Below are 57,671 nucleotides of genomic sequence, written 5' to 3'. Positions count from 1 at the left end.
GAACTGAATATGCACTATATTGCTGCGCACCTAAAAGGTCATAGTGTATTGGTGCGGACGTTAGATGTGTTTGGCTCGAAATATGAACCCACAACGTTAAATGGGATCCGCTTTACTTTAGGCGGACCAGCCAGCCGGGTGGAGTTTGACGTGGCCATGACTCGATTGCAAGATGCACTAACGCAATTAACAGAGCGCGCTGATATCGTGATTTAGCTGTTATGGTGTGTGTGGGTGGAGCGTATAAATCTCACACCCTAGAGGCGTTTTAGTCTTTTTTGACCGCAGCAACAACAGAGACTTCAACAAGTAGCTCAGGCCTTGCCATTGCGGCTTCTACACATGCACGTGCAGGGGCGTGGCCTTCAGGTACCCAAGCATCCCAAACTTCGTTCATCTGTGCAAAGTACTGCATGTCACTGATGTAAACCGTGGCACTTAACAGGTGATATTTATCGCTGTTGGCTTCTTCTAATAGAGCATCTACCTTGTCTAACATCGTTTGAGTTTGTTCTTGGATGCCCTGAGTGGCATCTTTACATACTTGTCCACATAGGTAGATGGTGTCATTGTGCACTACAATTCGACTCATACGCTGATTGGTATGTTTGCGAGTGATAGTCATGGTGTTTCCTTAGTTTGGTGCCATTCGCGATGGCTGATATGACAAAGTCAGAATAATTCCTAGCTACTTTATCACATCAGGCTTTTACCTTCAGGTATTGTGGATAGCACCAAAAGCGCTTACTTTGTGCAACCGCGTTACACGGAAATCATTAATAACCCGATCGCGCAAACAATAGTCAGTCCGATAAAGATATTGGCAAGGTTGCCTGTATCTCCAATGGGTTCGGCTATCGCTTCTGGTTCAGGTAAGCGCTGCTGGGTCATGCGGTAATAAAAGTTGTCGCCATAACGGGCTCTTAGATCTTCGCGCGTTGTCCATTCTAACTGTTCAGTGAGATAAATTAGGATCTCACTGGAGATCAATTGCTTGTCATCTTCACATGTTTTTTGGTAGTGAAGAATTTGATCAAAGATCAGGGCGCTCAAGTCATCTCTGAGAGCATGTTCTTGCCCCGCAGGATGATCAACTAATAGCTGCCAAGCTGTCAGCTGATTGCGACGCAAATCGTTGCTTAACAGCGCTGTTAAATCTTCATTGAACTCTGTAAAAAGTGGGTGAGATAAACTGGTTTCAGCGGGCTTGAAGGGTTGTTTGAGAGTTTGCAAAGCAGCTTGGTAGGCCTGATTGAGAGCCGTAGTTTGCTCCTCGCTAACCTGCTCGGACTCAGAGTCTAGCTGTGCAAGTTTATGCTGATAAGCCGCTTCGATCTTTTGTAGATCGGAAGTCGGTTCAAGTTCTAATACTTTCCAAGGATCTATTGACACTGTTACGTTCACCTTTTTCAATCTTGAGCTAAAAGCGGCGCTGATGAAAGCGCACTAATAACCAAGAGTTTAGCAGATCCCATACAATAATCTAAATCTGCCACAATTGAGTTTGTACATATTTTAGAAAAAATTAAGTTTCCATGTCACCCTTTTTACAGCGTTTCATTCATGGATGAATATAAATGGTCTGCTGCTCACATAAAGTGTTGATACACGCCGAAACCACCGTTTTTCCGTGATAATTGCTCAGTTGTAATTGCGGTGTAGTTATAGGTTGATGATTGATAAACCACTGTGTTTTTTCTGGCCAAGAGGATGTTAAGGGCAAAATATCTAGTTGCGAGCGATAGTAATGCTGGCCACTTTGCAAAGAAGTTATTGCCGGAGGAGCATTTAGACTGTGTGATTCTGTTTTCTCCATTCCTTTTTTAGCACTCAACCACTGCGCTAATTTAGTCGGCCAATTTGGTGTTAAAGAAAAGTCGCCGTATAGATCCATTGTGGGCGGTGTCATGCCATTTATAGTCAGCGCTTGGTGTTGTTCGGCACACTCATTGTGGGATACTTGCGTAATTGATCTGCCACTGGGCCAGCAGATTAAGGCTTGTTCAACCCCTGTTGGCTTTACAAGTGTTGTATGATCTTTAGGTAACAAGTCAAAAATATCAAACATGATCGGGGCCGCTTGTGTGGCGCCTAAGTAGCCTAACATTGGACTGGAATCTGGTCGCCCCACCCACACTGCAACTGTATAGTCGGTGCTGACGCCCACTGACCAGAAATCTCGGTAGCCATAGCTAGTGCCTGTCTTCCATGCAATTTCTCGGCGAATAGAGGGGACAACCCTATCCGGTGCACTTTGCGAGCTGAGCATTTTAAACAAGATCCAGCTACTTTGAGGGCTTAATATTCTTGCATTACTGGGTGTTAATACTGCCCCAAATTTGTTTTGTGTGTCGTCTATTTCCAGCATTTGCAGTGCTTTAACCTCACCTCCACTGACCAACGCCCTATATAGTTTGGCAAGAGAGAGCAAATTGGTTCCAGTTCCCCCTAAACCAACTGATAAGTTAGCTTTTTGATGTGAAAGTTGAATATCGGCCTTTGCTAAGTTGGCTTCAAACTTTGTTGGTGAAATGCGGTTTAGTAGCTGTATAGCTGGCACGTTCAGAGATTTTTGTAATGCTTGTTCAGCAGTGATAGCACCACTGAAATAACCATTGAGATTCTGCGGTTTATAACCATTAAAGTCGGCAGGAATATCACTGAGTAAGCTCTTACTATGGATCAGCCCCAAATCTAAAGCTTGGCCGTAAATAAAAGGTTTAAGCGTTGAACCAGGAGAGCGGGTAGCTCGAACCATATCGACGTGAGCAAAACGGCTTAAGTCGTTAAAATTAACTGAGCCTTGATAGGCAATTATCTTCGCATCACGATTCTCTACAATGAGTGCTGCCGCTGAAGCTTTGCGCGGCAACCGAGTACTGACGCTGTGCAATAGTTTATGCAGTTTACTTTGTAACTCATAGTCAACAGTGGTATTGATTTTATGGCTAAGTGGATACTGTTTTTTCAAGTACCTTCCTAGTAGCGGAGCCAAATGAGGTTCAGTTCGACCAAATAAATTGATGGGTTCTGCTGTCAGTAGGTCAAACTGTGCTGTATCTATTAAGTTACCTTGTTTTAGCCTATCAAGCACTTTGTTACGCATACTTTTTGCCAAATCGATATACCGATCAGGGCGATAGCGAGAGGGCTTTTGTGGCAGTACCACAAGCAAAGCCGCCTCGTTTTTATTGAGTTGTTTAGGATGTTTACCAAAGTACTTTATTGCAGCCGCGCCAATGCCTTCGATATTGCCACCATAGGGGGCTAGATTGAGGTAAAAGTTAAGGATATCGTCTTTGCTATAGTGCCACTCTAGTTGAATCGCCCGTGCGATTTGGTGCAGTTTACCTGCAACTGTTCTATCGTGAGGGTCAATCAATCTTGCCACTTGCATAGAGAGTGTTGAGCCCCCTGAAATCACTCTTCCATTTGTGAGCCACTGTCCGGCAGCGCGTACTAACGAAAGAGGGTTTACACCGTAATGATAGTAAAACCAGCGATCCTCATAATGTAATAGTGCGTCGAGGTAAAACTCACTTACTTCAGAGTTCTCAACATGATAACGGTGTACACCCTGTTGGTCGCCGAATGCACGTAACGTCATTTGATCGCTTGCGGTGATGCGTGTTGCAGGTCCATGCGGGTAAATGGGGGGGAGTGGATTATGATAATGCCAGAGTATGGCCATCATCATGAGCACAAATGGCATGAAAAATACTGTGATAAGGGCTTTTTTAAGGGTCATGTGACTACGGCTAAGTTGAGTTGTAGGCAGTGCATTACCGCACTACCTACTTGCGGATTGATTAAACCTCTAACGCTCTATGGAAAGTGTAGAAGGGTACTGTCTATAAAGCACATGCTTTTGGGGTTTATACATCGACTCAAAAAAGGTCGGTGGGTTACCATAAACACCGGGGATCTCAGCGCGAAGTAAATAAGCAAGTTGTTGCTTTCCTTTATTTATTTCTGCGGCAGCTACATACCTATCATGACGGTATTCTTGATGTTCAGTGTTAGCGAGAGTGACATTTGGCGGTAACGATTGCTCGATATCGAGATCTTGCAATAAAGCTGGATTTTCAAGTACGAAACCTGCTGGAATGCGATCTATGATAAGTGCATCCGAGATATGTTCTTTACTATGTATATCCAAAACTACCACTACGCGGTCACCCACTTTTAGCGTGATATTTTCGTCCATAGGTTTACCATCAAGTGTAAACCAGCGCCTTAAAAAGTGTTTCATTTTGATGGTGTTAAACGGATTGACTTGGTTAGCGATCTGCTCATCAAGCTTGACGTAGCCCTTTGCCAGTTGCTGAATGTAGAGATTGTGCTCCCCAGTATTGGCAATCGAAAGAGCTGGGGTCAATGGGTGTGTCACCAAGCCTTGTTGTGTATTTGGGCGGTTATCTATCGTTACGTCCACATGTTGCTCGTTCTGTTTGGCATTTGCAACGGCACTGCGCAGCAATGCTGCACGTTCTTGTGTACTTAGCCAATCTTTGTCAGCAATTTGGTCGGGCAGTTGCTCAAGCAGGGAAGTACGCAACTTTTGCGCTTTATGGCGGAGATCCTTTACCTGTGCAATATCACTGAGGGCCAGAGTTGCCAGTGCTGAATCACGAATATCACTACCATAATCAGAAAAGTAACCCCCAACCCTTGGCTGTTTATAATACAAGTTTAATAAATGTGCGCTGAGCGAGCTTGCACCTGTGTTAGCGTAAGCAGCAGCTAGGTGCAGTAGGCTTAGTTTAGATGGATGGGTATTCAGATTCAGTGCTTCCAGATCACTGAAACTCAATTTCCCTAATCGACTAGAAAGGTAAGCTGCGTAGCTTTTCGCTGCAGTCGCTTCTGATTGTGAGATTGTTAAGTCATCAACAAAATCTCCACGAGCATATCTAAAGACACGGTACTGCGCGTCTTTTAACATACTGCTTGGCACCAATTCTGGGTAGTTGTTATCAATATGTGTGAGCAGGTCGGTAACATAGACTGTTAACCAAGGTTTCTCCACGGCATAACTGCCCCATAAACCAAAGCCGCCAGTGGTTTTCTGCATGGTTTTTAAGCGCTTAATTGCAGCACCTAAAAAGGCTTGATTAGTAGATAGTTGGGCATTTTTACTTAAAGTATTTTGTTGAAATTTATCTAGCTGCGCGTGTTTAAGCGCAAATGGCCAAGCCTTACTTGTGGTTTGCTCGGCGCAACCATACGGATAGGCATAGAGACCTGTTGCAAACTCAGCGATATTAAAAATAGGCCCATGGCTGACGAGTAGATCACCTTCTTTACCTGGCACACTAATGAGTCCTGACCATACGTCTTTTGAAACGGTCATAGATTTGCCAGGCTCTAATATTTGGTTGGTCACATGGGTAGCCCAAGGTTCTAAATATTTAATAGGCACACGCCAGCTTCTGTTGACATCAACCCCTTGCCCTTGAACTGATAAAGTAAAAGTGACCACGTTATCTGGACTGGTTTTTGACACGATGAGAGGCTGAATGTGACTCCAGTTTTTCCCATCTTCTAATGCAACAATTCGTGAAGCATTATCGGGCATCTCAATATCTGCATCTGTTTGCAAATTAACAGTTAAACTTTGTGCATCGCCACTAACATTGTGTAAATCAATGGCGATGCTTGAGATGTCACCAGGAACCAAAAAGCGCGGCACACTGAGTTCTGCAACAAGCGGCATACGGATAACTTGGTTTTGTACTAACTGACCAACTTGTTCGTCATTAAATGCCGTTACTATCAGCTGAGCTTCACCGTTGTAATCTGGTAATGTAAGTTCAACTAGTGCCTCCCCATTAATCAGTTTTACCGGTCTGGACATCAACTGAATAGTTTTACTTTCCACCAAGTCGTCATTTCGATTGGTGTTGTTATTGTTGTTGTCACTACCAAATCTTGATTGTGCAAAAGGGTTTGGTCGAGGGTCGTATTGGCGAGAGTACAGATCAATGATATCGCCACTGTAACGACGCTGAGAGAACAAAAAGTCATGGGGGTTTTGAGGCTTAAAGCGGCTGAGATTGATGATGCCTCTATCAACCATGGAGACTGTCACCCAGCTGTTTTTATTTGGCTTTAATCCAGACGCTTTAACCGGAACTGCGATAGTTTGCAGAGGCTCAATGCTATCAGGGAGGCTCACTGCAAGCTGAAGGTTTCGCTCGGTTCTGTCCAGTTTGAGTGGTGAAATACCTAGGTATCGTTTCGGTGCATTTTGCTGTTGACCGAACAGACTGGCGGTAACATACAGGTCGTGACGGTTTAGCGTTTTGTTTATAGGCAAAGTAACTTTGGCTTCTCCCTGCTTTACAGCTAATTTTTGGCTCCAAAGTACCTTGTCTGACTCTAGGGTGACTAAAAGTTCACCGTCGATAGGGGAGTCAAAAGTCACTTCAGCCTTCTCGCCAGCAGTGTAAACCGTTTTATCCAAAGATAATTGAAGGTGCTCAGGTTTTGCAGGGTATTGTCTATATCCGCGATACCAGCCAGCATAAAAGTGATGCAGGGTCTTTGTGCCAGAGCTGAGATCAGTGGCTTCTAGTTTGTAGTCGCCCCAATCGACGGGTAATTCAATGCGCGTGGTATCTGCGTTTAAATCGACAACCAGTTGCTGCTCCTTACGCCATTGATCTTGCTTCTTACGTCTCCAACCAATACCTTCCTCGTACACCCAATAGTGTTGGCCTTGGTCATAATACAAAGTTAATTTGACGCTGCCTGATTCGAGCTTTTGACCATTTGGGCTAAGCAGTGCAACGTCAAATGCGGCATTGGAGTTGTATTTGAAGGTTTTACTCAGCGGTTTTAGTGCGGGCAGGTTAGTATCCTTCCAACTTGTAAACGTCATGCTACGCTGCACAGCTGCACCACCAGACTCTTGAAGGGCAAATAACACTTTGGTTTCTATTGGACTTTTAATCTTTCTCGCGCTTGGTGTTGAAATAGCGACAGATGCAGTTCCCTCTTCAGACATGCGCTTTTTGGGCAGTGACTTATATCGACTTGATAAATAAAAGTCTTGGCCAACAATAAAGTCGTTGTAGGGCCCAGCAAACTGACGAATAGGGTGATGAGAAACGTCCGTTGTGAATCGATTGCCAGCCGCAGGGCTTCCAAAGAGATATTTACCAGTTAAATCAATATGATTGCTTTGTCCTGATAAAACAAATTGTGATTTTGATGCAACTTGCAGGTCCATGCGTTCAGGGACAAATTCTTCTAATTGAAACTGAAGTTCATTGAGAGATTGATTGGCACTTGGGTCTAGATGTACGCCAACCGTATAGCGTCCCGTAGGCCAACCTTTGGCAGTAGTGAGTAACTTTTCAAAGATGCCTGCATCGCTGATGTTTAAGGTTTCTTTAACAATCTGCTCTTGATGTGGGTTTTTAACCGTTAGGGTGAGCGTCTCTCTATCTAAGGCGATACCATCTTGGTCGCGTAGTAAAACATTGATAGGCAATGTATCGCCTGGTCTTACCAAATCTCTATTACTGTAAATATAAGCTTCAGTATCTTGATATACTCGCCCACCAAGGGCGTAACCGGATAAATCAAGCGGAGTCTCTTTTAATGGTAACAACGCAACTTCAGGTGACTTTCCATTGCCTATGTACTCTACAAATACGATGTCATTTTCTTCTGCTGTGAATGAAAAGCTGATATTCCCTTGAGCGTCTGTTTTACCTTGTCTAATTAACTCGTGCTTTCTATAGATACTGACCTTTGCATTTGCAACGCGAGTACCATCATTTAGTTTATTAACACTAAAGTGAGCATGTTTTTTCTGGAGCCTAGCTTGTATGCCTAGTTCTGTAAGTAGCATATGTTTAATTTGAATATCATTAAACACGCCAGCTGCTTTAAGGGTGACAATATACCAACCTGACGCTAAATGTTTGGGAATCGGTAACTTGGCACTGTGGATTTCTTCAGGACTGCTTTTTGGTAACGTAAATCTATCGGCAAACACACTATTGAAGCTATAACTGAGACGATCTAGGGCGCTTGGATAGAGGTTGTCGTTTAAATAATAGCGATTTAAGAAGTCATGGGGGCTGGTTAAATGCAGGATTTCAACATCTACTTCTGTGGTGTTTTTATAGCTAATTGGAATCGCTTGTCCACTACCTTTTGGTACTAGTGGTCCAGAGCCAACAATGGCTACATGAGGTGTTTGGCGAGTTTTGCTGTTTGCTTCAAGTGCACTGTGCCAGCCTAATAACATGAGCAAACAAAAGCACATTAAGCTATATGTTCGCACATTCCTTATGTTCATGATTTTCCCCTATATTCTAACTGCATTTTGAACAAGTTTAAGTGATTCAAATGAATACTGGGTGATTATCCAATGAATTCTAAGTTAGAGTAAATGCTTAGTCTCAAAGTATTAAAAAATAAATGGCGCTGAATACCTAAATCAGGCCATTTATGTTGTGATTTAATGATTGCTCTTTGCTATGAGGTTGAAGTAGCAAGTGGTTGAGTAGGAGTACTCAGTTCTCGGTACCAGGTTCGGGATAGTAGCGCTGCCATCAAAGGCATACTAAAAAGTGCACTGAATGTCATACCTCCGACAATAACGGCTGCTAATCCGCGATATATTTCAGCGCCTTCGCCGGGCAGCAGCATAAGGGGTAGCATGCCAAATATACTGGTGCCCGTGCTCATAAATATAGGCCGCTTACGAATAGAAATGGCTTGTACAATTGCTGCACTTTGTGTCGCTCCTCGCTGCATCGCAAAGTCGTATTGATTAATGAGCAAGATGGCGTTGTTTATTACCAGCCCCATTAAAATAATAAATCCAATCATCGTGATAATATCAAGCGGCTGATGAGTAGCGAGCCCGAGTAATCGCAAGCATAGCATCCCTCCAAGCATTGCAAGAGGCATACTCAATAGCACCGCTGCGGTTTGGCGCCAGTTGCGCAAGCTGAGGCGGAGTAAAAAGCAAAGAATAAGTACTGACATTAAAAACATACTGCTAAATTCTTTAATGAATTCATCGAGTTGATCTGCACTACCTCGCCATGTCGTGTTTACTTTACTCAATTGATTTTTGGCTAAAAAATCCGAGGTTTCTTGCTTTACTGCAGTAATAAATTCGCTTTGGCTGATATTGGCTGGTGGTGCAAGGCTAAGTGTAACAACACTGCGTTGATTGATTCGATTCAGTCTTGCTGGTGCGACAGAAAATTCGGCTTCGGTGAGCTCTGAAATAGGTCTAAGTCCTACATTCTCGATGGTTATTTCTCTGCTCAATAAAGTTTTTAGATCCTCTGCTGTGTGTATTTTTAAATAAAAAGGAAGGTTTTGTCCTTGGCTATTAAAGCGCCCTAAATACACGCCTTGAGTGAGTGCCTCAAGATGCAAATTTAGATCGTTTAGATTCATATTATACCGCAATAGAGCTGGGTGATTTGGGGTGAAGTTTATTCTTGCTACGCTGTTTGACAGTTCACTGACCGCTCTAATTTGTGCGCCATCAAATTTATTTTGCAAATGACGCAGTAATTGTTGCCCGGCCGATTGTAACGTTGAGAGCTCGGCACCTTGCAGGTCTAGGTAACTTACACCTGCATTTGGCATAACAAGTCGCAACAGTTCCTCTTGTACAACCGTTACGCGTGCGCCTGGTAAGTCGTGAACAATTTCATTTTTAAGCCAGCGGCTAAACGAATCGTAATGCCAATCTTTTGGAGGATAAAAATACAGTAGACAAAACCCTTCCCAGCAAAATAATCCCGATAAATCATACTGGGGTGCGTTGCCTTGGCTTTGTTGCTGCGCCAGTCGCGTTAAAATCGGCTCTGCAATATGAGCTTGAGTGGCTTTGGGTGACAATGGATCTTGAAAACTGATATAGGCGTGTACCGCACGATTTTTTGCCGCTGGCAGTAGGTTTGTTTGAGGAGTAAGCTGCCATACGATTAAACATGCAATCGGGATCAGTACCACCAATATACTCAACGCGATTGGCTTTGAATGTATTATTTGGTGATAGGCAGGGCTCACGCCACTGGGCTTCTGGTGCTGGTGTGGGGTATTTTTTAACAGTGTTTTGGCGACAATCGGAAGTAAACACAAAGCACTGACTAATGAGGTGAGAAGGGCAGCAGAAATTGTAAAAGCAAGGTCTTTAAAAAGCTGTGCTTCAGGGCTTTGCATTAAAAGTATGGGGATAAAAATCACAATACTGGATAATGTTGAAGATATCACAGCTCCTTTCACAGCAGAAATACCAGATACAATGGCTTGATTGAGCGTTTCTCCTTGACGACGCTTTTGTTCAATGCTGTCGACAGCGACAATACTGGCGTCGAGTAAAAGCCCAATTGACAGTGCCATACCCGCTAAACTTATGACATTAAGGCTAAAGTTTAAAAAATACATGAGCAACACGACCGCCGCTAGACAGACTGGTATAGATATAAAAATCAAAGTGACAAAACGACTTTGTTTAATAAAAAGATACAACACTAAACTCGATAAAATAATGCCTAGTAAGAGCGAAAGGTAGACTTGTGATATGGCACTTTTGATGGCTTTTGAATCGTCACGACTGAGCACTAATTCCATATCAAGTTCGGCCAAGGGTCCTTGATTTAAGCGTGATATGACTTCTTTCGTTTGCGCTAAAGTGGCGAGCACATTTACATCGGGAACGGATTGAAAATACATGTAAAATGCGCGTTTCCCTTGTATCGACGAAAACAACCACTCACGCTCAGTACGTTGATTGACTGTGGCAATATCGGAGAGTTTTATAAGGCTAGGAGAGTGGTAGGCAATGGGCAGCGACATCAACTCTGAAAAGTTTTTTTGGCCAGAAAAGTGTAGTGCATAACGTCTATCACCCAAGTACATATAGTCGCCAGAACTATCGTTAAGTGTATTTAATTGCGCTTGAATTTGGGTGATGCTTAGACCAAAACGTTTGATTTTGTCGTGTTGCAATATGATCTCAACTCGTTGTTGAGTAGGGTTATTGCTAGTGACTACATGTTGCACACCGTTAATTTGGCTGAGAGCCGGTTTTAAGTAGTTTTCGAAGGCATGAATAAAGTCACTGTGTGTTGCTGATGTATTGCTGATAAGCATCATAGAGGCAAGCGAAGCACTACTGCCAGAGGCAAAGTTTGTGACTGTAGGCGCTGGTACTTCACTTGGCCAACCGGGTACCTGATTAATGCGGTTTAGAGTTTCGAGATAGGCTGCCTGCATATCAGTACTCGCTTGAAACTGCAGATTAATACTGGCATTGCTTGCACTCACTGTGGTCGACATTAAAATACTATTCGGTATGCCGTTAAGGACCTCTTCAAGAGGTGAGACCAAAGTTTGTTGTATTTCTTCGACTCCTTTTCCAGGCCAAGTAACGTTAATCGCTATTTCAGGTCTTTTAATTGGTGGTAATAAGGCACTTTCTAACTGCTTGGCAATCACAATTGCAAAGACGCACATCAGGACTGCAATGGATAAAATGCTTTTATCTTTAAGTGTCATTGTGGATGTTTTTTGCAACATAGTTAATTTCCTTGAGCGAATAACGTATCAGCTGCCATCACTTTAACTTTCGCGCCATCTGAAATAGTAGATTGGCCCAGAACTATAACTTGCTCCCCTGCTTGTAAATCACTTTGAACGATAAAATGATGAGCTTGATTTTGAACCACCTCAATGGCGACTTTTTCGGCTTCTTGGTGTTTGTTGATTCGCCAGCTATGGGCGCTATTGCGTTCAAAAGTCACAGCTTGAACGGGGATTTTGGTGAGTTGGTTTAGTTGAGATTGCCACTGCACAGTCACGAGCTTACCGATTGGTAAGTTAGGTGTTTCTTTTGGAGTTCTAAACCACAGTGATTGCGTTTGATGACGCTGGTTTAAACTTCTTGAATAGCGGCTCAAAGTCAGTGGCACGGACTGTGAGAGAAAGAAGTCTTTGTGTTCTAATTGGCTGGTTAGTTGGTCTTGAGTAAGCGGTAACTCGCAATGCAACTCTTTGTTATTCGTTACGATAAAACTCAGTATAGCCTCACCTCTCGCAACAAAACTTCCAAGGTTACTATGAAGGGCCGTGACTACTCCATCGTCAGGTGCGTAGTGTTTGAGAGCAGAGATCTGTTTGTTAAGCGTTGCAATGGTATTGTTGGCTACTGCGACTGCTTGCTGAGCAAGCTTTAATGAAAGCGCATGCTCATTGATGGCTGAGGCTGAGACGTGCGTTTTGCCTAGCTGTATTAGGCGCTGGTATTCCTGTTGATGATAATCAAGGTTTGCAGATTGTTGTGTTAGTTCGTATTGCTGAGCTTTCAGCGATTGGTGTAAATAGAAGCCGTCTTGCTCCGCTAACAAGTCTCCCTTTTTTACAAAGCTACCACTACTGACCATATAGGTTAATTTTGCCTGACTTTCACTGGCCACTGTGTACTGTTGAGGAACAGACACTTGGCAAGAAAGTTGGCCTTGAACACCTTCTTGCCAAGGTACCACTGCTGTGGTTTTGACTAATGGTGGCTTAGTCGCAGCGATGGAAGACGTTACCCATAGCAAACCCGTGGATAACAAAATAGGTTGAAATGTCGAGAGAAGTTTTGAGGTAAATAACTGAATCATTGTATTCATAATATCCAAATATAAATAACTTAAAGCGCAGTTTGCCAAGGTGAAGTTGTGACTGGCATGGAATTGTTATGAACTTATGTGTAGACTGAGAAAAGTCACAATTAGTCATTCAACTTGAGAAAAATAATATGAAAAATCAAAGGATTGAAGAGGCGTCGAACGAGCTGCAACTGGCTGATAACCGAGTTTGCTTTAACTCTGGTCGAGTGGAGAACGCCCAAGGAGAGCAGCGATTGGAACCTTTGCCGTTGGCTTTTCTCAATTATTTGATTTCTCGAGCTGGTGAAATAGTCAGTCGTCAGGAACTGCTTGAGCATGTTTGGTGCAATCGTCAGGTCACTGATGATGCTATTCGCAGAGTGGTGAAAAAAGTACGTTTAGCACTTGGTGATGACGCGAAAGAACCTCGCTTTATTAAAACCATTCCATTACAGGGCTATCAATTTGTCGGTGAAGCGGCAAAACCAATTGAGAGGCAAGTGCAATCTCAAACACCATCAAGCCGTTGGTGGGTACTTGCCAGCATGGCACTGGTTACTTTTTTAGTTTGGGTACTATTTTTTTTATTGGGAACGAGCAGTACACCTTATGAGGCAGATATTGCACCGCTGACGCGAATTTCAGGCTCTGAAATGGGCGGAGAATACAACGCCAAAACTAACACGCTGATGTTTATGTATCGGGGCAGTAACAGAGAGCCATTTTCTTTGTATGCCAAAGATTTAAATCGTGATCTCCTATATCGATTAAGTGGCGATGATGGTGCGTATCACGGCATATTGATGTCACCAAATGGCAAGCAAGTTTTGTATAAAAGAGATGTTGGAAAAGGCTATCAGGTGTTCTTAGCTGATTATCATCAAGGTACTTTGCGCAATCCTCGTCGTTTGGAGATACCACAGAGAAATCCATCGCTTCAGGGATGGTCTGCGAATGGGCAATCTGTTTTTTACAATGCCTATGTAGTGGGGGAGAGTCCTCACTACAAAACCAGTAGTAAAGCGATATTCAGTTATAATTTAGCGAATCATACCAGCACACAGATCACTTTTCCTCTGTCTAAAGGGCGAGGCGACGTATTGGCGAAGGAGTCTTTCGATGGCAAGTATTTGGCCGTGGTTAGAAATCAGCAATTGCGTCAATATCGCTTACTGGTGTTTGCACTGAATGATGGAAATTTGCTTCATGAAACGTTACTTGGATTTGAGGCCTCCAACTTGGTATGGAGCCAACAGCAGCCCAACTCACTGCTACTTAGCAGTTTTAAAGGTCAGCTTGCAAGGTTTCATGTCGGCAGTGGACAGCTAAATGTTTCACCCCAAATTACCCCAGGTTTAAATGATGTTTTTGGTGAATGTGCCGAGGATTGTCTACTGATGCGTCGTCATGGTATGAACTACAGAGATATCGTCTCAATGCCCAACCCTTTCAGTACGTCGAAATCGGTACCAGCAATGCTTAAAATAGCCAGTGATCAAGTGGAGTGGTCGCCCATATACAGCCATGATGGTAATGCAGTTTTTTATCTTAGTCGGGACTCGAGATACAGTTATTTATATCAACTGGTTGCTGAGGGCCCGCACGCAGGTGAAAAAACACTCTTACATCGATTTGATACGCTCGATGCCATCAATGGCTTACAAGTCAGTACTAATGGTGCGCATTTATTGGGTAGAAGAGAAGAGCGGCTGTTTATGTATGATATTCCAAATCAGAGATTTACATGGCTTACAGGGGATGATGAGCAGATCGCTTATGCCAATTGGAATGCAGATGGACGTTATATTTATTTTTCTCGAGTAGAGCAACATAGCTATAAATTGCTTCGCTACGATATTGAAACGCAGACAACCGAGCGGGTGAGAGATGATACTTTAGCGCGTATTGAAGATGGAGCTGGTCGAGTGTTCATATTAAGAGATGATTTTTGGTTAGTACAAACCTTTTCATCTGGCGATGAAAAGCGACTAGTACAGTTGCCTAGGCTTGCTGAATTAACAATTATTGCACGAAAAAACGCTGTGTATTGGGCAGATAAACAAAGTTTGATAGTACATTTAAACAAGTTGGATTTAGATACTATGCAGCAACGCTCATTTCCTTTGAGTCGCAATGAATGGACATTTAATTTTGATTTGCATCCAAAATTACTGTCAGTTATTTATTCAAAAGAGTTACTGGCTGCCAGTGATCTCGTTCAAGTCACTGGCAGAGAGTAGTGTAAACTAGGTTTTCACTAAAAAGTTGATCTCAGTGAGAAGATCTTGAGGTGCGGTATCTTTAAGATCATTTAAATATTCTTCAAAAGGTGGAAAATCAGCGAGTTCAAACTGACTCTGTGGCAACCATTCTCCATATAGCCAATTATATGGCTTTTCTAGTTCTGGATAGTCACCTTTGAATAATATACTGACCGTGTCTCCTTCGGGAATTGTGATCTGCTCAAATGGATGATCTTCTGGCAGCAAAGCGGTATCAACCGAAATACAGGCCATAGAGCGGAGGTTATCTTGTGCCACCGAGTCTGGATCATCAAAGTAAATCCCGAAATAGCGAGTGTGTTGGTCAAGCAGCTGCGCCTTACCAGCCATTAAAGACAACTTTTCAAATGCTTGCCCTATTTTCATATAATCGCCTTGGTGTGAAATGCCGATTAATGACAGTGACTTGATGTGCTGTTGTTTAACTGAATACATTGTTTGGTACTCCTTTTGAGACTTTGGATATAACTCAGTGACGTTAGGTTGAGTGTCAACACGAGATTGGCGATATTGCTGGGGTGTTTCACCATAGTGTTTCCTAAACGCACGATTAAATGCTTCAACGCTGCCATAACAAACTTTTTTTGCAATTTGTTGTTGGCTCAAGTCACTGCGTACAAGGTATGTCGCCGCTTTTAACATACGCATTCTTCTCACTGTGAGATTAATGGTTTCACCTGCGTATTCACGGTAGATGCGATGAAAGTGATAAGCAGACATATAAGCCACATCAGCCAGTGTGTTTACATCAAGCTCTTTGTCAGCATGCTCATAAATGTAATCAATAACTTTGAGTAAACGGTGCTCGTATTGATTTTGTGTACTTATCCTATGCTTCATAACAATTCGTGATCCGCAATTGAAAATACCCTTATAGGCTTATATGTCGTTGGCGACAAGTTTAAAGTAGCGCAGGTGGGATTGATAATGTTTGCGATTTTTAGACTCGCAGTGATGTTTTGTAAGAGAGCTCAAGGTAAGGCACCACAAAAGCTGTGGTACCAATTCGCAAGTGTTAAAGGCGCTTTGCAAAAAATGGCAACATATGATGCTCTAGACGTGCTAGCGCTTTGTCACTATGACCTCCCGAAAACACATTAAATGACAATGGAAGGTTTTGCTGTTGCGCTTTTTGCTTAAGTGCCAGAACACCCTCAGTGATCCAAATATAGTCGTCTTTGTCGCCTACTTCGATATGCACAGAGTGTAGCTCGTTTATAATAGCTGGGGTGGTGTAGAGTGAAATTAGCTCACCAAATCCACTGTACCAAAGCGGCTTTTGCTTTGCATCTTTGCTAAAGTGCGTACCAAAAGGTTGTTCTGATGTACCTGCAAACGCGCCTGCATACGCCATTAAGTAGGCACTGTAACTATTGTCTTGACCATTTTCCCAAATTTCGCGCCCTTGAAAAGAAGCAAACTCTTCGGCCATAACTTTTTGCGGCTCAGTACTTGCTGCAAGCTTCTGCTTGAATGCCTGATAGCGTTTAATCGCTGCGTCTGATGTCAAATAGGACTTAGCCATACCTTGTTCATTAAACATACCAGGGCTTAGTGCATAAACATGACCGAACACATCTGGGTTGTTTGCGGCAAATCGCAGTGCACCAGTCCCCCCCATTGAGAATCCTGCTATTCCACGATGCTTTGCTTGTGCTTTTGTTCTATATGTACTGTCTATCCAAGGGACAATTTCTTCAAGGACATAGTCGCTGAAGTTACCATGTACTGTAGAGTTGACATAAAAGCTGCCTCTTAGTGGTGTATTTCCTTCTAGCATCACCACAATCATCTCCATGGTATTACCCTGCTTCTTGTGATTATCAAGCATTTTTTCGATATGGCTACTGTATTTTATTGGCCAGCTATAAGCGCCTAAAAAATACAAAACGGGGTAACGAGTCTTGGTAGTATGATAATCATCCGGTAGATATATATGAACGTCTCGTGTGGCTTTGGTACCAATTAAGCTATTTTCTAGAGCTTTAGAGGTAAAAGGAACTTTGACTATTTCTGCGTGCAATTGGCTACTCAAAAATAGCAGTAATATTAGGCTCAGGTATTTCATTGTTATTCTCCTGCTGATTTAGCTTGCACTAAACTTACACCGGGCCTAAATTAAGAACAAATATTAAAAATTGTTTATTTATATATAATGAATATAAATTGGCTGGATATCAAAAAGCTAAATTATGTCGTGGTCGTTGCTGAAGAGCTTAGCTTTAGTCGAGCTGCACTCAGGTTACATATGTCTCAACCACCGTTGAGTCAACAGATCCGATTAATTGAAAACAACTTAGGAATGGCCTTGTTTGAGCGCTCTACACGGTCAGTATCACTCACTGCGTTTGGTAGCTTATTTGTAGAAAAAGCGAAACGGGTTTTAGCTGCGCATGCTGAGCTTGGGGAGTGTGTGCTTGCCAGTCAAAAGGGAGAGGGCCATCCCTTAAAAGTGGGATGCATTAGTCTTGCCTTTGAAGCCTTGATGTCGGACGGTATGGCGGTTTTACAAGCACAGCAACCTTATCTAGATCTAGTAATAGAAGAAGGGAGTAGTACCGATCTCATCAACCGCTGCGACACACAACAGCTACACGGCGCGATAATTCGTGCTCATGCGCCTGATTTGCCTGAGCAAGATTTACGTCATTTGAAAAGTGAAAAATACGTATTAGCTTGTCCCAAAAAGTGGCAGTTAACGATGCCTTCCACGTCGATTCGCATTTTAAGTGGTCGCCCATTTATTCATTATCCAAAGCAGGTTCAGCCCAAACTACACGCTGCAATAACGCAAGTATTTAGTGATGCTCAAGCACAGATGAATGTGGTCCAAGAGGTAAAAACGAAATCGACAACTTTGTCTCTGGTCGCTGCCGGTTTAGGCGCCGCCATAGTGCCACAGTCAATGTGTAGTAAATATCAGCAACAGGTCGATTTTATAAATATTGAAGAGCATTTACCAAGTGTGGATTACTATTTGTATAGCAAGAATTGGCAGGCTCACAAAGGGCTTGAAGCACTGTATGGCGTGCTAAGTAATCTAAGCTAAAGAGGCACTTAGCACGTAGGGTCTTATTGTTTGAAGAAATCGTCTTCGTTTTTAGCCAGCATTGCTTCAATATCCTCGATTAAAGCTTGAGGATCTGGTTGACCCATATCTGAACTTTGTACTTGAGTGGATATTTTGTTGTTTTCTTCTGACCATTCACCCAGATCTATAAGTTGACAGCGCTTAGAGCAAAAAGGACGATGAGGGCTTTGAGCTGACCAGATCACGTCTTTTTGGCATGTCGGACACTTCACGGCTGTAGGCATAATGGAATACTCATTTATCTATCAAGCGTATAGTTTACTGCTTTGCAGCAAACTATACCAGCGAGGTTATGAATGCTTAAAAATTGGTAACGCGGTTGATCTCGGCTAGAGAAGTTACCCCTGATGCGGCTTTTCTCAGGCCTGATAAACGTAAATTATCAAAACCGAGCTTACCCGCTAATTCCGCAATTTCTAATGAATTGGCGCCAGCCATGATTTTTTGAGAAATCTCAGGCGTGATTTTAACAACTTCATAAACACCCACTCGCCCCTTATATCCGTCGGTACAATGATCGCACCCTTTGGGCGCAAATAGAGTTAGATCTTTGATTTGCTCTTCACTGAACCCTTGACGTAACAGCTCTTCTGGCGGCAAGGTCTCAGGCTCTTTACATTTCGGGCATAGTCGTCTTGCAAGTCGCTGAGCAATGATCAAGCTTACCGAACTCGCAACGTTATATGCGGGTACACCCATATTTAGCAAACGGGTAAGAGTTTCAGGCGCCGAGTTAGTATGCAGTGTACTTAATACTAAGTGACCTGTCTGCGCTGCTTTTATCGAAATTTCAGCGGTTTCTAAGTCTCGAATCTCACCAACCATTACGACATCTGGATCTTGTCGCAAAAACGCTTTCAGCGCGTTTGCGAAAGTCATATCCGCTTTTGTATTGATCTGTACTTGGTTTATACCTTCAAGGTTTATTTCTACCGGATCTTCAGCAGTACTGATATTTCGCTCGGGTTTGTTTAGTATATTCAAACCGGTATACAGAGAAACAGTTTTACCGGAACCTGTCGGTCCAGTAACCAGTACCATTCCTTGAGGCTGTGCAAGGGCATTTAAATACAGCTCTTTTTGCTCAGGTTCATAACCTAGTACATCAATTCCCAATTTTGCGGCGGAAGAGTCGAGAATACGCATTACGATCTTCTCACCCCAAATAGTCGGTAAGGTACTGACACGGAAGTCGATGCTTTTACGCTCTGAAATCTTCAGCTTAATACGACCATCTTGTGGCTTTCGCTTTTCTGCGATATCAAGATGAGACATGACCTTAATACGAGCAGATAAGCGGCTTGCAAGGGTATTGGGTGGGCTGGCCATTTCGTGCAAAATACCATCGATACGAAAGCGCACACGGTACTTTTTCTCGTAAGGCTCAAAGTGTAAATCAGACGCCCCTTTTTTGATCGCGTCCATTAAAATTTTATTGATATAGACGATGATAGGCGCATCGTCTTTTTCTTCATCTTGTTGTTGTGATTGTGGTTCATCTTCAACATCAAGACTTGCAAACTCTTTAAACTCATCTTCGCTTAAAGACAGGCTTGAGTTGTCATCAAAGAGTTGATCGATTTTTTGTTCAAGCAGTTTATGATCAACAACGACTATTTCACATTGTAGTCCAGTACTAAACTCAAAGTTTTCAAATGCGCCGTAGTCTGTTGGATCGGATGTAGCAATGAACAACTTGCGATCTTTTTTTACCAGCGGCAGTAAGTAGTGCTGCCTGATAAGCTTTTCTTTGATGAGATCTTTAGGCACATTTTGGACGTCAAACCCATTGAGATCAAAATAAGGAACGCGGAACAAATCAAGACATTGTTCAGCAAGTTCTTGACCACTCATACCACTGCACAAGCAGATTAATTCTGCGGTTGTTGTCGCTTCGGTATGTTTTGCCTTTATCTGATCAGGAGTAATTCTACCTAAGGTAATGAATTTTCTCAGTAACGGAGAGTGATGTTCCATAACGTCCTTTAATACTTCAACAACTTACACAAATGTAGCAAATAATTAGTCAAACTGCTTAATTTTGCTTTAATGAACATTTTATTTTTTTGTTCTAATGAATAATACCTAATTTTACGGGAAATAGGATTAATAATTTTGTGCAGCTTGTAAAAATAATTGGTGTAAAGACAGTAACTCAGACTGTACATCAACTATGTCTCGATCATTATTAACAATATAGTCTGCGAGTTTGGTTTTCTCTGTACGACTCATTTGAGCTGCAATTATATTTTGCACTTGGTTTTGAGATACGCTATCTCGTGCAGTCGTTCTGGCGATCTGCACAGATTCTGGGACATCAATAAGAAGCGTTTTTTGGCAGTAGGACTGTAGGCCGTTCTCAAATAATAAAGGAGCACAAAGAATGCTATAACTGCTTTTGGCAGCTGCTAGCTGTGCAACAATTTGTGCTCTGATTAATGGGTGAAGTAGTTCGTTCAGCCAGTTTTTTTTAGTCTCGTCACTAAAAATAATCTCTCTGAGCTTAGCGCGATCGAGCTCACCTTGCTCTGTAAGTATGTGTTGACCGAAGTGTGCAGTAATGGCTTTTAGGCCCTCCGTATTGGGCATAACAACTTCTCTGGCAACAATATCAGCATCTATCACGTCTATACCAAGTGATTGAAAATAGTTGGTTGCAGCAGTTTTTCCTGCGCCAATACCGCCGGTGAGGCCAAGTATCCATTTAGACAAAACTACACTCCTAAAAAGTTTAAATACCAGTCTTTTAAGGCGCTGCCATAAAACAGCGTGAGCCAACCCGCAATGGCTAAATAGGGGCCAAACGGAATTGGTGTGGCTTTATCCTTACCTTGGACAGTGAGCTGGGCGCTGCCAATTATGGCACCCACTAAACTTGAGAGTAAAACAATCGTAATAATGGACTGCCAGCCAAGCAAGGCACCGAAAATAGCAAGTAGCTTAAAATCTCCAAAGCCCATTCCTTCTTTACCCGTTAGTAATTTAAACGCCCAATATACACTCCACAAACTGAGGTATCCCACTGCTGCACCGATAATGGCATCTGCTGGGGAAATTGTAATGCTTGTCGCAGCAGCTAGTAGCGCCAGCCAAAGCAGAGGTAATGTGATCTGGTCGGGCAACAGCATTTTATCTATGTCGATAAATATCAATGCGATTAGTGCCCAAGTTAGCACAATATAAAGTAAGGCTTGCAAGGTAGCTCCAAAATGCCAAGCTACCCATAAAGATGTGCCTGCGGTTAGCATTTCAATGAGAGGGTAACGTATTGATATTACTGCCTCACAGTATGCACAACGACCTTTGAGTAGTAACCAGCTCAACACCGGGATGTTATGGTGTGCCTTGATTTGAGTATTGCAAGATGGACATGTCGAACGAGGTGTAATGAGGTTAAAAGTAGACTTGGAAGCCTGTTGGCTGTTGCTTTCGTCACCTAAAATAACGCGACACTCTTTTTTCCATTCCGTTTCCATCATCTTTGGAAGTCGATATATCACGACATTCAAAAAGCTCCCGATGCAAAGGCTAACCAGTCCAACGGTCAATAGAAAAAACCAGGATTGTTGTTGCATTAACTGCCAAACATCTTGCATATATTTGCTCTTATTATTGTTTACTTTGCGATTTAAATGACAGAGCCGAGTTGGAAGATCGGCAAATACATCGCGATGATTAAGCCACCAACAAGTACACCTAACACGGCCATGATAATAGGTTCTAGTAACGTTGATAAGCCGTCAACGGCATCATCCACTTCTTGCTCATAAATGCTAGCAACTTTACTGAGCATACTATCTAGTGCACCAGATTCTTCACCAATAGCGACCATTTGCACCACCATATCTGGAAATATTTTGGAGTTGCGCATTGCCCAATTCATTTGGTTACCGGAGCTTACTTCACCTTTGATGTCTAAAATGGCATTTTTATATATGATGTTACCAGAGGCGCCTGCTGCTGAATCAAGTGCATCCACCAGTGGCACACCTGCAGCAAAGGTAGTTGACAGTGTTCTTGCGTACCTTGCAACCGCGGCTTTTCGCAAAATTTCTCCAATAACTGGGAATTGCAACAATAGCCTATCGTTGGTGTGCCGCACAGATTCGTTTCTTATGAGCATTTCTTTATAGGTATAAATACTTGCCCCAATTGCGATCAGCATGATCCACCAATACTCTTGCATAAATTCTGAAATGCCGATCACCAAGCGCGTGAATGCAGGTAGTTCAGCGCCAAATCCGGTAAATATATCTTCAAACTGGGGCACAACAAAAATAAGCAGAATTGACGTAACAATCAGTGCAACCGTAATAACTGCAATTGGGTAAAACATGGCCTTTTTAATTTTTGACTTTAGCGCCTCTGCTTTTTCTTTATACAAAGCGACTCGGTCAAAAATTCTATCTAATGCACCTGATTGCTCACCGGACTCAACTAAGTCACAGTATAGCTCGTCAAAATACCTGGGGTGAGCTCGTAAGCTTTTGGCAAGCGGCTGGCCAGCTTTGACCTCATCGGCAATAGTGCCAATAAGTTTGCTCACGCTTTTATTTTTTGCGCCCGAAGCAATCATATCCAGTGATTGGACTAAGGATACCCCGGCAGTCAGCATAGTTGCGATTTGCCTGGTGACTATTGAAATATCTTTGGGCGTAATTTTTTGCACACTTTTAAAGCCAAAGAGCGGCTTAGGCTTGCGCTTAACCTTAGAGGGTGTGATACCTTGCTTTCTGAGTTGGGCCTTGACTAATGCGACACTCGTGCCAGTCATTTCACCCTCGAGTCTTTTTCCTCGAGCGCTTACACCTACCCAAACGAAAGTATCTATTTTGTTTGTATTTTCTTTAGAAGGGAGAGCCATAGAGTATATTCACGTAAAAAGAAACTGGGCAGAACCCAGTTTCTTTTATAATGTGTAGTCAGTATCTTATGGTGTACCAGAAACTGCCGCAGTACAAGTGCTTGGTAACCAGTTAATTTGATTCGACCTAACTGTTGCGGCACATGTCCATGAATGAACAGCAAAAGCATCAGTGAAGTTATCTGCCGTTGCTGCAGTATTCGCTGCGCTGTTAGGCGTAAGCGTCATAACGATACCTGCAAGGTCATTTTGACCAGTGATAGTCATTAGGCCTTTAGCATCAATAGTTAGTGAAGTCACAAGGTCAGTTGCACTGAAACCCTGTGCACAGTTTGTTGGCGCACTGCCTAATTGTGCTCTTTCTTCAACACATGCTTTTGGCATGCTTGAAGCAGCTAGCATCTCAGAAGTTTTCGCACGGTTGATATAGTCTGTGTAAGCTGGAAGCGCTACTGCTGCCAAAATACCGATGATTGCAATCACAATCATTAATTCGATAAGGGTAAAACCACCCTGTTGTCTTTGCGTCATGATGTGTCTCCTAAGGGATATTAAGCCCGATGTTAGTTAACACTTACATCAGGGATTTATTAAACCAATTCAACTTTAGAGATATAACTGCTACCCTAGCGTTCTTAACAGTTTTTTACAGTCTCAACCAGATTACAGTCAAAAGAATTAATCTAAATCATTAATTTAACTCTTTTTTATTAAATCTCGTTTGTAAATAAATGTCAATGTATTAAATGTACATTTAGTTACAATTTAATTACAACCCAAAATATACTATTCAAAGCGCATCGATAAATCGATACTTTGTACATGTTTGGTAAGGGCTCCACTAGAAATATAGTCGACGCCAGCCTGTGCGTATTGCTCCAAAATCTCTAAAGTCATATTACCCGACACTTCGAGCTTTGCTCTACCTGAGGTTAGTTTAACGGCGTTTTGAATGTCCTCAACGGTAAAATTATCCAGCATTATGATGTCACTACCTGCATTTAGTGCCTGTTCCAGCTCATTTAGGTTTTCTACCTCAACCTCAACTGGCTTATCTGGATGATTGGTCTTTGCCTGACTCACCGCATTAGCAATACCACCACAAGCTGCAATGTGGTTTTCTTTTATCAAAAATGCATCAAACAATCCGATACGATGATTTTTGCCGCCGCCGCATGCAACAGCATATTTTTGTAAGGCTCTTAAACCTGGAATGGTTTTACGTGTATCAAGCAATTGAGTATTGCTGTTTTCCAAAGCTCTGACGTAATGTGCTGTGGTTGTAGCAGTCCCCGACAAGGTTTGAACAAAGTTAAGTGCAGTTCTTTCGGCGGTCAAAATTGCACGGGCCGAGCCTTTTGCAGTAAAAATGCGTGTATTCGCACTCAGTTTGTCTCCGTCATTGGCGAGCACGGTTACTTCAACACTTGGGTCTACTTGGCGAAACACTTCAAGAATTAAGTCCTTGCCGCAAAAAATACAGTCTTCTCGAGTGATAACGTACGCATTGGCAATTTGTTCTTGAGGTATTAAAGCGGCAGTGATATCTCCATCAACTGCAGATTGGTAGTTTAAGTCTTCGTCAAGCGCTTGTTGTACGAGTTGAGAGATGAGTTGTGGTTGCATAGCTAGAATCAATCATTGTTTGTTATACCTTAAATTCTACTTCGATTAATGCAATGAAACAATTTTCTTTGTACATAGTGGCAAACTTGGTGACATAAAATTGCCATAGTGCTCAGAGTGAAATCTTGATAAGGTAGGTAAGGTGTAGTGACTATTTAATTTTTTTATGCAAAATCAATATCAATGGCTACCATTTGCAGTTCAAAGGCAGTCGCCTCATTTTGACGAACGACCCAACGAGACGGATGTAAATTTGTTGGTGATCCATAATATTTCTTTGCCAGCAGGGGAATTTGGTACTGATTATGTGGATGACCTATTTCTGGGGAATATTAACTGCGATGCACACTCTAGTTTTAAGTCTCTTGAAGGCGTTCGAGTGTCAGCGCATTGCTTTATCCGCAGAGATGGTGAAGTGATCCAGTATGTACCTTTTGCAAAAAGAGCTTGGCATGCCGGTGTGTCTCATTTTTTAGGGCGTGAGAAATGCAACGATTTTAGCATTGGTATTGAGATGGAAGGTACAGACACAATTCCATACACCGATGCACAGTATGTTGCATTAGTGGCCGTCAGTAAGGCCATTTTAGCGCAATACCCTGAAATTACAGCAGAGCGTATTGTTGGCCACTGTGATATTGCCCCTGGTAGAAAAACAGATCCAGGCAGTGTATTTGATTGGCAACGCTATCTAAACACGTTATACCAAGAATCAACAACCGAGTAAGGACAATGATACTAATCTCAATATTAATGGCACTTATCATTGAGCGACTAGGTGCCCGCTCTGACTACTGGCAAATTGACTATTATTTGGCCCATTACCAAAAGTGGTCTCAGCAGAAGATTTCTGGAAACTGGATTGCAAAATCTAATATTGGAGTGATGGTTTGGATGGTCATTCCAGCTATACTGGTTGCGCTGCTTTATAACTTTTCTGATTTTGTTGTTTGGGAACTGGCATTCAATGTATGTGTACTTTTAGTATGTTTTGGGTGTGCGAAATACAGAAAGTCATACAAAGCTTATTTAAATGCTTTGGCGCGTGGAGATAACGAAGCTGCGACACTTTATGCATTTCAAATGGGACAAACTAGAACTGAAAATGAGCCTCAAGGAGAGACCTTTGGGCAAACATTGGCATGGATAAACTTCACTCACTATTGTGCTGTGATGTTCTGGTTCGTGGTATTGGGTGCACCTGGAGCAGTGCTATATGCTTCCACGCGCACAATGGTTGAACTATTAAAAGATAAAACAAATGATGAGCCTCCTGAAAACCAGCGTCTATGTGTCGAGATGTTGTCCCAACATAGCGAGCGTTTGAGTTATTTCTTCCATGTCTTAAATTGGTTCCCAGCAAGGTTGGCTGGTTTTGGTTACTTAATCATAGGCAACTTCTCAAAGGGAACGGGTAGTTGGTTAAAGTACTTATTGGACTTTAAGACTTGTAACCGAAAGGTGGTCAGTGAAACAGCACTTGCGGCTGAGCAGATAGAACAACAATACTTCGGCTGTACTTATGAAGCAGCATGTATGATGCGTCTGGTTAAACGCAATGTATTGTTTTACTTGTTCATTGTTGCCGCTTTAACACTTTTTGCAGGGTTAAATTAAGGCCGTACTGTTTTAACATACAAAATTAAGTTGTGAGTGGCTCTTTAATGAATTTGGCCGAGCCACTCAGCTTTTCTTTGTTGCATTCGCTCTATCAGATGAGCGTCTAGTCGCAGCACTGGCAGTATGACATCAGTTACATCCACCACATCACATACACCTGCTACAGACCATAACGCTTCTTCTAGACCCTTTGCTTTGTGTAGAGCATAGTGACTGACATAGCGAAGCTCATTGGATAAGTGATCCATGTCCGGTCTGCCTGTTTTGGATACATATAAATGGCAAATAAACAAAACGCCATTTTTGAGTGCCTTTTTTGCAAATAAAAACAAAGGTTCGATTGGTTCGCCAAAAGGTATGCATTGCGACTTTATTCCACCATTTGCTTCGGCTGCCTTTTTCTCGTCAAAATGAATAAATAAAGTAAAGCGTAATGGTTTATCCTGACGGGACTTAGACCTTAGGTTTTCGGTCAGTATGTCGGAGATATAGTTGCTGGGAAATAGGCTATCAGGGAAGACAAGTTCTTGATGGTTTTGCTGGACAAGTTTTGGCAGTAACAGTGAATGCAGTGGCGATGAGTATAAACCGTGACCTACTGCACCGACTTCGAGGTGTGATGCTTGTTTGTGTAAATACAATGGCAACTGACAAATACTCTTGGTGACCATGTTTCTAAGTGCGGTAGAGAGGCCTGGGATCTTAGGGGCCTCTTCACTGGGCTGGAGTTTATCTTTATTGTTTTCAATGAGTGCAGTAAAAAACTCAATAGCGGTATGCGGGACATTAGCAAACTGTTTCACTTTTAGGTTAATGATAGTTTTAGACTTGCTAACTGCCATGACTTCATATTTAAGTTCTGACAATTGGTGCTGTTTAGTAATTTTTTGTAGATCTGGCAAATCAACCGTGACTAAGTCACCTTTAGTGACCCCGCTCGGTTGTTCAACCTCAATTTGCATACCCATAATAGAGAAGTCACGGGTGTTTCCTGTTACAGAGAGTTGTTCTGATATATTCAGTTTTACACCTGTGCGATATAAAAAGCGCTTGTGTGCCCGCAAATTAACATATTCTAATGCAACCTTTTCCAGTGGGGGAGGCGTTTTGGCCTTACCATGACCAAACTCTTTCAAGCGATTGATGCTTTCCTGAGGGTAGTCCAATTCATTGCAATGTTTGCGAAGTTCTTGCGTTGTGATTTCGGTTAACATCATAAGATGGTGTACGGGCTCTATCAGTCCCTGAGCACGGGGAGGAGGGCGCTTGTTCAGTTTTTCAACGTTTTTACCAGCGCTTTTAGGTAACGAGAGTGGAATAAAAGCATCTTCATGGTGGCTTGGCATGAGTTGCACTTTAAATACACGCCAGCTTTCCTTTTCACTGCCAAATCCTAAAAATAAGCTCTTTAACTCAGGCTTTTGCTCTAATTCATAGTCAAATGCTGAGTAAAAATAAATTTTACCGCCATTGGAATGGGTAAAGGTATAGCAATATGCTTCTTTAACTGGCGCTGTTTGTGTAAGCAGTGTTTGCAATCGCTTATTATTAAAAACGCTATACAGGCAAGAAGTCTTGCGCTCATCTTCAAAGTAATAGCTTATAAAAGCATTGTTCTCATTTGTCAGCACCATACTTGGCAACAACATGTTGTTTATGCGGCTGAAAAAGACAAACAAGGAGCTGACACGTGGCAAGTAATATTGTTCGTAGCCTTTGCAAACTACTGCGTCCATGGTGTTGTCTAAGTTAATTTTATAGCGACGTTTATTCCCATGAATAAAGCTTTCGAGAAATTCGTCGAACCCAGAGTTATTTTCTACAAAGGTGCGTTTCAGTCGCACGTAATTGTAGTCACTGTTGGTTTCCTCTACGGCAACCACTTCATATTGAATGCCTTCTTTAAGCCCCAACTCAAAATCTTGTTCTAGACCGACCAGTCTCAATGTTAGTAAATTACGAGGATACACAGTGTAATTTTTTGAGAGTTTGATTTTGGAACCGCTCAACGAGATATCTGAGGTACTTGCTGGCACTGTGGTGCCGCTTTTGAGCTCAACCGTGATCTTAATTGAATAGTTCATTCGTTCTTCTATACGGCTTTCGTAAGAAGCAAATCTAATTAATTGTGCTGCATGGTCATAGGTTGCTTCAGGTTCAACATCAACTTGTTCCTGAGCCTGCTTTTGCATGACTTTAAAGTTATTTTCGGTGTGCATTACTGCTTCATACACGGCCATCGTGTATGCGCCATGCTGCGCTACTTCTCGTTCGAATACACCAATAGCAACATCATCCATAAAATGTTGCTTGCCGTCATGCTCGTAAGGTTTTACTTCACCAGATACTTGGCCGCGCAAATCAATAAATCTAGCAACCGGTTGAGATAGGCGTGTCATCTCCATTTTGAGAAGAAATTGGTCAGGTTTACTTAGTTGGGCAGTCTTTTGCTTGAAGATAAAATCAAAATTGGGATCGCCTAAGTCTTCCTTGAGGGTGTTAATAAGATCTTGATGTAGTTCTAGTTTATCTTCACTCATAGCATTTCGCGTTACGTCTGCAGACAGTCTCTCGTTGTTATTATTTCAGCCTTCGCCAATTTTATGTCAGTATAGCCACATATTTAACTTGTAGCTTAATGGGGTTTTCCTTTTAAGCAATAACTGTGCCTTGATTTTTATGGGAAAAAAGAAAACCGCATTTGTATGTAGTGATTGTGGAGCGGAATTTGCTCGTTGGCAAGGGCAATGTTCTGAATGTAAAGCTTGGAACACTGTAACAGAGTTTCGTGTACCTTCTGTGAAAGCCGCACCTCGCAGTGCTGGCACTACTGGCTATGCCGGTGTAGTAGAGGCAAAAATTCAAACTTTAGATGAAGTAAACCTTGAATCTTTGCCTCGATTCTCTACTGGATTTAAAGAGTTTGACCGAGTTTTAGGTGGTGGAGTCGTGCCTGGTAGCGCTATTTTGATAGGCGGTGAGCCGGGTGCGGGGAAGAGTACATTGCTTTTACAAACGATGTGCCTACTTGCGCAAGCTATGCCGACTTTATACGTCACTGGTGAAGAGTCGTTACAACAGGTTGCGATGCGCGCGAAGCGTTTGGGGCTTCCCACTGATAAGCTGAAAACATTGGCAGAAACCAATGTTGAAACAATTTGTCAGTTAGCGCTTCGGGAGAAGCCTGCAATCATGGTCATCGACTCAATTCAAGTTATGCACATGACGGACGTCCAATCGGCTCCTGGCAGTGTCTCTCAAGTACGAGAAAGCGCAGCTTATCTGACGCGCTTTGCAAAACAAAACCAAGTTGCGATTGTGATGGTTGGTCATGTGACTAAAGACGGTACTCTAGCAGGGCCTAAAGTGTTGGAACATTGTATTGATTGCTCAATATTACTAGAGGGCAGCAGTGATAGCCGTTTCAGAACATTACGAGGTAATAAAAACCGTTTTGGTGCAGTGAATGAACTGGGCGTGTTCGCCATGACAGGACAAGGTTTGAAGGAAGTGAATAATCCATCTGCTATCTTCTTAAACCGTGGTGAGGAGCAAACACCGGGCTCGTTGGTGATGGTTATTTGGGAGGGAACTCGACCACTGTTGGTTGAAGTACAAGCTTTGGTAGATTATTCACAGCTCGCAAACCCTAGGCGCGTAACGGTTGGTTTAGAGCAAAACAGATTAGCAATGTTGTTAGCGGTCTTACATCGCCATGGCGGTTTGCAAGTGGCAGATCAAGACGTTTTTGTTAATGTGGTCGGTGGTGTGAAAGTAAATGAAACCAGCGCCGATTTAGCGCTTATCACTGCACTGGTATCAAGTTTTAAAAATTATGCACTGGACAAGCAGCTGGTTGTATTCGGCGAAGTTGGTCTAGGTGGTGAGATTCGTCCTGTACCAAGTGGTCAGGAGCGACTAAGAGAGGCTGCTAAACATGGTTTTAAACGTGCCATTGTTCCAGTTGCAAATAAACCAAAAGAAGCTATCGAAGGTATGGAAGTCATTGGGGTTTCTAGCTTAAACGATGCACTACAAGCTCTATTTTAAGGAAGCAATATGAATAAAGTGGCCATAGCAGGCGTAGCTATCGCAGTAAGTGGCGCGGTTGGCGCACAGTGGTATGCAAATAAGCGAGCAGATGATGTTATTGCTCAACAAGTTGGGCAGTTCTCTGAGCAGACCGGTTTTGATGTAAGCTATGAAAATGTCGATTATAGTTTGCTCAGTAATACTGTGACAATTGAGAAAATGTCTTTTAAGTCTCAAGAAACTGAGCAGCAATTGATTGATATTGAGAGCATGTCTATCGAAGGCTATTCAGCGAATAAAGTGAGTCCATTCACAGAGCTTGTGGTGAAAGGTATGTCTTTATCTAGTGAGTTGGCTAACGCACCTGAAGCTTCAGTACTGCCAAGTAGTTTGGTGAGCGCAAAATATGACTTAGTTTCTTCTTTGAGCTTTGATGAGAGCAATGGCGATAGTCAAATAAAGCTCGCCGCGTCTGCGCAAAACTTGCTGGACTTTGCTGTTAATTTTGATATGACAAATAGCCAAGAGGCAATGAACTTACAGCTTGAAATTGACAAATTGCATAAACAAGGAGAGATGGACTTGGAAGCAGAGTTGCAAATGCAGAGCAAAATGCTCAGCGCAATTCAAGCTCTCCAACCTAAGTCGTTTTCATTTTCATTGAATAATGGCGGAGAATTCAAATCATTAGTTGATGAGCTTTTACAAAAAAATGGCTTAGACCATGCTCAGCTTCAGGCTATGCTAGCTTCTCAGCTTAATGCCGTGCCTGCCAGTGATGTAAATAAAGAAGCGGTTAAGGCATTCGTTGCAGGGTTAAATTCGTTTGAAGTGAGTATGGAGTTTCCAGCTCAGACAAGTTTAATGCAACTGGGTATGCAACTTCAGCCTTTGGCTGCTGACCCACAAGCTTTAGAGCAATTTTTAAAACTAAAAATGGTTGGCAAATAAGTAAAAAGGCGAGGAATTCCTCGCCTTTTTACCGTAAATTTTAGTTGTTATTCATGGCCAGCATCAGTTCATGTTTACGCTCTAAGCGCGCTAGCATGCTATCAGCCAATGGCTTGAACTTTGCAAGCTCTTCTTTGGGCAGCGGCAATGACTTAGGAAGCTTCACTGTTCTTGGGTTACGGTGTTTTCCGTTTACCAAAAACTCATAATGCAAGTGAGGACCCGTTACTCGTCCTGTTGCACCAACTGTACCAATCTTCTGGCCTTGTTTAACCCTTTGGCCTGTTTTAACGTGTTTTTTATGTAGGTGTAAGTACTTTGTTGTGTACTGGCTGCCATGCTCAATAAACACATAATTACCATTGAGTCTGTTGTAACCTGCTTTAGTGACTTTACCATTACCTGCTGCAACAACGGGTGTACCAACCTTAGCTGCGTAGTCTATCCCTCTGTGTGGACGAACTTGCTTAGTTACAGGGTGCAATCTACGAGGATTAAAATTAGAGCTGATGTATTTGAAGTTTACCGGAGCACGTAAGAAAGCTTTCTTCATACTTCTGCCTTCAGGTGTATAAAATTCCCCGTTGGTATGTCTGATAGCTGTGTACGTATCACCTTGGTTTATGAACTGTGCAGCAATAATTTTGCCATTGCCAATCTCTTCACCATCTACATAGTGTGTTTCATAAACAAGGGTAAAGGTATCACCTTCTCGTATATCATTAGCAAAATCCACATCCCAGCCAAAAATGTTTGCAAAGTTCATTATTTGTCTTTGCGTTAATCCAGCTGAAATTCCCGCAGTCCAAAATGAAGAGCGGATCTTTCCACCAGCCGTTTCTTCTCTGGTTTCGATTTCTTTGCTCGTGATTTGCGTCTCGTATTTGTTATCATCAGTACGCGTTACATAAAGCGTATCTGTTTTTGATAAAATGTATTTCAGCTGTGCAAGGTTGCCTTGTGTATCGCTTGCAAAACTGAGTACTTCACCTGGATGAATTTTGGTGAGTTTTCTGGTCTCTGCATTGGTATTGACGAGGTTGTGTAGAGTTTGTGCAGAGTAACCTGCTCTTTTAAATAGTACTGCCAGACTATCTCCAGACCTAACTTTATGATCTACATAGTCAAAATGGACAACGTCAACTTCCTCTTCGGAGTGCGTATGCTCTGCGCTTAATTCGGTGATTTGTTCTTGTTGTTCTTCCACCTTGATTGGAAGCTCATAGCGTTTGCCCACTTCTAGCGCATCATCTTTATGATCTCTAGAGGCAGTGGCCTTTTCTGAAGGTATCAAGGCTATCCCAATCATTGCAGCTAGTAAGCCTGCAATAAGCAATTTGTGTTTTTTGGGTAGCTTCTTTACTGCAGGTACCATAACGTGCCTTTTTCGCTGTCAAGAATTTTTATGGATAATAGTGCAGCATATACGTAATAAAGCGTTAATACCAGTATTTTGTGCATTTAAACTCCGTGAAATATAGGCTAGAATCGAGCGATAAACTGAATTTTGTGTTGGAGTAATAATGGTGGACATCGAAACTGCATTTGCTGAGATAAAGCGCGGTGCAGAAGACATATTGGTTGAAGATGAATTAAAAGAGAAATTAAAGTCAGGGAAAAAGTTGCGTATTAAGGCAGGATTTGATCCAACAGCACCTGATTTGCATTTAGGCCACACAGTACTAATTAATAAATTAAAAACTTTCCAAGATTTAGGACACGAGGTTATTTTCTTAATTGGTGATTTTACCGGCATGATTGGTGACCCGACTGGTAAGAATGTAACTCGCAAGCCGCTTACGCGTGAAGACGTACTTGCTAATGCAGAAACGTATAAAGAGCAAGTATTTAAAATCTTGGATCCAGAGAAAACAACTGTAGCGTTTAATTCTCAGTGGATGGAAAAATTAAGCAGTGCAGAGATGATTAAGCTCGCATCGCGTCAAACAGTTGCTCGTATGTTAGAACGTGATGATTTCAAAAAACGTTACGCTGGCGGACAAGCAATTGCAATTCACGAATTCTTGTATCCACTAGTGCAAGGTTGGGACTCAGTTGCGTTAGAGGCTGATGTTGAGTTGGGTGGTACTGATCAGCGCTTTAATCTATTGATGGGTCGTGAACTTCAAAAGGAAGAAGGTCAAAAGCCACAAACTGTCTTAATGATGCCATTGCTAGAAGGCACTGATGGTGTGCAAAAGATGTCTAAGTCATTGGGCAACTATATTGGTATTACAGATGCCCCAACAGAAATGTTTGGTAAGGTAATGTCAATTTCTGATGATTTGATGTGGCGCTACTACGAGTTACTAAGTGCAAAGTCTTTAGCTGACATTGAAGCTTTGAAAGAAGAAGTTAAAGGTGGTCGTAACCCTCGCGATATTAAGATCGACTTTGCTAAAGAAATGATTGCGCGTTTCCACAGTGAAGACGATGCGCAAGCTGCTCATCAAGACTTTATTAAGCGTTTCCAGAAAAATGCGTTACCTGACGATATCCCTGAAGTAACGATTGAGATTGAAGGTGAGACTACATTAATTGCAAACCTACTCAAAGAGGCTGGATTAGTTGCAAGTACGTCTGAAGCGATGCGTATGATCAAGCAGGGTGCCGTAAAGCTAAATGGCGAAGAGAAAGTGACAGATACTAAGCTAGAAATAGCAAAAGGCAGCACTGAAATTTACCAGGTAGGCAAACGTAAGTTTGCAAAAGTGACTGTAAGCTAAGTCGCATTTGGGCCAAGTAAATTATTTACTTGGCCTTACACTAAGTTTAGACCCATCCAAATTAAGCCGGTTAACCCTAACCAAAACCAACGCATTGTCGCCTGTAACTTAAGCATTTGTTGAATATCCTCTACTTGAGGTTGCCTATCACTACCTATGCGGATATTGTCAAAACGCTGGCCATGATAAAAGCGAGGCCCGGCTAGTTGTATATTGAGGTTGGCAGCAAATAATGCAGTGATCCACCCTGAGTGAGTATTACTATAATGCTGTGCGTAATGTTTTAGATAATGCCGTGTTTTAGCAAAGTTTTGAGCAAGGGACATAATCAGCACAAACGCTCTCAGAGGCAGCCACTCAAACACATAAATTGCTCGTTGAACGGGTTTTAAAAAGGGGTGGTTTGGGCTTAATTGCTTGCGCCAACTATGGTCACATAGCATCATGAGTTTATATGTAAGGGCTAGGTATGGTCCGCCAATGATGTAAAAAATCAGAATTAAATAAAATTGCCTCAAAGAGTTGAGTGCTAGAGAGTCCAAGCTTGCTTTAATAATCCCAATTTCCGACAGGCTTTTGGTATCACGAACAACGATTGTTTCCAACAGTTGTCTTGCAGAGCCTTTTTGACCGACCTTTAATAATTTTGCCACCCTTTGAACGCGCTTCTCGTAATGAGTATCCAAACAAAGAAATAAAATAAGTCCGCCAAACCACTGTGGATAAAATGAAATAAATGATAAGGCGTACAGTAGGATCACTAGCGTTAAAATAGGCAATATAAAAGCCAATGCACCACATAGGTTATTGTGACTTGGGGAACTATCATTTTTGACTACTCGTTTAGCCAAATTGGACGAAATAAGTGTGAATAGCGTATTTGGATGATAAAGATTAGACGGCCTAAAGTAAAAAGCGCAAAAGATGGCTAAGTAAAATATCAGCAAGCCCTGTTGGGCTTGCAATATTTGGAGGACCACTTACAGAGAAACCTGTTGAAGTTTTTCGAGCAAAGCAACAACTAACTTAGAAGAGTTTACTGATGCGACTTCTAAGTATTCCTCAAACGATTGTGGGGATTCTTTACCTGCAATATCAGACATAGAACGGATCACAACAAAAGGCGTGTTTAGTACGTGACACGCCTGTGCAATCGCCGCGCCTTCCATTTCAACAGCGAGCATATTAGGAAACGCTTGTCTGGTATTTTCAATTCGAACAGGGTCGCACATAAATGAATCACCAGTACAGATTTGGCCGACCATTGTTTGAATGCCATCTACGGCATGAATACTTTCTTTGGAAGCTTCAATAAGTGCTGGGTGAGCAGCAAAACCAGCTGGCATCTGCGGTACTTGACCTATCTCATAGCCAAAAGCAGTGACATCTACGTCGTGGTGACGAACTTCATCAGAAATAACGATATCACCAACATTTAATGATGGTTCAAAACCGCCTGCTGAACCCGTGTTGATGACGCAGTCTGGAGCAAAGTTGTCAATCAAAAGAGTTGTTGCAACTGTTGCAGCCACTTTGCCTATACCAGATTGAACTAAAGTGACTTCATGGCCACCCAATTGACCTGTATAGAAAGTAAAACCACCTTTTTGAAGTGTTTTTGGTGATTGCATTGTGTCACGAAGAATTGTGACCTCTTGCTCCATCGCACCGATAATGCCAATTTTCATAATTTGTCTCTTACAGATTTAGTTACTGCTCATTATATACATTCTTAATTTGAAAGCATTATTTTAGCAACGCAAATCTGTAAAGATTGCTGCCTGTTTTACAGGCAGCATCGGTGGTGATTAGATCTCTGCAAGCTGTGTACTTGCTGCTTTCGCTTGAGAAGGCGACAGAACAGCGGGCTTATAGCTGCGATTGCGAACGGGTTTGGTTTGCTCTGGTTTTTGACCAAGTTTAAATAGTATTGCAGCCCGAACTTCTGGGCTTTTGTAGCCAGATTTAATTTTCATTCGGATATGGGGAATACCAGCAGATTCTAGGGCTCCACTGACAAACCAATCTTTTTGAGCCTTGTGACCATTTTTATTTGCATTGTTCACCAAGTCGACAGCGGCAACAATATTTAATGTACTTTTGTCGACCAATACATAGTCGAGCTGTTTATTCTGAGCTTTGGTAATTGCAGAGCGTCGGGCTTTTTTGGATAAGCCAGGCTTGCATTCGATGACATCTACTAGTTTTACTCGACTAACTATTTTAAATTTATCGCCAACTGCTCGTTCTAAAAGCTGTAAAAAAGAGGCTTCAACGGTTGTGAAAACGGAATCTTTGCGATTGAACGGATATGGATTTCCGCCCGCATCTGTATATTTTGAAATTACGATTGAGGCAACTACTACGAGCGCTAAAATAGCTAAAAGTGTAAGTTCCATAAATCACTCCACGACAACAATTTGACTTTGTTTTTAATAAGCAAGGAGTGTGCCGAAAAGTAATTTGGGAAGATGCGAAGGTTAAGAAACCTTCGCTGATTGGGTTTAGGCTTGATAGCCGCCTTGGATACCTTTTACTGCATATGCAACGGCATCATGGGCATGTAGAGATTCGTAATGGTTGATCTTGACGTAAAAATCGAGATAGTTTTGTGTGTTAAAGAGTGCCTTTAGTTTTCGGGCGGCGTCTTCACAAAACATCAAATTTTGCCCATTTAATCTAGCAAACTCTTGTTCGTCTTCTCTTTTAACTGCTGTTTGTACAGGCGTTTTTAATTCCTGTTCAACTAAATCAATGAGTCCAAGAATATCGAATTCAGCTTCATCTTGTGGTAATTGAACTTTAATATTAGCGATTGAGCGCTGAGAATGCGGGGTTGCAACAATACCCTCAGTAGTGCCTAACCAGTTAATTACGGTTTCATGATCTAATTGTTGACCAGCAAATTTTTCTTCAAAGGCATTTTGGATTAGTTGCCTTGCAAGTGCAGCAGAGCATGGACAAGTAGAAGAGTAAGTCACATCAACAGCAAGCTCTAATTTAACTTGATTGTCTTTTAATACGGCTGTGATGGTCACTGGATAGTTTTTCCAACCCTGTTTACCACTTAATAGAGAAGCACGTCTCAGTGGCAATTCAAAAGCAATAACGACCTTTGCAGATTGACTTAAATCTTTATGGGTTGTCAAAAATTGGTCAAGTAAAGCTGTTAGAGTAACGGGTGTCAGGGTTTGTTCACAAGACAACTTATCTAAAGCTAAAAATAATCGTGACATGTGGATGCCTTTAGCATCAGCTTTGTCTAAGCTGACAAAAGCATCGGCTTTTGCCGTTACGGGAGTATCATTTAATCCCTTACTACCTAGTTGTAGGGGCAGCTCGATGTTTCCCATTCCCACCCAGTCTAAAGTTCCTGTTTTTAGCGCATCTGCACAGTGCGCAATGTCTGGCATTGAAGTTGGCATTTAAACTCTCTTTAATCACGACCTAAAACGCTCGCATATTACACTAAAACAAGACGCTTTGCTGTTGATATTCTGATTTTGCATAAAGAAAATATAGGCTATCGTGCAGTTTTTGATACATTATCACATAAATATTAAGGGTATTCTTGAGCGGGTATACAACTGGAATTTTAGATTATTCAACAAAGTTACAGTGTTAGGTCACTCGCATATGTGTTCAGCTGAGGTATAATAGCTGCGTTAACAAGGTGACTATTATTATGCTTGATTCTTCATTTGGGTCATGGGCTCGAATTCTTTCCAATTTGGTTCGTAAGTACGGTGAACATAAAGCTGGCGCTATAGCATATGCATTAGTGCTTATCGCGTCTTTGGTTTTATCCTGTATGTTCTTTTATGTTGCACTTGGCGCTGTAAGCTTAGTGAATGTGTTGTCTGTGGTGATTTTTGCCGCAGTCACTTCGCCATTGCTAATTTCTGTTGCGGTATTTGCAATTCGTCAACTTGAGAGCTCAAAAGAGTATTTAGAATCAGCAACACAGCAAGAAAAGCTGCTAAACCAAACCCTAAAAGATAATATTAACCGCCTTAACAATGAGATCGACGAAAGAAAAATGGCGTTACATGCCAAGCATCGCGCAATTGCTGAGCTTCGCAACGAAATTACAGAACGTCGTAAAGCAGAGCAAGAGCTTGCGCAGCAAAGTATGCTGCTACGCTCGATAGTAGACTCCTCTCCTGATTTATTTTATTACCGTGACGAGCATGGTGTTTTTGCTGGCTGCAATAAAAAATTCGAACAAGTCATTGGCATTGAAAGTGAAGGACTTATCGGCAAAACGGCAGATGAGATTTTCGCTGAACAAATAGTTCCAAAAGTACTGGAAACAGATGAGCAAGTAAGCTCGACGCAGCAAACCCTCTCATTGGATGTTGAATACCCTGTGAAAGATGAAAACCGTTGGTTTGAAATGCGAAAGCTACCTTTTATTAATAATGAAGGGGAATACATTGGGTTATTAGCATTTGGACGTGATATTACCAGCCGTAAAGAAGCAGAACAGGCACTGGAAACAGCATATAAAGACAAGGGGAAATTTATTGCCACCTTGAGCCATGAACTGCGTACGCCACTTAATGGTATTGTTGGCTTGACGCGTATGCTTCTAGATACTGAGTTGACACAACAACAAAAAAGTTGGTGTAACACCGTATTCTCTAGCGCTGAGACCTTGGGTAATATTTTCAATGATATTATTGATTTGGATAAAATTGATAGAGAACAATTGGATATTGCAACAGACAGCATCAATGTGTCCGACTTTATCAATGATGTCGTTAACTTTTCAGATTTAATCGCTGGGCAAAAGGGCTTAGAGTTTAAAATAAAGCGCACGGGTGTGCTCGATATCTATGCATTATTGGACCCGACTCGTTTGCGTCAAGTACTTTGGAACTTAATCAACAACGCTGTTAAGTTTACTCACCGCGGTAGTGTGACATTGGAATGTCGAAGAGAGAATAGAGAAAGTGGACCTTGGCTGACCATGAGTATAATCGACACTGGTGTTGGTATTTCTGATGATCAACAAGATAAAATCTTTGACATGTATTACAAAGCACCAGATGCAGAGGGCAATAATGCGATTGGTTCTGGAATAGGCTTAGCGGTAACTAAAGCGCTTGTACTCGCGATGAAAGGAAATATTGAAGTAAGCAGTGAAACAGGAAAAGGCAGCCGCTTTGATGTTGAGATACCTTTAGAGCTTTGTAGTGCTCCAAAACAGCAAAGTTATGCTGGACGTGGACTTTATATATTATTGGTTGAAGATGTTCCTCTTAATGCGGAAATCGCAACTAACCTTCTAGAGCAGCGTGGTCATGAGGTTATCTGGGCTGAAACAGGCGAAGATGCACTTTCCTTGGTACAAACGGAAGATGAGTTAGATTTGATCCTATTAGATATGCAGTTGCCAGATCTCAACGGTGATGAAGTAGCAAGACAAATTCGTGAAGACAGCCATTTTGATTCATTACCCATCGTAGCGCTGACCGCAAACGTACGTAGTGCTGAGCAGGAATTACAAGGAATAAGTATTCAAGGGGCTCTTGCTAAACCAATCAACACAACCAAATTAGATAAGATGTTGGCGGAGCTGTTTGGTATCGATAGCGCGAAAGAGGACAGCAATACGTGTAATAAAGATGCAATTGAAGTACTAGAAGTAGAAAGAAACCTATTAGACATAGAGACAATCACTGATTTTGTGTCGTCTATGGGAGTGGACACTTTCAAACGCAGTTGCGAGCTATTTGGTAAATTAAACCCAACCTATTGTGATGAGTTAAAGGCGGCGAACAAGGCCGGTGATGAAGAAGAGTACGGCTCAGTTGCGCATAAACTGAAAGGGGCCGCAGGCTCTGTTGGACTAAAACTAGTTCAGCAACATGCTAAAGTAATGGAGACGCAGTCAACAGACTCTAATAAAGAAATGCGAGAAGCGTGGATTGGAGAACTTGAAGAATTAATAAGAGAAGGGCAGGTTGCCCTTCACTCATTAATTGCAAAACTCGCTGAAAACTCGTAGCGATAGATTACGGTTGAGTGTTATCGATTTTGCCAATGAAACGATAGCCTTCACCGTGAATAGTGCTAATTAGCTCTGGTGTATTGCTGTCAGTTTCGAAGTGTTTACGAATACGACGGATCGTTACGTCAACAGTACGGTCGTTTGCACGAAGCTCACGGCCAGTCATGTGTTTAATTAGTTGTTCACGGCTAAAGATGCGACCTGGAGAGTCAAGCATCAGACGCAATGCTCTGTACTCACCCTTTGGTAAGCGCTTAGATTCACCAGTAGGTGAAGTCAAGCAGCGGCTATTTTCATCTAGTTCCCAACCGTTAAACGTAATCACACCGTTACTGTCGATAGTTGACTCTTCAGGTGTTGAGCCTGTACGTGAAATTAGGTTACGTACACGAATAGTTAGCTCACGTGGGTTGAATGGCTTAGTGACATAGTCATCTGCACCGATCTCTAAACCCAAAATTCTATCGACATCGTTGTCACGACCCGTTAAGAAAATTAGGCCGACATTTTTTTTCTGGCGTAACTCACGAGCCAAGATTAAGCCGTTTCTACCAGGTAGGTTTATATCCATGATTACACAGTTGACATCGTCATTTGCTGTCAATTTTTCATGCATATCATCGCCATCAATGGCTTCAATTACCTTGTGACCTTCGGCTTCAAATAAACTAACGAGGTTCAGTCGAGTTACGTCTTCATCCTCAACAATTAGAATGACTGGCGTTTGCATTATTAATTAACCTTTTCGGAATGTTTTATTTACAAAAACTTCGGTGTTATATAATAAAACCGAATGTTAACGATTATAGGAGTATATTCAATTGTTAACAAGTAAAATCAGTCAGGATAGAACTTAGAAACAGCGAGGAGCCTAGAGAGCACTTTGAAATTATGTTGTGCAACTTCTTGTCTGTTAATATATAACCGAATTTTACTCCCTTCTTGGACCAAGGACGCAATCCCACCCCCTTCCAAAAATTCGATACTTTCGCCTACAGTTACCATGTTCAACGCAATTGTATCGGTCCAAGCGGATAGTATATCATCTTCCTTTGTTTCATCAATGTATGTGATATCACAGCGCTTAGAAAGTTCCCTGAACGGGTCGGAAATATCAATTTTTATTATTTCGATTGGCTTACCACGTATTTTTAACTTGTTATTTTTATTTAAAATTGCCCCCGGACCATGATTTAAATCATAAAAGCAAAAGCGTGTGGCTTTTTTATTTTTTTGTTCCGGAAAATCGATCAACTTTGCCATTTGATATAAAAAAGCCGACCGTATTTCATGTGTAGATTTTGCGTCAACTTTTAAACTACAAAAAATAAAAATAAATGCAGCTATTAGGTACATTATTTTCATTAAATTACCCCTTTTAGAGGCAGAACTATAATAAATTTTGTTCCTGTTTTATTCTCTTCTGAAAGGGTTATTGATCCACCAAGTGCTTGCGTAATTAAGTTGTAAACTAAGTGCATGCCTAAACCGCTACCACCTTCTCCACGTTTGGTGGTTACAAATGGGTCAAAGATACGCTTTTTGATTGCTGTAGATACACCGACGCCATTATCTATATATATAACTTCAAGAGATTGATTTCTCAGCTCGACATTGACCGAGATTTGATTGTCTTTTAAGTCTAAAAAGCCATGGATCAAGGAATTAGATAATAGTTGTTCAAATACTTGTTGTAGTAAACCGGCTTTGGTGCGAATAGTCAGTTGCTCAGAGCAAGTTAATTGCCACGTCACATTTTTCAAGTCCATCTCAGCGCGCATACTACGGACAATGGCATTGAAAAGCTTACTGATATTGACTTCTGAGCTAACTTCAACATCTTGACTTACCGCCACTTTTTTGAAGCTTGATATTAATTCAGCTGCGCGGTTTAAATTGCGATAGATAAGGTCTAGGTTCTCAATACCGTCATGAATGAAGCGCTCTAACTGCTTTGATGTGAGCGTCTTTTGATCAAAAGCAGCGCTGATATCTGCAAGTTTATCTCGAAGTAGTGTCGAACCTGTAACACCCAACCCAATTGGAGTGTTAACTTCGTGGGCGACACCAGCAACCATCTGGCCCAGCGATGCCATTTTCTCATTCTCGACAATTTGATTCTGATATTGATGCATACGCTCGAGTGTATTGAGTAGCTCTTGGTTTGCTTCTCTTAATGCAATGGTTCGCTGGTTAACCTTTTCCTCTAGGTTTTGATTTAGTTGTTTAATTTCGAGTTTATCAGCTTGGTGCCTAGCTAGTTGGTTTTGTGTACGAGCCAACATGATATTGAGGTTGTTCGCAAGCATGTTAAGCTCTTCAATATCGCTCTTTGTTGCCCTAGCTGAGTAGTTATGGTTTTTAGATACGTCTTGTAGCAATAAAGATAGAGAGTCAATAGGGTTTGCGATTCGCTTCTGGATTGCTCTGGCGACCAGCAACACAAGCAATAGCACAAAGAGTGTTAACGCAATGTCGACCAGTATTTTTTGGTTGATGTACTGAGATAGTCGCTCTAGCCCACCTCTTACGTAAACATAGCCTTCTATTTTACCTTCATATTCTACAGGAATAATCAGCTCAACGTAGTCAGCTGATATTTTTGGCTCTTTGAGAGATTCAATATCATTAACTTTCAGAGGGACTGGTGGGGTTTTACTGGCATTGTAGCTTGTGAAAAATACGGGCTTATTGGTTACATCATCAATCGCGTAAATATGAATGTTTTTTACTAAATCGACTTTATTGAATGACTTTAAGCGCTTTTCTTCGGTTTTTCTATCGTCAAATATCAATGTTATCTGGGCATTAAATGCAATGATTTCAGCAATCATTTCCAGCTTATTTACGATGAGCTTTTTTTGCTCTTTCACATCTAAATATGTAGAAATAGAGATGGAAAGAGAGAGCGACAGCGCTGTGACCAGCATGACTGCACTGATTAGAACTTTTCTTATACTTGTTTTTGTTGCGTGTTTTCCCATTGTGAGCTCATAGTTGGACCTCTTAACAGCTATCCTTAGTTTAGCAGCTTAGTTAAGTAAGTTAACAAAAAAGCGGACAATTACGCAGAACTAGTAAATTAGTTGTATATTTAGGAGCGGCTTTGCAGCCGCACTAATGGCTGCTTTAAGCGTTATCTGCTCGATACACCGCGAACTTAGTATTTTTGATGATAGTGCGATATGCGCCAAAGTGTTGCTCTATGATAGGCTGGTATTTCAAGAAGCTGTTGGCAACAATTTGCAAACTAGCGCGCTTGTTCATGATGTGCTTGGCATTTTTAATAAAAGCTTCAGCGATGCTGTAATCCGTGCTTAAACCCGTATGAAATGGGGGGTTACTAATGATTGCGTCATATTTTTCAGTCACTTCAGACAATCCATCACTCAAAATAAATCGTCCACTGTGTCCGTTTAATTTTAATGTCTGCTCTGAAGCGTAGACTGCAAGAGCACTGACATCTAAACAATGCATTGATAGCTCGGGACGCTTATTCAACATGAAAGTCGCGATAATTCCCGCACCACAGCCAAAATCTAATGCTTGCCCTTTGATTGGCAAGTCAATGTTATTGAGCAGTAATTCTGTACCAATATCGAGTTTTCCGTGGTTGAATACACCAGGTACACTAATCGCATTAAATGTTTGATCTGCCGTTTTGACGCTAAATTGTTGATGATAATCCGTGATATCAAAGCACTTTTCAGGCGTTAGCTGGTTAAATTCATACAAGATGCAGTGTTTTGCACTATCGAGTTTAAAACAATCCTGAGCATGGTCTTTTAGTTGCTTTTCAGCAGACTTTACGCCACCTTTGTTTTCGCCTACTACGAGCAAGCGAGTACTCGATGAGCAAACCGCTCTTATGTTGGCGAACATCATTTGTGCTTCAGGTTTTGATTTTGGGTAGTAATAGATGACTAGATCGAGTTGCTCAAGCTCAGGTAAGCTGTGGTCAACGTAGCTAGTAACTGAGTTTACCTTAGACACTGCTTTGTGATCAGCAAAGTTGTAGCTAAATGCATTTATCTGCGCATTTGGATTGAGGGCGGCCAGTTGAGATAGAAAACCATCATTACTGTGATTAATCACCAGTATGTTGTTACCTGTAAGCTCATCCTCGTTACGGAGTAATAGAAGGCTAGGATTAGATAGTTTTTGCATGCTGTATCTCTAAATCGGTGGACTGGTCAAATAACTAATTTTGAAACTGAAAAAAAGTGATTTGGGGCCAAATCAGGCCCCACTTGAGCATTTAAGCAGTACGCTCAAACATAAGATCCCAAACGCCATGCCCGAGTCGATGGCCGCGTTGCTCAAACTTGGTCAATGGTCTGAAATCTGGTCTAGGTACGTAGTCATTATTCTCAGATTGGTTACTGTACCCTTCTGCTTGTTGCATCACTTCTAGCATGTGCTCCGCGTAATTTTCCCAGTCAGTAGCCATATGAAATACGCCGCCAACTTTCAACTTAGCTCGAATTTTTTGTACAAAGTCTGGTTGCACGATACGACGTTTATGGTGACGCTTTTTATGCCATGGGTCAGGGAAAAACAGTTGTAGCTTACTAAGACTGCTATCGGCGATACAATCAGCTAGCACTTCAACAGCATCATGCTCAAATACACGAAGATTAGAAATACCTTGCTCGTCAGCTTCCATTAAACAAGCGCCAACACCGGGGCGATGCACTTCAATACCAATGAAATTCTGTTGAGGATTATTCTTGGCCATTTCTACTAGAGACTTACCCATACCAAAGCCAATTTCTACAACAACATCGTTGTCGTTGCCGAAAACTTCATTGAAATTGAGTAAGCCTTGGCTATGCTCAAGTCCAAGTGTTGGCCAACACTTTTCAAGCGCTGCCGCTTGGCCTTTAGTCAGGCGACCTTCACGTTTTACAAAGCTGCGCACTTTACGGATATATTTACCTTCTTGCTCAGCCTGCTCTAGGGCTTGTTTACTCGATTCGTTCATTGTCATCATCTGCGGTGTAAAAATTGGGCGCACATTATCCCTGTTCGCGTCGATAAGTACAAGAGCTTGACGTTTTTAAAAAGCTTCTTACACTGGCGGCTTGAAGCAAGAATATTGAGAATAAAGATGCCTATTGACCGTCAAGATGCAAACTGGTTTGCAACACAAGTTGTAGATTGGTACCACCTCCATGGCAGAAAAACCTTGCCATGGCAAATAGATAAGACACCTTACAAAGTTTGGGTTTCTGAGGTTATGCTTCAGCAAACACAGGTTGTGACTGTGATACCTTACTTTGAGCGTTTTATGTCTCGTTTTCCGACTGTGATTGATTTAGCAAATGCAGAAGAAGATGAAGTACTACACCACTGGACTGGGTTAGGGTATTACGCCAGAGCAAGAAACTTACACAAAGCTGCAAAATTGATTCGTGACAAATATGCCGGCAACTTTCCAGAGACATTTGAAGAGGTTGTGGATCTTCCAGGGGTTGGGCGCTCCACCGCAGGCGCCATCTTATCTCTTGCTCTTGGCCAGCATCATCCTATTTTAGATGGCAACGTAAAGCGAGTTCTAGCGCGGTTTTTTATGGTTGAAGGGTGGTATGGGGTCAAAAAAGTAGAAAACCACCTTTGGGATCTAACAAATACCGTAACGCCGTCGGGTAACGTTCGTGAGTTTAATCAGGCGATGATGGACTTGGGGGCTAGTCTCTGTTCTCGATCTAAGTTTCAATGTGAGCCTTGTCCATTAGTGGAGAAGTGTCTGGCGCACAAAAATAATGTGGTTAAGGCTTTTCCAAACTCAAAGCCGAAAAAAGAAAAACCTAAAAAAAGTGCATATCATCTAATGATCAAAGCTGATGATAAGGTCTTAATGGAAAAACGCCCAAGTAGCGGTATATGGGGTGGCTTGTTTGGCTTTTTTGAGTTTGCAGACTTAGCTGAGTTAGAGGCATTTATAGTACAGCAAGGGCTGCCAACCAAAACTAGAACTCTTGAGTCATTTGTTCACATATTTACGCATTTTGAACTCACAATTCACCCAGTGTGTCTTGATTTAAAGGAGATACCAGATTGCGTTCATGATAATCAGTTGCTTTGGTACGACATTAATCAGCCACCAGAAGTCGGATTAGCAGCACCAACTAAAAAGTTAGTTAAAGTATTAAGAGCGATAGGGTAAACTTGTTCCATTAAATAGACAGAATATAGGTGATAAAATGGCACGTACGGTTTTTTGTCAGAAACTAAATAAAGAAGCGCCAGGATTGGACTTTCAGCTTTATCCTGGTGAAGTAGGCGAGCGCATATTCAACAATATTTCAAAAGAGGCATGGCAGCAGTGGCAGCACAAGCAAACTATGCTGATTAACGAAAAGCATTTAAACATGATGGACCCAGATCATAGGCAGTTGCTAGAAGAGCAGATGGTTGGTTTCTTGTTTGAAAATAAAGAAGTTGAAATTGAAGGCTACAGACCGCCAGAAAAATAATAAAAAAGCTGCCTCGGCAGCTTTTTTTAGGTGTTCTTAATACTCTCTATCGACAGAGAGCTTAGCGAGAGCAATCAGTGCATCTTTGTATTGCGAATCAGTTAGGCATTCTAGCTGAGCAATCGCTTTCTCTGACTCTCTTTGCGCCTTTTCCATAGTTTGTTTTAAGGCTTGTGTTTCTTCTAGCGTCGCTAAAATCTCGGTGAGATGATCAATGCCATTTCCAGACTCGATTGCTGAGCGGATTTGAGCTACCTGTTGCTCAGAGCCTGATTTCATAGCATAAATTAGCGGCAGTGTTGGTTTACCTTCAGCTAAGTCATCACCTATGTTTTTGCCCAGCAATTCGGCATTGGCACTGTAATCCAATACATCATCAACAAGCTGAAATGCTGTGCCTAAGTGCATTCCGTATAATTTTAAGGCTTCTTTGACAGTTTCAGACTGGTTGGAAACAACCGCAGGTAATAAAGTGGCCGCTTCAAACAGTTTTGCTGTCTTACTGTAAATCACCTGCATGTAACTTTCTTCTGTTGTATCGGGGTCATTACAGTTCATCAATTGCAATACTTCGCCTTCTGCGATGATATTAGTGGCATCGGCTAATATCTGCATAACTTCCATATTATTGAGGCCAACCATTAGTTGGAAAGAACGTGTGTAAATAAAATCACCGACTAACACACTGGCGGCGTTGCCAAACTCTGCATTTGCTGTAGGTTCACCACGTCTCAAATTAGACTCATCAACTACATCATCGTGCAGCAATGTTGCTGTGTGGATAAACTCAATGATAGTAGCCAAAGTGATGTGCTTGTTTTGTTGCTCAGCTTCTAACGCTTTAGCAGCAAGTAATGTCAACATTGGCCGAACTCTTTTTCCACCACTGTTAACAATGTAAAGACCCAATTGGTTTACTAATGCAACATCAGATTGCATTTGCTCAAAAATAAGTTGATTCACAGAGAGCATATCCTGCTCAATCAATGATTGGATAGCCTTAATATCCATAGTATACCGTGCTAAAGCCTCAATTAGAGATAAACGCCGCAGATTGTACATTAAAATTTAGCCTTACTCGAATTTTATGCGTAACGTGGCTAAAAAAAGTCACTTTTCGACTAATTAGTAAACTAGGTTGTGATGAAGGAAGGTAAAAAACAATTTTGTCAATAGACACATTAAGTTAGTTTTATGAACAAAAAACAGTTTGGTAAAACGAACTTTTTAGCTAGAATAGGCGAAAATGAATTAATGCTCTCAAACAAGCCAATTTTTATTCATTATTTTGTCTTTAGGGTATTGCGTGTGTTGCGACATTAGCGTAAACTTCGCGCCCTATTGAAGAATATTAAGTTGCGTCGATTTGAGGGCGCACAACGGAGTTAAGTTATGTACGCGGTTTTCCAAAGTGGTGGTAAACAGCACCGTGTGACTGAAGGTCAAACAATTCGTCTAGAGAAATTAGACGTTGAGACTGGTGCATCAATTGAATTTGATTCAGTACTTCTAGTTGCTGATGGTGAAAAGATCGAGATCGGTGCACCATTCGTAAATGGCGGTAAAGTGACAGCTGAGGTTGTTTCTCACGGTCGTGGCGAGAAAATTAAGATTGTTAAGTTCAGACGTCGTAAGCATTCTCGTAAGCAGATGGGCCACCGTCAGTGGTTCACTGAAGTTAAAATCACTGGCATTAGCGCTTAATTTTTAGAGGTACAGAAAGATGGCACATAAGAAGGCAGCTGGTAGTACTCGTAACGGTCGTGATTCAGAAAGTAAACGCCTAGGTGTTAAGCGTTTCGGTGGTGAATCAGTATTAGCGGGTAACATCCTTGTTCGTCAACGTGGTACTAAGTTCCACGCAGGTTCTAACGCAGGTATCGGTAAAGACCACACTATCTTTGCAAAAGCAGATGGTAAAGTTGTTTTTGAAACAAAAGGTCCTTTAAACCGTAAATACGTTAGCATCGTTGCTGAGTAATCGGTAAAGAATCTAAAAACCCCGCTTAGGCGGGGTTTTTTGTTTTTATAGCAACATATTATTGATCAGCAGCTAAGCGTACCTTGCTATAATAGCTGTTGCTGTTCCAATCCAGTAAGAGAGTAACCATGAAGTTTGTCGATGAAGTAGAGATCCGTGCTGAAGCCGGAGATGGAGGAAGCGGTGTAGTTTCATTCCGTCGAGAGAAGTTTGTCCCAGATGGTGGTCCAGATGGTGGAGACGGTGGCGACGGCGGTAGCGTATTTCTAGAAGCTGATGAAAACTTAAATACTCTGATTGATTATCAATTTGAACGTTTCCATCGTGCTGAGCGCGGTACTAATGGCCAAGGCCGAAATTGTACAGGTAAAAAAGGTACTGATTTAGTGCTTAAAGTCCCTGTAGGTACCCGTGTAACTGATGTTGATACACAAGAAAGTCTGGGGGATTTAACACGCCATGGGCAAAAGTTATTAGTCGCAAAAGGCGGTTATCACGGACTAGGCAATACGCGCTTTAAATCGAGTACAAACCGAGCGCCGAGACAAAAAACTTTAGGTACACCTGGTGAGGTGAGAAATCTAAAGCTTGAATTGATGTTATTGGCAGACGTTGGTTTGCTTGGTTTGCCTAACGCAGGGAAATCAACATTTATTCGCAGTGTATCAGCCGCTAAACCAAAAGTAGCAGACTACCCATTTACTACCTTAGTTCCTAACCTTGGTGTTGTTAGACCTGAAGCAAACAAATCATTTGTTATTGCTGATATTCCAGGGCTTATTGAAGGCGCATCTGATGGTGCTGGACTAGGTATTCGCTTTTTAAAGCATTTAGAACGATGCCGAGTGCTGTTACATGTTGTTGATGTGATGCCAATTGATGGAACGGACCCTGTAGATAACGCATTTGCAATTATCAATGAACTTCATCAGTACAGTCCAAAGCTTGCGGAAAAGCCTCGTTGGTTAGTCCTTAACAAGATTGACCTACTAGCTGAAGACGAGCTAGAGGAAGTGTGTGAACGCATCGCTCAAGAACTTGACGCAGCGCAGGTTTACCGAATTTCAGCTGCGAATAAGTTTAATACTCAGCAGCTTTGCTACGATATTCAAGGCTTGTTGGATACTCTACCAAGAGATAAGTTTGAAGAAGACCAGCAAGAAGAAGTTGAATTCAAATGGGATACGTATCACCGCCAAGCAACCCAAGATAGCCAAGATGACTGGGATGATTGGGATGAAGATGATTATGACGTAGAGGTTATCTACGAACGCTAATAAGGGGCCTATGGGCCCTTTTTTAATACAATATTATGATTGGAGTAAATTGTGGTTATATCAATGATTGCGGCTATGGCAAAGGATAGAGTGATTGGCGAAGACAATAAAATGCCATGGCACTTACCAGCCGATCTTCAGCACTTCAAAAGGGTCACTATGGGCAAGCCCGTCATTATGGGTCGTAAAACGTTCGAATCTATCGGTCGCCCTTTACCTGGAAGAAGAAATATCGTCATAACAAGAAATGCTGAATATACAGCCGAAGGTATAGAAGTCGCATCATCTACAGAAGCAGCTTTGGCTATGGTGGATAAAATAGACGAAGTAATGGTAATAGGTGGTGGAAATATTTACGAACAGTTTCTACCCTTATGTAATAGGCTTTATCTTACTTATATTGATGTAGAAGTGGGTGGCGATACTAGGTTTCCAGATCATACTGAAGTGGGGAGCTGGGTCGAAGTTGAGAGTGAATCTCACATGCCTGATGAGCGCAATCAGTATAATTATAAGTTCGTAACTTTGCATAAAGGATTATGACTTTGTTGCTAACAATTGTATGGGTTGCTACAATAGTGTTTGTCCTTATGTAATAAAAAAGTGCTAGGTGAATTGGCAATGAAATTTGTACCTGTTTTGTTAAGTGTTAGTATGGGATTGGGCGCGTTTTCTTTAAGTTTTGAAACTAAAGCAAACGACCAGCTTGCAGTAACTTTATGTGAGTACATCGCTGTAGATGATAAAGGGCGTGTTCGTAAAGCGCTTAAGAGCTCACGTGTTAAAATTCGTAATGTTTTTAATGCAATCGAATGTAATGGAAACAACATGCTACGCCACGCAATTGCAAGCAATGCAGTTGAAACGGGCAAGCTAATTGTTAAAGGCCTGCCAAAGAGTGCACTGGCTGACGGCGCGGATATCGCTTGGGCTGAAAGCAATGGCCATGGCGGTTCACCATTAATCGCTGAAATTAAAAAGCGCGCAGGATTGTAAAATCTAGCACTTTTGAAAAAAGCTCCCTAAGTGGAGCTTTTTTGCATTTTGGACCTTTGAATATAGAATTTACTAACCAGCCGCTAACTAAAATATACGTGTCCTAGTTGTGAGCCCTGAATAGCAAGTGAATGTGAGTTTAAATACGTTTTAAATCTGACATAAATCAACTTTATAACAGCGTAATGACAATTTTCTTAATTTCCCCCTTGAGAATTGGATTAGTTGCTCCAATACTTATCTATAGGGTAAATAAAAAAAGGAAGATCCTATGAAGATTAATCTTTCTGGTCATCACGTTGACATGACGGATGCAGTTAAACAACACGTACATGAAAAGTTTGCAAAGATTGCAAATCACTTTCCTTCGTTGTTATCTCTAGATATCATCATTAGCAAAGAGCATAAAAAGTTTTATACGGAAATTAGTACAAATTATGCGGGATCAAGAATTTCGGTAAAAGGTGACGATGATGTCATGTATCCCGCAATTGCAAGCGCCGCAAAAAAATTAGATGCTTCACTTAAACACAGAAAAGGCCAGCTAAAGGCAAACAAACATGAAAAGCCGGTCAGTACTACACCGCCAATTGCGCACGAAATTATTCAAGAGATGAATTTAAATTAATATAAAAAGGGGTCTACAATGACCCCTTTATCATTAGATGTTCTCACTCTAACGCGTCGACAGTGGTTATTTATTTCAATACATTCATTTGTAAGATAAAATCACGCATTAGATTTCCAAAACTATCAAAATTTTACAGCGAACATATATGAAAGCAGTGATCCCTGTTGCGGGCTTAGGAACTCGCATGTTGCCTGCGACGAAGGCAATACCAAAAGAAATGCTACCAATTGTAGACAAACCACTTATCCAGTACATCGTTAAAGAGTGTGTATCTGCGGGTTTGAAAGAAATTGTGCTTGTGACTCACTCTTCAAAGAATGCAATTGAAAACCATTTTGATACAAGCTTTGAGCTTGAAGCGACGTTAGAGAAACGTGTAAAAAGAACTCTATTGGATGAAATCAGAAGTATTTGTCCAGAAGATGTGACCATTATGCATGTTCGTCAAGGTGAAGCAAAAGGTCTTGGCCATGCCGTATTATGCGCGAAGCCAATTGTTGGTGATGACGATTTTGTTGTTGTATTACCAGATGTAGTACTAGATGAATATAGCGCTGATCAAGCTACAGAAAATTTAGCTGCAATGGTAAAAAGGTTCCAAGAAAATGGCAGTAGCCAAATTATGCTAGAACCTGTGCCAGTTGAAGAGGTGAGTAAGTACGGGATCGCAGATATCAATGGTGTTGAACTCTCTCCTGGTCACAGCACACCTATCAAATCTATGGTTGAGAAGCCAAAACAAGATGAAGCACCTTCTAACCTTGCTGTTGTAGGGCGCTATGTTCTATCAGGTAAAATTTGGTCTCTTTTAAAGAAAACTCCAATCGGCGCTGGCGGTGAGATACAGCTTACAGATGCCATTGATATGTTAATGGAGAAAGAAACCGTTGAAGCTTTCCATATGAGCGGTATTGCGCATGATTGCGGAGATAAGATGGGTTATCTGAAAGCCATCGTACAGTATGCAATGAAAGATGAAAATCTAGGTAAAGAGTTTACTGCATACGTAAAGTCTTTATAAGTATGTGTTTGGGGCAACTACAATGTTTGTCAGTTGCCCATAATGGCAGCACCATTTAGTGGCGCTCCAAAAACCTCTGCCAACTTACTTTTGTGTTGATGACTCTCAAAGGCATAATAACTTTTTGTAGTGTGTCATAGGCTGGTTTACTGACCACTTGACCATCTTCTTTCAATCCAAGTAAATAACTCATTGCAGATCGCTGTCCAGACTGGATGGCAGAAATATAAACTTGCTGTTCAAAATTCAATCGCAAACTGCTAATTGCTGTTTTTAACCCTTGCTGATCTACATTAGGTAAACCGCAACGCTGCAGATAGCCTAAACGTTTTCCTTCGCCTGAAAACCAAATTCTGACTTTTTCGCTATATCTTCCCGACTTAGAAGGAAGATCAAATAATAACCGCTCATGGCCCTGATTTTTGACATATTGAATATAGTCTTCCAATCCTGCATGCCAAAGAGCCGTGTGAATTGGAACAAAGCGGGGCTGAATTTTGCCATTGGTGGCGAAATTGAAGGTATGGGTTAATTCGATTTTTTTGATATCAGTGAGTGTTAAATTACCAAGTTCGTCACTGTATGCACCTGTATAGTATGCAAGGAGCGGTAGCCAAAAGTGCCAATGTTTGGGCTGTTCTCGCTTTAGCTTCTCATCGCCATATATGTAGCCGTTAAATAAACTATATAGCTCCATATGGGTGAAGGCGCGTCTACCAAAATGAGATTTCATGGACAAGTGCTATAACTTTCAAAGAATTAATAGACTAGTCTATAAGTTTTAAAGAGATTGATAAAGCTTTGTTACTATAAATTGCTAACCGCCGTATGTAGTAGTTGGTTACTACCACATTAGCGCTAGGGTTTTGTAGAATTGAGCAAATAGGTTAGGCAGGATATGCGCAGAAGAGAAGCTAAGTTATCCACGGCCCCATGACGTTCGACTGACTCTTGATAGAGTGTAGAAATAAACTGGGGAACCGATAAATTTTCTTGCTCTGCTATTTGCTCCAGCACTTGCCAGATTTTATTTTCAAGCGCCAAACTAGTAACAACCCCTTGTATCCGAATTGATTTTTTACTTACGCGGTATAAATCGGGGTTTTGTGAGGCGTAAAGTTCACACATAACTGAGGGGTTCCTTATGGCAAAAATGCTGCACTCAATGATCCGTGTAAAGGACTTAGCGCGTTCTTTGCAATTCTATCATGATTTATTCGATTTGAAGGTGAAACGTCAAATCGAATTTGAGCAGTTTTCGTTAACGTATTTAGGCAATAGTCACAGTGAGTTTGAGCTCGAGTTGACACACAATTATACACAGAACGAATCATATGATCTTGGCAATGGGTACGGTCACTTAGCATTTTGTGTGGATGAATTAGATAAAATTTGGCGTAAAGCAAAGCAATTAGGGTTGGCACCAAAAGACATTAAAGAGTTTTACAATCAGGAGCAGTTTATCGCTAAGTTCTTTTTTATAACTGATCCAGACGGCTACCAAATAGAAGTAATAGAGCGTAATAGCATATTCAGCTAGACAATACAGTGCTATGCCATAGCAAATTCACTACGGTTACCCATCCACCTTAAAATAAGCGGATCAACACTTGCACTGTGGTGTTTGAGTAAATCAAATGCAAGTCCTCTTACGCTTGGCAACATATGCTTGTCCCTTGTCAGATCCGCTATTTTGAGGTCGACAAGACCAGTTTGCTTGGTGCCGAGCACTTCTCCAGGTCCCCTGATTTCGAGATCTTTTTCAGCAATTACAAACCCGTCATTGCTGTCGCGCAAAACGCCCAGACGCTTTTGGGCAGTGTTTGAGAGGGGCGCATGGTAGAGCAAAAGACAATGTGATGCGATATCACCTCGTCCGACGCGACCACGTAACTGATGCAATTGAGCAAGGCCCAATCGTTCAGGGTTCTCGATAATGATTAAACTCGCATTGGGTACATCAACTCCCACTTCAATAACAGTCGTTGCGACTAAAACATGGTATAAACCAGCCTTGAAGTCAGCCATTATTTGTTGCTTTTCTTGGGCTTTCATTCTGCCATGTACAAGGGCTACTTTGAGATCTGGAAGTTGCTTTGCTAACTGCTGGGCAGTATCTTCGGCGGCTTGGCACTGTAGAGCTTCCGATTCATCAATTAGCGTACATACCCAATAAACCTGTCGTTGCTGCTCAAGACATGCGTTCTCAACACGCTTAATCACTTGCTCTCGCCTAGTATCGGGTACTGCTACCGTGGTAATTGGAGTTCTACCTGGCGGGAGCTCATCAATAATAGAGGTTTCCAAATCAGCATATGCCGTCATCGCGAGTGTACGAGGAATTGGCGTTGCCGTCATAACCAGCTGGTGTGGATAACAATCACCAAATTTACCTTTTTCTCGCAAAGATAAGCGCTGATGCACACCAAAACGGTGTTGTTCATCGATGATGATAAGAGCAAGGTTCGAGAAAACCACTTGTTCTTGAAACAAAGCATGTGTGCCAACGATCATTTGCGCTTGGCCATTAGCTATCTTCTCAAGTGTTTGAGTACGCTCTTTGCCTTTGGTCTTTCCACCCAGCCAACATGTTTCTACACCCAATTGAGTAAACCAACTTTTAAAGTTGAGGGCATGTTGCTCTGAGAGAATTTCCGTGGGTGCCATAAGCGCGACCTGATAACCTTTGGCTATCGCTGTCAAAGCACTTAAAGCGGCGACGAGCGTTTTACCTGAGCCAACATCCCCTTGCACCAAACGGAGCATTGGTTCTGACTTTTGCAGATCTTGTTTTATCTCACTGACAACACGGCTTTGTGCATTAGTGGGTTTAAAGGGTAATTGTGCAAGAAACTCTGGCTCTAATGAGTTAGTCGGAGGCAATGACACCGCATTAACAGCCTGGCTCTTTTGCCTCAGTTTTAACAAGCTCAAGTTTTGTGCCAGTAACTCCTCGAACGCGAGCCGTTGTTGTGCAGGGTGTTGACCTGTTTCTAACTGCGTTAAGTTTACATTTTGAGGTGGGCTATGCAGCAAGAGTAATGCGTCTTTGAGGCTTAATTGATTCGGTCTGTATTGTTTTGGCAAATGATCTTCAATATCGTATTTTCTGAGTAACTCAACAGCTTGCTCTGCGATGGCGCGGATACTGAGTTGCTTAAGTCCTTCAGTTGTTGGATATACCGGAGTCAGTGATTCTGACTCAGAACTACTTTCTTCCATGGTATCTACGATACTGTATTCCGGATGTGCCATTTCTGGGCCGACTCGACCTCGACGTACCTCCCCAAAGCAACGCATGAACTTTCCTGGTTGCATCGCATTTTTTTGTGCAGCTGAAAAGTTAAAAAAGCGTAGAGTTAAGCGACCAGTACCATCATTAATTTGACACACCAACATTTTGCGTTTGCCAAATGTGATATTTGCTTGCTCTATCTCACCCTGAGCAGATACATGCATATGGGGCATTAACGTCGCGATTGAATAAGTTTTTGCTCTGTCCTCGTACCTTAAAGGTAAGTGAAATAGCATTTCTTGAACATTCGAGATCCCTAATTTAGCAAGGCGTTCTGCGGCTTTGGGGCCAACGCCTTTTAAGTCGGTAATTGCATATTGTGCTAAATTAGGGCTAGGCATAGTATTCCTTACGCTTTACTAAACTTCAGTGTATTCCAAAATGTTTCGTCAGCGACGATTTCGCCATCTTCGTCTAATTGCGGGTAGGGTAACCCCTTTTCATTACAACGGTTTGCAATGATAGGGTGACAACCTTCAAACAAGAGTTTGTGCTTTACCTGAGGGTCGATCATATCTTTGCGCTCGTACATACCAGCTAGCTCTCTTTGTCTTTGTGCTTCATACAAAATAAGTGCAGCTGCAACCGACACATTCAAAGATTGCACCATGCCAGCCATCGGTATCACGATATGCTGATCGGCATGTTGGAGAGCACGATCAGAGATCCCTAACCGCTCTTGACCCACAATAACGGCTGTCGGTTTCGTATAGTCAATTTCTCTAAAATCTACGGCACTATCGCTAAGATTTGTGGCCAAAAGCTGTATACCAGGGTTTTGCTCACGAATTGCAGAGACTGCTTGATCAATGTCATCGTGCATTTGTGTATCTACCCAATTTTTACTGCCACCAGAGGTATTGTTTGTTAAGCGCCTTTGATCTTGAGGCCAAACAGCATGTACGTAGTGACAGCCAACGGCATCCGCAGTACGCACAATAGCTGACAAGTTATGGTGCTTATGTACTTCATCGAGACATACGGTTAAATCTGTCTGACGTTGCTCCAAAATGCGTTTTACGCGTTGAAAGCGATTTTCTTTCATCAAGTACTGCTCATAAATACAAAATTGGGCGCATTATATCAAAATTATTACTGTATAAGTACACACCCTTGAGCTGTACTTATATGGGTAAACTATGGGGATACCTCACGCATAATAGGTGCTTGTAAAGAGATCAAGGTCTCGGTGGACTGGATGGCCTCAATTGACTGAATTTTATTAACTAATACATCATGTAAATGATCCATTGAGCTGCTCAATACCTTTATAAAAATACTGTAATTACCAGTTGTGTAATAGGCCTCTACAACTTCTTCAAAACTTTCTAGCTGTGCAATTGTGTTTTGATAGTCTCTGGCATGTTTTAAGTTAATGCCAATGAAACAGCATACGTCATAGCCTAACTTTTTGGCATTGATACAAACTTTCGTCCCTTCAATGATCCCCGCCTGTTTCATTTTCTCGATTCTGACATGAATTGTGCCAGCACTTACTTTGAAACGTTTTGCCAATTCCGCATAAGGTGTTCTCGCATCCGTCATTAATGCATGCAAGATAGATTTATCGAGATTATCGATTTGATAATTTTCCATGTGATATTGAAGTGATAATTGATGATTCAATAAATATATCGATATTTTTTTGTTGATTAAAGTTAATTTTATATGTTTTTGATTTTGAATGTTGAATTTATTCTTAAATTTGTTGACGATGGATATATCAGCACTGGCTGCACATAATCATCAACAGTTTAGAATGAGGTTTAAAATGAAATCAGATTACTTGGTAACTCAGCGACAAATTGCACGTGTAAAAAGCGTTTTTTCAACTCAGTTAACTGAGCAACTAGGTCTAGTTGAAGTGCAAGCGCCAATTTTGGCGAAGGTAGGAGATGGAATCCAAGACAACCTAAGTGGTACAGAGCAGGCCGTTTCTGTAAAAGTAAAAACCTTACCTGAGAGCGAATTTGAAGTCGTTCACTCATTGGCAAAATGGAAGCGAAAAACACTTGGGGACTATGGTTTTTCAGTGGGGGAGGGGCTATACACTCATATGAAGGCACTACGTCCAGATGAGGAACGCCTATCACCTATTCACTCAGTATTTGTAGACCAATGGGATTGGGAAAAAGTCATTTG

52 protein-coding genes (2 of these 52 running past the window's edge) are annotated in these 57,671 nt (G+C 41.8%); 20 read left to right on the top strand and 32 right to left on the bottom strand.

Features of this window, described 5'->3' with window-relative positions:
• Window positions 1–216: the 3' portion of an aminotransferase-like domain-containing protein gene (locus tag N475_RS01170; RefSeq protein ID WP_063364550.1), read on the top strand. It extends 1,170 nt beyond the left edge of the window; only the last 216 of its 1,386 coding nucleotides appear in the window; its start codon lies beyond the left edge, outside the window; it ends in the stop codon at window positions 214–216.
• Between the two features lie 52 nt (window positions 217–268).
• Here N475_RS01170 and N475_RS01165 read toward each other — a convergent pair whose 3' ends face one another.
• The 6 genes from N475_RS01165 to N475_RS01140 form a co-directional block, all read right to left on the bottom strand.
• The gene (locus N475_RS01165) at window positions 269–625 is read right to left on the bottom strand and encodes a RidA family protein (RefSeq protein WP_063356724.1); all 357 of its coding nucleotides are present in this window, start codon (window positions 623–625) and stop codon (window positions 269–271) included.
• Window positions 626–762: 137 nt separating this feature from the next.
• A complete protein-coding gene (locus tag N475_RS01160; protein ID WP_063364549.1) occupies window positions 763–1,392 on the bottom strand; it encodes a J domain-containing protein in 630 nt (209 codons plus the stop codon).
• A gap of 169 nt (window positions 1,393–1,561) precedes the next feature.
• Complete coding sequence (pbpC, locus tag N475_RS01155; protein WP_227008478.1) at window positions 1,562–3,748, bottom strand: penicillin-binding protein 1C; 2,187 nt, start codon at window positions 3,746–3,748, stop codon at window positions 1,562–1,564.
• A gap of 69 nt (window positions 3,749–3,817) precedes the next feature.
• Window positions 3,818–8,314 (bottom strand): alpha-2-macroglobulin family protein, encoded by a 4,497-nt coding sequence (locus tag N475_RS01150; protein ID WP_081232356.1) that lies wholly within the window; start codon window positions 8,312–8,314, stop codon window positions 3,818–3,820.
• A 179-nt stretch (window positions 8,315–8,493) separates the two neighbouring features.
• Window positions 8,494–11,565 (bottom strand): efflux RND transporter permease subunit, encoded by a 3,072-nt coding sequence (locus tag N475_RS01145; protein ID WP_063364547.1) that lies wholly within the window; start codon window positions 11,563–11,565, stop codon window positions 8,494–8,496.
• Window positions 11,566–11,567: 2 nt separating this feature from the next.
• Window positions 11,568–12,662, bottom strand: a complete 1,095-nt coding sequence (locus N475_RS01140; protein ID WP_063364546.1) for an efflux RND transporter periplasmic adaptor subunit — start codon at window positions 12,660–12,662, stop codon at window positions 11,568–11,570.
• 128 nt (window positions 12,663–12,790) lie between these two features.
• On the opposite strand from N475_RS01140, the gene N475_RS01135 reads away from it, so the two are divergent.
• Window positions 12,791–14,881, top strand: a complete 2,091-nt coding sequence (locus N475_RS01135; RefSeq protein ID WP_063364545.1) for a winged helix-turn-helix domain-containing protein — start codon at window positions 12,791–12,793, stop codon at window positions 14,879–14,881.
• Between the two features lie 6 nt (window positions 14,882–14,887).
• Here the strand turns inward: N475_RS01135 and N475_RS01130 are convergent, their stop codons facing one another.
• Window positions 14,888–15,763, bottom strand: coding sequence for an AraC family transcriptional regulator (locus N475_RS01130; protein ID WP_063356718.1), 876 nt, complete (start codon window positions 15,761–15,763; stop codon window positions 14,888–14,890).
• A gap of 175 nt (window positions 15,764–15,938) precedes the next feature.
• On the bottom strand, window positions 15,939–16,991 hold the full coding sequence (locus N475_RS01125) for an alpha/beta hydrolase (RefSeq protein WP_063364544.1): 1,053 nt from the start codon (window positions 16,989–16,991) through the stop codon (window positions 15,939–15,941).
• Window positions 16,992–17,078: 87 nt separating this feature from the next.
• Here N475_RS01125 and N475_RS01120 point away from each other — a divergent pair, with 87 nt between their 5' ends.
• The gene (locus N475_RS01120; protein ID WP_063356716.1) at window positions 17,079–17,972 is read left to right on the top strand and encodes a LysR family transcriptional regulator; all 894 of its coding nucleotides are present in this window, start codon (window positions 17,079–17,081) and stop codon (window positions 17,970–17,972) included.
• 23 nt (window positions 17,973–17,995) lie between these two features.
• On the opposite strand, the gene yacG is transcribed toward N475_RS01120, so the two are convergent.
• From yacG to nadC, 7 genes are all read right to left on the bottom strand, one after another.
• Window positions 17,996–18,238 (bottom strand): DNA gyrase inhibitor YacG, encoded by a 243-nt coding sequence (gene yacG / locus N475_RS01115; RefSeq protein ID WP_063356715.1) that lies wholly within the window; start codon window positions 18,236–18,238, stop codon window positions 17,996–17,998.
• A 76-nt stretch (window positions 18,239–18,314) separates the two neighbouring features.
• Window positions 18,315–19,991, bottom strand: coding sequence for a type IV-A pilus assembly ATPase PilB (pilB, locus tag N475_RS01110; RefSeq protein ID WP_063364543.1), 1,677 nt, complete (start codon window positions 19,989–19,991; stop codon window positions 18,315–18,317).
• A gap of 129 nt (window positions 19,992–20,120) precedes the next feature.
• A complete protein-coding gene (gene coaE / locus N475_RS01105) occupies window positions 20,121–20,726 on the bottom strand; it encodes a dephospho-CoA kinase (RefSeq protein ID WP_081215892.1) in 606 nt (201 codons plus the stop codon).
• Between the two features lie 2 nt (window positions 20,727–20,728).
• Complete coding sequence (locus tag N475_RS01100; protein WP_063364542.1) at window positions 20,729–21,610, bottom strand: prepilin peptidase; 882 nt, start codon at window positions 21,608–21,610, stop codon at window positions 20,729–20,731.
• Window positions 21,611–21,642: 32 nt separating this feature from the next.
• Window positions 21,643–22,878, bottom strand: coding sequence for a type II secretion system F family protein (locus N475_RS01095; RefSeq protein ID WP_063356712.1), 1,236 nt, complete (start codon window positions 22,876–22,878; stop codon window positions 21,643–21,645).
• A 66-nt stretch (window positions 22,879–22,944) separates the two neighbouring features.
• On the bottom strand, window positions 22,945–23,409 hold the full coding sequence (locus tag N475_RS01090; protein WP_063356711.1) for a pilin: 465 nt from the start codon (window positions 23,407–23,409) through the stop codon (window positions 22,945–22,947).
• A 255-nt stretch (window positions 23,410–23,664) separates the two neighbouring features.
• A complete protein-coding gene (gene nadC, locus N475_RS01085) occupies window positions 23,665–24,504 on the bottom strand; it encodes a carboxylating nicotinate-nucleotide diphosphorylase (RefSeq protein WP_063356710.1) in 840 nt (279 codons plus the stop codon).
• 166 nt (window positions 24,505–24,670) lie between these two features.
• On the opposite strand from nadC, the gene ampD reads away from it, so the two are divergent.
• Together ampD and ampE are read left to right on the top strand one after the other, a co-directional pair.
• Window positions 24,671–25,231 (top strand): 1,6-anhydro-N-acetylmuramyl-L-alanine amidase AmpD, encoded by a 561-nt coding sequence (ampD, locus tag N475_RS01080; RefSeq protein WP_063356709.1) that lies wholly within the window; start codon window positions 24,671–24,673, stop codon window positions 25,229–25,231.
• A 5-nt stretch (window positions 25,232–25,236) separates the two neighbouring features.
• A complete protein-coding gene (gene ampE / locus N475_RS01075; RefSeq protein WP_063356708.1) occupies window positions 25,237–26,121 on the top strand; it encodes a beta-lactamase regulator AmpE in 885 nt (294 codons plus the stop codon).
• Window positions 26,122–26,165: 44 nt separating this feature from the next.
• On the opposite strand, the gene N475_RS01070 is transcribed toward ampE, so the two are convergent.
• A complete protein-coding gene (locus N475_RS01070) occupies window positions 26,166–28,664 on the bottom strand; it encodes a PilZ domain-containing protein (RefSeq protein ID WP_063356707.1) in 2,499 nt (832 codons plus the stop codon).
• A 139-nt stretch (window positions 28,665–28,803) separates the two neighbouring features.
• Here N475_RS01070 and radA point away from each other — a divergent pair, with 139 nt between their 5' ends.
• Window positions 28,804–30,174 (top strand): DNA repair protein RadA, encoded by a 1,371-nt coding sequence (radA, locus tag N475_RS01065; RefSeq protein WP_063356706.1) that lies wholly within the window; start codon window positions 28,804–28,806, stop codon window positions 30,172–30,174.
• Between the two features lie 9 nt (window positions 30,175–30,183).
• Complete coding sequence (locus tag N475_RS01060) at window positions 30,184–31,107, top strand: YdgA family protein (protein ID WP_063356705.1); 924 nt, start codon at window positions 30,184–30,186, stop codon at window positions 31,105–31,107.
• A gap of 40 nt (window positions 31,108–31,147) precedes the next feature.
• On the opposite strand, the gene N475_RS01055 is transcribed toward N475_RS01060, so the two are convergent.
• On the bottom strand, window positions 31,148–32,482 hold the full coding sequence (locus N475_RS01055; protein ID WP_063356704.1) for a peptidoglycan DD-metalloendopeptidase family protein: 1,335 nt from the start codon (window positions 32,480–32,482) through the stop codon (window positions 31,148–31,150).
• A 151-nt stretch (window positions 32,483–32,633) separates the two neighbouring features.
• Here N475_RS01055 and tyrS point away from each other — a divergent pair, with 151 nt between their 5' ends.
• Window positions 32,634–33,833: a tyrosine--tRNA ligase gene (gene tyrS / locus N475_RS01050; protein WP_063356809.1), complete on the top strand. Its 1,200-nt coding sequence runs from the start codon at window positions 32,634–32,636 to the stop codon at window positions 33,831–33,833.
• A 35-nt stretch (window positions 33,834–33,868) separates the two neighbouring features.
• On the opposite strand, the gene N475_RS01045 is transcribed toward tyrS, so the two are convergent.
• The 4 genes from N475_RS01045 to folE2 all read right to left on the bottom strand — a co-directional run bounded on the left by N475_RS01045 (window position 33,869) and on the right by folE2 (window position 37,258).
• Window positions 33,869–34,813, bottom strand: coding sequence for a cobalamin biosynthesis protein CobD/CbiB (locus tag N475_RS01045; protein ID WP_063356703.1), 945 nt, complete (start codon window positions 34,811–34,813; stop codon window positions 33,869–33,871).
• Entirely contained in the window at window positions 34,814–35,521 is a 708-nt protein-coding gene (gene mtnN / locus N475_RS01040) for a 5'-methylthioadenosine/S-adenosylhomocysteine nucleosidase (protein ID WP_063356702.1), read from the bottom strand.
• A gap of 120 nt (window positions 35,522–35,641) precedes the next feature.
• Window positions 35,642–36,232: a DUF2726 domain-containing protein gene (locus N475_RS01035; protein ID WP_063356701.1), complete on the bottom strand. Its 591-nt coding sequence runs from the start codon at window positions 36,230–36,232 to the stop codon at window positions 35,642–35,644.
• Between the two features lie 105 nt (window positions 36,233–36,337).
• Entirely contained in the window at window positions 36,338–37,258 is a 921-nt protein-coding gene (gene folE2, locus N475_RS01030) for a GTP cyclohydrolase FolE2 (protein ID WP_063356700.1), read from the bottom strand.
• 260 nt (window positions 37,259–37,518) lie between these two features.
• Between folE2 and arcB the strand changes: the two genes are divergently transcribed.
• Entirely contained in the window at window positions 37,519–39,846 is a 2,328-nt protein-coding gene (gene arcB, locus N475_RS01025) for an aerobic respiration two-component sensor histidine kinase ArcB (protein ID WP_063364541.1), read from the top strand.
• 7 nt (window positions 39,847–39,853) lie between these two features.
• Here the strand turns inward: arcB and arcA are convergent, their stop codons facing one another.
• From arcA to trmB, 5 genes are all read right to left on the bottom strand, one after another.
• Entirely contained in the window at window positions 39,854–40,579 is a 726-nt protein-coding gene (gene arcA, locus N475_RS01020) for a two-component system response regulator ArcA (RefSeq protein WP_023399731.1), read from the bottom strand.
• Window positions 40,580–40,686: 107 nt separating this feature from the next.
• A complete protein-coding gene (locus N475_RS01015; RefSeq protein WP_063356698.1) occupies window positions 40,687–41,214 on the bottom strand; it encodes a YfiR family protein in 528 nt (175 codons plus the stop codon).
• On the bottom strand, window positions 41,214–42,833 hold the full coding sequence (locus N475_RS01010; protein ID WP_063356697.1) for a sensor histidine kinase: 1,620 nt from the start codon (window positions 42,831–42,833) through the stop codon (window positions 41,214–41,216). Before N475_RS01010 ends, N475_RS01015 begins: the two co-directional genes overlap by 1 nt.
• 145 nt (window positions 42,834–42,978) lie before the next feature.
• Complete coding sequence (locus N475_RS01005) at window positions 42,979–44,016, bottom strand: methyltransferase (protein ID WP_063364540.1); 1,038 nt, start codon at window positions 44,014–44,016, stop codon at window positions 42,979–42,981.
• A gap of 91 nt (window positions 44,017–44,107) precedes the next feature.
• Window positions 44,108–44,833: a tRNA (guanosine(46)-N7)-methyltransferase TrmB gene (gene trmB / locus N475_RS01000; protein WP_063356808.1), complete on the bottom strand. Its 726-nt coding sequence runs from the start codon at window positions 44,831–44,833 to the stop codon at window positions 44,108–44,110.
• Between the two features lie 126 nt (window positions 44,834–44,959).
• On the opposite strand from trmB, the gene mutY reads away from it, so the two are divergent.
• Entirely contained in the window at window positions 44,960–46,018 is a 1,059-nt protein-coding gene (mutY, locus tag N475_RS00995; protein ID WP_063364539.1) for an A/G-specific adenine glycosylase, read from the top strand.
• A 37-nt stretch (window positions 46,019–46,055) separates the two neighbouring features.
• On the top strand, window positions 46,056–46,328 hold the full coding sequence (locus N475_RS00990; RefSeq protein ID WP_046356858.1) for an oxidative damage protection protein: 273 nt from the start codon (window positions 46,056–46,058) through the stop codon (window positions 46,326–46,328).
• A 36-nt stretch (window positions 46,329–46,364) separates the two neighbouring features.
• Here the strand turns inward: N475_RS00990 and ispB are convergent, their stop codons facing one another.
• Entirely contained in the window at window positions 46,365–47,339 is a 975-nt protein-coding gene (ispB, locus tag N475_RS00985) for an octaprenyl diphosphate synthase (RefSeq protein WP_063356807.1), read from the bottom strand.
• 381 nt (window positions 47,340–47,720) lie between these two features.
• Between ispB and rplU the strand changes: the two genes are divergently transcribed.
• The 7 genes from rplU to galU all read left to right on the top strand — a co-directional run bounded on the left by rplU (window position 47,721) and on the right by galU (window position 52,234).
• The gene (rplU, locus tag N475_RS00980; RefSeq protein ID WP_023399739.1) at window positions 47,721–48,032 is read left to right on the top strand and encodes a 50S ribosomal protein L21; all 312 of its coding nucleotides are present in this window, start codon (window positions 47,721–47,723) and stop codon (window positions 48,030–48,032) included.
• A 19-nt stretch (window positions 48,033–48,051) separates the two neighbouring features.
• On the top strand, window positions 48,052–48,309 hold the full coding sequence (gene rpmA, locus N475_RS00975; protein WP_023399740.1) for a 50S ribosomal protein L27: 258 nt from the start codon (window positions 48,052–48,054) through the stop codon (window positions 48,307–48,309).
• Window positions 48,310–48,437: 128 nt separating this feature from the next.
• Window positions 48,438–49,586: an Obg family GTPase CgtA gene (gene cgtA / locus N475_RS00970; protein ID WP_063356694.1), complete on the top strand. Its 1,149-nt coding sequence runs from the start codon at window positions 48,438–48,440 to the stop codon at window positions 49,584–49,586.
• Between the two features lie 51 nt (window positions 49,587–49,637).
• Window positions 49,638–50,129: a type 3 dihydrofolate reductase gene (folA, locus tag N475_RS00965; RefSeq protein WP_063364538.1), complete on the top strand. Its 492-nt coding sequence runs from the start codon at window positions 49,638–49,640 to the stop codon at window positions 50,127–50,129.
• A gap of 111 nt (window positions 50,130–50,240) precedes the next feature.
• Window positions 50,241–50,582 (top strand): DUF3718 domain-containing protein, encoded by a 342-nt coding sequence (locus tag N475_RS00960; RefSeq protein WP_405127469.1) that lies wholly within the window; start codon window positions 50,241–50,243, stop codon window positions 50,580–50,582.
• Between the two features lie 271 nt (window positions 50,583–50,853).
• Window positions 50,854–51,210 carry a ribosome hibernation-promoting factor, HPF/YfiA family gene (hpf, locus tag N475_RS00955; RefSeq protein WP_063356691.1) on the top strand — a complete coding sequence of 119 codons (357 nt, stop codon included), beginning with the start codon at window positions 50,854–50,856 and terminating at the stop codon, window positions 51,208–51,210.
• Window positions 51,211–51,358: 148 nt separating this feature from the next.
• Window positions 51,359–52,234 carry a UTP--glucose-1-phosphate uridylyltransferase GalU gene (galU, locus tag N475_RS00950; protein WP_063356690.1) on the top strand — a complete coding sequence of 292 codons (876 nt, stop codon included), beginning with the start codon at window positions 51,359–51,361 and terminating at the stop codon, window positions 52,232–52,234.
• 55 nt (window positions 52,235–52,289) lie between these two features.
• On the opposite strand, the gene N475_RS00945 is transcribed toward galU, so the two are convergent.
• Entirely contained in the window at window positions 52,290–52,967 is a 678-nt protein-coding gene (locus N475_RS00945) for a site-specific integrase (RefSeq protein WP_063356689.1), read from the bottom strand.
• Between the two features lie 125 nt (window positions 52,968–53,092).
• On the bottom strand, window positions 53,093–53,362 hold the full coding sequence (locus N475_RS00940) for a ribbon-helix-helix domain-containing protein (protein WP_063364536.1): 270 nt from the start codon (window positions 53,360–53,362) through the stop codon (window positions 53,093–53,095).
• Between the two features lie 16 nt (window positions 53,363–53,378).
• Between N475_RS00940 and N475_RS00935 the strand changes: the two genes are divergently transcribed.
• A complete protein-coding gene (locus tag N475_RS00935) occupies window positions 53,379–53,774 on the top strand; it encodes a VOC family protein (RefSeq protein ID WP_063364535.1) in 396 nt (131 codons plus the stop codon).
• 11 nt (window positions 53,775–53,785) lie between these two features.
• On the opposite strand, the gene recG is transcribed toward N475_RS00935, so the two are convergent.
• The 3 genes from recG to asnC form a co-directional block, all read right to left on the bottom strand.
• Window positions 53,786–55,870: an ATP-dependent DNA helicase RecG gene (recG, locus tag N475_RS00930; protein WP_063364534.1), complete on the bottom strand. Its 2,085-nt coding sequence runs from the start codon at window positions 55,868–55,870 to the stop codon at window positions 53,786–53,788.
• A gap of 8 nt (window positions 55,871–55,878) precedes the next feature.
• Window positions 55,879–56,574: a tRNA (guanosine(18)-2'-O)-methyltransferase TrmH gene (gene trmH, locus N475_RS00925; protein ID WP_063356685.1), complete on the bottom strand. Its 696-nt coding sequence runs from the start codon at window positions 56,572–56,574 to the stop codon at window positions 55,879–55,881.
• A 92-nt stretch (window positions 56,575–56,666) separates the two neighbouring features.
• Window positions 56,667–57,125, bottom strand: coding sequence for a transcriptional regulator AsnC (asnC, locus tag N475_RS00920; protein WP_063356684.1), 459 nt, complete (start codon window positions 57,123–57,125; stop codon window positions 56,667–56,669).
• 175 nt (window positions 57,126–57,300) lie between these two features.
• On the opposite strand from asnC, the gene asnA reads away from it, so the two are divergent.
• Window positions 57,301–57,671: the 5' portion of an aspartate--ammonia ligase gene (gene asnA / locus N475_RS00915; RefSeq protein ID WP_063356683.1), read on the top strand. Its footprint extends 625 nt past the window's final position; only the first 371 of its 996 coding nucleotides appear in the window; it begins with the start codon at window positions 57,301–57,303; its stop codon lies beyond the right edge, outside the window.

The sequence above is a fragment of the Pseudoalteromonas luteoviolacea DSM 6061 genome, from assembly GCF_001625655.1.
Classification (GTDB): Bacteria; Pseudomonadota; Gammaproteobacteria; order Enterobacterales; family Alteromonadaceae; genus Pseudoalteromonas; species Pseudoalteromonas luteoviolacea.
Note: the sequence above shows the minus strand (reverse complement) of the source record. Positions and strands in the feature narration are given on the sequence as shown.

What these genes read in the sequence shown, in the direction of transcription:
- N475_RS01165 (WP_063356724.1), bottom strand. Translation starts at nt 625, where the DNA reads ATGACTATCACTCGCAAACATACCAATCAGCGTATGAGTCGAATTGTA.
- pbpC (WP_227008478.1), bottom strand. Translation starts at nt 3,748, where the DNA reads ATGACCCTTAAAAAAGCCCTTATCACAGTATTTTTCATGCCATTTGTG.
- N475_RS01150 (WP_081232356.1), bottom strand. Translation starts at nt 8,314, where the DNA reads ATGAACATAAGGAATGTGCGAACATATAGCTTAATGTGCTTTTGTTTG.
- N475_RS01145 (WP_063364547.1), bottom strand. Translation starts at nt 11,565, where the DNA reads ATGTTGCAAAAAACATCCACAATGACACTTAAAGATAAAAGCATTTTA.
- N475_RS01140 (WP_063364546.1), bottom strand. Translation starts at nt 12,662, where the DNA reads ATGAATACAATGATTCAGTTATTTACCTCAAAACTTCTCTCGACATTT.
- N475_RS01135 (WP_063364545.1), top strand. Translation starts at nt 12,791, where the DNA reads ATGAAAAATCAAAGGATTGAAGAGGCGTCGAACGAGCTGCAACTGGCT.
- N475_RS01130 (WP_063356718.1), bottom strand. Translation starts at nt 15,763, where the DNA reads ATGAAGCATAGGATAAGTACACAAAATCAATACGAGCACCGTTTACTC.
- N475_RS01125 (WP_063364544.1), bottom strand. Translation starts at nt 16,991, where the DNA reads ATGAAATACCTGAGCCTAATATTACTGCTATTTTTGAGTAGCCAATTG.
- N475_RS01120 (WP_063356716.1), top strand. Translation starts at nt 17,079, where the DNA reads ATGAATATAAATTGGCTGGATATCAAAAAGCTAAATTATGTCGTGGTC.
- yacG (WP_063356715.1), bottom strand. Translation starts at nt 18,238, where the DNA reads ATGCCTACAGCCGTGAAGTGTCCGACATGCCAAAAAGACGTGATCTGG.
- pilB (WP_063364543.1), bottom strand. Translation starts at nt 19,991, where the DNA reads ATGGAACATCACTCTCCGTTACTGAGAAAATTCATTACCTTAGGTAGA.
- N475_RS01100 (WP_063364542.1), bottom strand. Translation starts at nt 21,610, where the DNA reads ATGCAAGATGTTTGGCAGTTAATGCAACAACAATCCTGGTTTTTTCTA.
- N475_RS01095 (WP_063356712.1), bottom strand. Translation starts at nt 22,878, where the DNA reads ATGGCTCTCCCTTCTAAAGAAAATACAAACAAAATAGATACTTTCGTT.
- N475_RS01090 (WP_063356711.1), bottom strand. Translation starts at nt 23,409, where the DNA reads ATGACGCAAAGACAACAGGGTGGTTTTACCCTTATCGAATTAATGATT.
- nadC (WP_063356710.1), bottom strand. Translation starts at nt 24,504, where the DNA reads ATGCAACCACAACTCATCTCTCAACTCGTACAACAAGCGCTTGACGAA.
- ampD (WP_063356709.1), top strand. Translation starts at nt 24,671, where the DNA reads ATGCAAAATCAATATCAATGGCTACCATTTGCAGTTCAAAGGCAGTCG.
- ampE (WP_063356708.1), top strand. Translation starts at nt 25,237, where the DNA reads ATGATACTAATCTCAATATTAATGGCACTTATCATTGAGCGACTAGGT.
- N475_RS01070 (WP_063356707.1), bottom strand. Translation starts at nt 28,664, where the DNA reads ATGAGTGAAGATAAACTAGAACTACATCAAGATCTTATTAACACCCTC.
- radA (WP_063356706.1), top strand. Translation starts at nt 28,804, where the DNA reads ATGGGAAAAAAGAAAACCGCATTTGTATGTAGTGATTGTGGAGCGGAA.
- N475_RS01060 (WP_063356705.1), top strand. Translation starts at nt 30,184, where the DNA reads ATGAATAAAGTGGCCATAGCAGGCGTAGCTATCGCAGTAAGTGGCGCG.
- N475_RS01055 (WP_063356704.1), bottom strand. Translation starts at nt 32,482, where the DNA reads ATGGTACCTGCAGTAAAGAAGCTACCCAAAAAACACAAATTGCTTATT.
- mtnN (WP_063356702.1), bottom strand. Translation starts at nt 35,521, where the DNA reads ATGAAAATTGGCATTATCGGTGCGATGGAGCAAGAGGTCACAATTCTT.
- N475_RS01035 (WP_063356701.1), bottom strand. Translation starts at nt 36,232, where the DNA reads ATGGAACTTACACTTTTAGCTATTTTAGCGCTCGTAGTAGTTGCCTCA.
- folE2 (WP_063356700.1), bottom strand. Translation starts at nt 37,258, where the DNA reads ATGCCAACTTCAATGCCAGACATTGCGCACTGTGCAGATGCGCTAAAA.
- arcB (WP_063364541.1), top strand. Translation starts at nt 37,519, where the DNA reads ATGCTTGATTCTTCATTTGGGTCATGGGCTCGAATTCTTTCCAATTTG.
- arcA (WP_023399731.1), bottom strand. Translation starts at nt 40,579, where the DNA reads ATGCAAACGCCAGTCATTCTAATTGTTGAGGATGAAGACGTAACTCGA.
- N475_RS01015 (WP_063356698.1), bottom strand. Translation starts at nt 41,214, where the DNA reads ATGAAAATAATGTACCTAATAGCTGCATTTATTTTTATTTTTTGTAGT.
- N475_RS01010 (WP_063356697.1), bottom strand. Translation starts at nt 42,833, where the DNA reads ATGGGAAAACACGCAACAAAAACAAGTATAAGAAAAGTTCTAATCAGT.
- N475_RS01005 (WP_063364540.1), bottom strand. Translation starts at nt 44,016, where the DNA reads ATGCAAAAACTATCTAATCCTAGCCTTCTATTACTCCGTAACGAGGAT.
- trmB (WP_063356808.1), bottom strand. Translation starts at nt 44,833, where the DNA reads ATGAACGAATCGAGTAAACAAGCCCTAGAGCAGGCTGAGCAAGAAGGT.
- mutY (WP_063364539.1), top strand. Translation starts at nt 44,960, where the DNA reads ATGCCTATTGACCGTCAAGATGCAAACTGGTTTGCAACACAAGTTGTA.
- N475_RS00990 (WP_046356858.1), top strand. Translation starts at nt 46,056, where the DNA reads ATGGCACGTACGGTTTTTTGTCAGAAACTAAATAAAGAAGCGCCAGGA.
- ispB (WP_063356807.1), bottom strand. Translation starts at nt 47,339, where the DNA reads ATGGATATTAAGGCTATCCAATCATTGATTGAGCAGGATATGCTCTCT.
- rplU (WP_023399739.1), top strand. Translation starts at nt 47,721, where the DNA reads ATGTACGCGGTTTTCCAAAGTGGTGGTAAACAGCACCGTGTGACTGAA.
- rpmA (WP_023399740.1), top strand. Translation starts at nt 48,052, where the DNA reads ATGGCACATAAGAAGGCAGCTGGTAGTACTCGTAACGGTCGTGATTCA.
- cgtA (WP_063356694.1), top strand. Translation starts at nt 48,438, where the DNA reads ATGAAGTTTGTCGATGAAGTAGAGATCCGTGCTGAAGCCGGAGATGGA.
- N475_RS00960 (WP_405127469.1), top strand. Translation starts at nt 50,241, where the DNA reads ATGGGATTGGGCGCGTTTTCTTTAAGTTTTGAAACTAAAGCAAACGAC.
- hpf (WP_063356691.1), top strand. Translation starts at nt 50,854, where the DNA reads ATGAAGATTAATCTTTCTGGTCATCACGTTGACATGACGGATGCAGTT.
- galU (WP_063356690.1), top strand. Translation starts at nt 51,359, where the DNA reads ATGAAAGCAGTGATCCCTGTTGCGGGCTTAGGAACTCGCATGTTGCCT.
- N475_RS00945 (WP_063356689.1), bottom strand. Translation starts at nt 52,967, where the DNA reads ATGAAATCTCATTTTGGTAGACGCGCCTTCACCCATATGGAGCTATAT.
- N475_RS00940 (WP_063364536.1), bottom strand. Translation starts at nt 53,362, where the DNA reads ATGTGTGAACTTTACGCCTCACAAAACCCCGATTTATACCGCGTAAGT.
- N475_RS00935 (WP_063364535.1), top strand. Translation starts at nt 53,379, where the DNA reads ATGGCAAAAATGCTGCACTCAATGATCCGTGTAAAGGACTTAGCGCGT.
- recG (WP_063364534.1), bottom strand. Translation starts at nt 55,870, where the DNA reads ATGCCTAGCCCTAATTTAGCACAATATGCAATTACCGACTTAAAAGGC.
- trmH (WP_063356685.1), bottom strand. Translation starts at nt 56,574, where the DNA reads ATGAAAGAAAATCGCTTTCAACGCGTAAAACGCATTTTGGAGCAACGT.
- asnC (WP_063356684.1), bottom strand. Translation starts at nt 57,125, where the DNA reads ATGGAAAATTATCAAATCGATAATCTCGATAAATCTATCTTGCATGCA.